General features: G+C 71.5%; 50 protein-coding genes and 1 pseudogene (2 of these 51 running past the window's edge). 18 read left to right on the forward strand and 33 right to left on the reverse strand.

From position 1 onward, the window contains the following. Together ABTX62_RS10995 and ABTX62_RS11000 are read right to left on the reverse strand one after the other, a co-directional pair. A protein-coding gene (locus ABTX62_RS10995) for a glyoxalase (protein WP_352115872.1) crosses the window boundary here: on the reverse strand, positions 1-336 show its 5' portion. Its footprint begins 291 nt before the window's first position; only the first 336 of its 627 coding nucleotides appear in the window; its start codon is at positions 334-336; its stop codon lies beyond the left edge, outside the window. A 66-nt stretch (positions 337-402) separates the two neighbouring features. Continuing rightward, on the reverse strand, positions 403-849 hold the full coding sequence (locus ABTX62_RS11000; RefSeq protein WP_352115873.1) for a VOC family protein: 447 nt from the start codon (positions 847-849) through the stop codon (positions 403-405). Between the two features lie 346 nt (positions 850-1,195). On the opposite strand from ABTX62_RS11000, the gene ABTX62_RS11005 reads away from it, so the two are divergent. Beyond that, entirely contained in the window at positions 1,196-4,204 is a 3,009-nt protein-coding gene (locus ABTX62_RS11005; protein WP_352115874.1) for a bifunctional [glutamine synthetase] adenylyltransferase/[glutamine synthetase]-adenylyl-L-tyrosine phosphorylase, read from the forward strand. A gap of 32 nt (positions 4,205-4,236) precedes the next feature. Here the strand turns inward: ABTX62_RS11005 and ABTX62_RS11010 are convergent, their stop codons facing one another. The 3 genes from ABTX62_RS11010 to ABTX62_RS11020 all read right to left on the reverse strand — a co-directional run bounded on the left by ABTX62_RS11010 (position 4,237) and on the right by ABTX62_RS11020 (position 6,427). Continuing rightward, on the reverse strand, positions 4,237-4,368 hold the full coding sequence (locus tag ABTX62_RS11010; protein ID WP_502997935.1) for a hypothetical protein: 132 nt from the start codon (positions 4,366-4,368) through the stop codon (positions 4,237-4,239). Between the two features lie 52 nt (positions 4,369-4,420). Further along, positions 4,421-5,299 (reverse strand): phosphatase PAP2 family protein, encoded by an 879-nt coding sequence (locus tag ABTX62_RS11015; protein ID WP_352115875.1) that lies wholly within the window; start codon positions 5,297-5,299, stop codon positions 4,421-4,423. A gap of 93 nt (positions 5,300-5,392) precedes the next feature. Further along, complete coding sequence (locus ABTX62_RS11020) at positions 5,393-6,427, reverse strand: LacI family DNA-binding transcriptional regulator (RefSeq protein ID WP_283969537.1); 1,035 nt, start codon at positions 6,425-6,427, stop codon at positions 5,393-5,395. A 390-nt stretch (positions 6,428-6,817) separates the two neighbouring features. Between ABTX62_RS11020 and ABTX62_RS11025 the strand changes: the two genes are divergently transcribed. From ABTX62_RS11025 to ABTX62_RS11060, 8 genes are all read left to right on the forward strand, one after another. Continuing rightward, complete coding sequence (locus ABTX62_RS11025) at positions 6,818-8,089, forward strand: extracellular solute-binding protein (protein WP_352115876.1); 1,272 nt, start codon at positions 6,818-6,820, stop codon at positions 8,087-8,089. Between the two features lie 164 nt (positions 8,090-8,253). Continuing rightward, entirely contained in the window at positions 8,254-9,258 is a 1,005-nt protein-coding gene (locus ABTX62_RS11030; protein WP_352115877.1) for a carbohydrate ABC transporter permease, read from the forward strand. A gap of 14 nt (positions 9,259-9,272) precedes the next feature. Further along, the gene (locus ABTX62_RS11035; RefSeq protein ID WP_352115878.1) at positions 9,273-10,181 is read left to right on the forward strand and encodes a sugar ABC transporter permease; all 909 of its coding nucleotides are present in this window, start codon (positions 9,273-9,275) and stop codon (positions 10,179-10,181) included. A gap of 146 nt (positions 10,182-10,327) precedes the next feature. Continuing rightward, a complete protein-coding gene (locus ABTX62_RS11040; protein ID WP_352115879.1) occupies positions 10,328-12,028 on the forward strand; it encodes a glycoside hydrolase family 13 protein in 1,701 nt (566 codons plus the stop codon). Positions 12,029-12,147: 119 nt separating this feature from the next. Further along, complete coding sequence (locus ABTX62_RS11045; RefSeq protein WP_352115880.1) at positions 12,148-13,518, forward strand: alpha-amylase; 1,371 nt, start codon at positions 12,148-12,150, stop codon at positions 13,516-13,518. A 196-nt stretch (positions 13,519-13,714) separates the two neighbouring features. Further along, positions 13,715-19,108 carry a pullulanase-type alpha-1,6-glucosidase gene (gene pulA / locus ABTX62_RS11050; protein ID WP_352115881.1) on the forward strand — a complete coding sequence of 1,798 codons (5,394 nt, stop codon included), beginning with the start codon at positions 13,715-13,717 and terminating at the stop codon, positions 19,106-19,108. Positions 19,109-19,179: 71 nt separating this feature from the next. Next, complete coding sequence (locus tag ABTX62_RS11055; RefSeq protein ID WP_352115882.1) at positions 19,180-20,805, forward strand: SpoIIE family protein phosphatase; 1,626 nt, start codon at positions 19,180-19,182, stop codon at positions 20,803-20,805. A gap of 197 nt (positions 20,806-21,002) precedes the next feature. Beyond that, the gene (locus ABTX62_RS11060; RefSeq protein WP_352115883.1) at positions 21,003-21,359 is read left to right on the forward strand and encodes a 5-carboxymethyl-2-hydroxymuconate Delta-isomerase; all 357 of its coding nucleotides are present in this window, start codon (positions 21,003-21,005) and stop codon (positions 21,357-21,359) included. Positions 21,360-21,365: 6 nt separating this feature from the next. On the opposite strand, the gene ABTX62_RS11065 is transcribed toward ABTX62_RS11060, so the two are convergent. From ABTX62_RS11065 to ABTX62_RS11075, 3 genes are all read right to left on the reverse strand, one after another. Next, a complete protein-coding gene (locus tag ABTX62_RS11065; RefSeq protein WP_352115884.1) occupies positions 21,366-22,082 on the reverse strand; it encodes a TetR/AcrR family transcriptional regulator in 717 nt (238 codons plus the stop codon). 93 nt (positions 22,083-22,175) lie between these two features. After that, a complete protein-coding gene (locus ABTX62_RS11070) occupies positions 22,176-24,098 on the reverse strand; it encodes a hypothetical protein (protein WP_352115885.1) in 1,923 nt (640 codons plus the stop codon). A 49-nt stretch (positions 24,099-24,147) separates the two neighbouring features. Beyond that, complete coding sequence (locus ABTX62_RS11075; protein ID WP_352115886.1) at positions 24,148-24,675, reverse strand: tetratricopeptide repeat protein; 528 nt, start codon at positions 24,673-24,675, stop codon at positions 24,148-24,150. 163 nt (positions 24,676-24,838) lie between these two features. Here ABTX62_RS11075 and ABTX62_RS11080 point away from each other — a divergent pair, with 163 nt between their 5' ends. After that, positions 24,839-25,294 carry a hypothetical protein gene (locus ABTX62_RS11080; protein WP_352115887.1) on the forward strand — a complete coding sequence of 152 codons (456 nt, stop codon included), beginning with the start codon at positions 24,839-24,841 and terminating at the stop codon, positions 25,292-25,294. A gap of 70 nt (positions 25,295-25,364) precedes the next feature. Here ABTX62_RS11080 and ABTX62_RS11085 read toward each other — a convergent pair whose 3' ends face one another. From ABTX62_RS11085 to ABTX62_RS11105, 5 genes are all read right to left on the reverse strand, one after another. Beyond that, a complete protein-coding gene (locus ABTX62_RS11085) occupies positions 25,365-26,906 on the reverse strand; it encodes a DUF1996 domain-containing protein (protein ID WP_352115888.1) in 1,542 nt (513 codons plus the stop codon). A gap of 407 nt (positions 26,907-27,313) precedes the next feature. Continuing rightward, positions 27,314-28,324 carry an NAD-dependent epimerase/dehydratase family protein gene (locus ABTX62_RS11090; protein ID WP_352115889.1) on the reverse strand — a complete coding sequence of 337 codons (1,011 nt, stop codon included), beginning with the start codon at positions 28,322-28,324 and terminating at the stop codon, positions 27,314-27,316. Positions 28,325-28,490: 166 nt separating this feature from the next. Next, positions 28,491-29,522 (reverse strand): glutamine synthetase, encoded by a 1,032-nt coding sequence (gene glnII, locus ABTX62_RS11095; RefSeq protein ID WP_352115890.1) that lies wholly within the window; start codon positions 29,520-29,522, stop codon positions 28,491-28,493. A 355-nt stretch (positions 29,523-29,877) separates the two neighbouring features. Beyond that, positions 29,878-30,561: an SCO2207 family protein gene (locus tag ABTX62_RS11100; protein WP_352115891.1), complete on the reverse strand. Its 684-nt coding sequence runs from the start codon at positions 30,559-30,561 to the stop codon at positions 29,878-29,880. Between the two features lie 119 nt (positions 30,562-30,680). Continuing rightward, the gene (locus ABTX62_RS11105; RefSeq protein ID WP_352115892.1) at positions 30,681-31,040 is read right to left on the reverse strand and encodes an arsenate reductase family protein; all 360 of its coding nucleotides are present in this window, start codon (positions 31,038-31,040) and stop codon (positions 30,681-30,683) included. A 229-nt stretch (positions 31,041-31,269) separates the two neighbouring features. Here ABTX62_RS11105 and ABTX62_RS11110 point away from each other — a divergent pair, with 229 nt between their 5' ends. After that, on the forward strand, positions 31,270-31,584 hold the full coding sequence (locus tag ABTX62_RS11110) for a hypothetical protein (RefSeq protein ID WP_352115893.1): 315 nt from the start codon (positions 31,270-31,272) through the stop codon (positions 31,582-31,584). Positions 31,585-31,642: 58 nt separating this feature from the next. Here ABTX62_RS11110 and ABTX62_RS11115 read toward each other — a convergent pair. From ABTX62_RS11115 to glnA, 8 genes and pseudogenes are all read right to left on the reverse strand, one after another. Beyond that, positions 31,643-31,855: pseudogene (locus tag ABTX62_RS11115) on the reverse strand (aldo/keto reductase); the annotation flags it as partial. A gap of 212 nt (positions 31,856-32,067) precedes the next feature. Next, positions 32,068-32,514 carry an alpha/beta hydrolase gene (locus ABTX62_RS11120; protein ID WP_502997936.1) on the reverse strand — a complete coding sequence of 149 codons (447 nt, stop codon included), beginning with the start codon at positions 32,512-32,514 and terminating at the stop codon, positions 32,068-32,070. Positions 32,515-32,554: 40 nt separating this feature from the next. Then, positions 32,555-33,139 carry a PspA-associated protein PspAB gene (pspAB, locus tag ABTX62_RS11125; protein ID WP_352115894.1) on the reverse strand — a complete coding sequence of 195 codons (585 nt, stop codon included), beginning with the start codon at positions 33,137-33,139 and terminating at the stop codon, positions 32,555-32,557. A gap of 7 nt (positions 33,140-33,146) precedes the next feature. Beyond that, positions 33,147-34,061, reverse strand: a complete 915-nt coding sequence (htpX, locus tag ABTX62_RS11130; RefSeq protein WP_352115895.1) for a zinc metalloprotease HtpX — start codon at positions 34,059-34,061, stop codon at positions 33,147-33,149. A 98-nt stretch (positions 34,062-34,159) separates the two neighbouring features. Continuing rightward, the gene (locus tag ABTX62_RS11135; RefSeq protein WP_283969561.1) at positions 34,160-34,531 is read right to left on the reverse strand and encodes a cupin domain-containing protein; all 372 of its coding nucleotides are present in this window, start codon (positions 34,529-34,531) and stop codon (positions 34,160-34,162) included. Between the two features lie 175 nt (positions 34,532-34,706). Next, positions 34,707-36,023: an amino acid adenylation domain-containing protein gene (locus ABTX62_RS11140; RefSeq protein WP_352115896.1), complete on the reverse strand. Its 1,317-nt coding sequence runs from the start codon at positions 36,021-36,023 to the stop codon at positions 34,707-34,709. Between the two features lie 89 nt (positions 36,024-36,112). Continuing rightward, the gene (locus ABTX62_RS11145) at positions 36,113-36,376 is read right to left on the reverse strand and encodes an SCO2583/SCO2584 N-terminal domain-containing protein (protein ID WP_352115897.1); all 264 of its coding nucleotides are present in this window, start codon (positions 36,374-36,376) and stop codon (positions 36,113-36,115) included. 111 nt (positions 36,377-36,487) lie between these two features. Continuing rightward, entirely contained in the window at positions 36,488-37,897 is a 1,410-nt protein-coding gene (gene glnA / locus ABTX62_RS11150; protein WP_283969564.1) for a type I glutamate--ammonia ligase, read from the reverse strand. Positions 37,898-38,107: 210 nt separating this feature from the next. On the opposite strand from glnA, the gene ABTX62_RS11155 reads away from it, so the two are divergent. Next, entirely contained in the window at positions 38,108-38,575 is a 468-nt protein-coding gene (locus ABTX62_RS11155; RefSeq protein ID WP_352115898.1) for an RDD family protein, read from the forward strand. Between the two features lie 119 nt (positions 38,576-38,694). Here the strand turns inward: ABTX62_RS11155 and ABTX62_RS11160 are convergent, their stop codons facing one another. From ABTX62_RS11160 to lipB, 4 genes are all read right to left on the reverse strand, one after another. Beyond that, positions 38,695-39,396: a DUF4191 domain-containing protein gene (locus ABTX62_RS11160; RefSeq protein ID WP_283969566.1), complete on the reverse strand. Its 702-nt coding sequence runs from the start codon at positions 39,394-39,396 to the stop codon at positions 38,695-38,697. A 75-nt stretch (positions 39,397-39,471) separates the two neighbouring features. Next, entirely contained in the window at positions 39,472-39,675 is a 204-nt protein-coding gene (locus ABTX62_RS11165; RefSeq protein ID WP_352115899.1) for an SCO2195 family GlnR-regulated protein, read from the reverse strand. Positions 39,676-39,936: 261 nt separating this feature from the next. After that, complete coding sequence (lipA, locus tag ABTX62_RS11170) at positions 39,937-40,926, reverse strand: lipoyl synthase (RefSeq protein ID WP_352115900.1); 990 nt, start codon at positions 40,924-40,926, stop codon at positions 39,937-39,939. Between the two features lie 101 nt (positions 40,927-41,027). Beyond that, positions 41,028-41,828, reverse strand: a complete 801-nt coding sequence (gene lipB, locus ABTX62_RS11175) for a lipoyl(octanoyl) transferase LipB (RefSeq protein ID WP_352115901.1) — start codon at positions 41,826-41,828, stop codon at positions 41,028-41,030. 238 nt (positions 41,829-42,066) lie between these two features. Here lipB and ABTX62_RS11180 point away from each other — a divergent pair, with 238 nt between their 5' ends. After that, a complete protein-coding gene (locus tag ABTX62_RS11180) occupies positions 42,067-43,545 on the forward strand; it encodes an NsdA family TPR-like regulatory protein (RefSeq protein WP_352115902.1) in 1,479 nt (492 codons plus the stop codon). Between the two features lie 259 nt (positions 43,546-43,804). Here ABTX62_RS11180 and ABTX62_RS11185 read toward each other — a convergent pair whose 3' ends face one another. Both ABTX62_RS11185 and ABTX62_RS11190 read right to left on the reverse strand, forming a co-directional pair. Next, positions 43,805-45,202, reverse strand: coding sequence for an NAD(P)/FAD-dependent oxidoreductase (locus ABTX62_RS11185; RefSeq protein WP_352115903.1), 1,398 nt, complete (start codon positions 45,200-45,202; stop codon positions 43,805-43,807). A gap of 325 nt (positions 45,203-45,527) precedes the next feature. After that, entirely contained in the window at positions 45,528-46,430 is a 903-nt protein-coding gene (locus ABTX62_RS11190) for a TIGR01777 family oxidoreductase (RefSeq protein ID WP_352115904.1), read from the reverse strand. A 71-nt stretch (positions 46,431-46,501) separates the two neighbouring features. Here ABTX62_RS11190 and ABTX62_RS11195 point away from each other — a divergent pair, with 71 nt between their 5' ends. After that, entirely contained in the window at positions 46,502-46,999 is a 498-nt protein-coding gene (locus ABTX62_RS11195; RefSeq protein ID WP_352115905.1) for a GNAT family N-acetyltransferase, read from the forward strand. A gap of 234 nt (positions 47,000-47,233) precedes the next feature. Here the strand turns inward: ABTX62_RS11195 and ABTX62_RS11200 are convergent, their stop codons facing one another. Then, the gene (locus ABTX62_RS11200; protein ID WP_352115906.1) at positions 47,234-48,415 is read right to left on the reverse strand and encodes a MarP family serine protease; all 1,182 of its coding nucleotides are present in this window, start codon (positions 48,413-48,415) and stop codon (positions 47,234-47,236) included. Between the two features lie 277 nt (positions 48,416-48,692). Here ABTX62_RS11200 and ABTX62_RS11205 point away from each other — a divergent pair, with 277 nt between their 5' ends. Beyond that, positions 48,693-49,469, forward strand: coding sequence for a peptidoglycan recognition protein family protein (locus ABTX62_RS11205; protein ID WP_352115952.1), 777 nt, complete (start codon positions 48,693-48,695; stop codon positions 49,467-49,469). Positions 49,470-49,522: 53 nt separating this feature from the next. Further along, on the forward strand, positions 49,523-49,759 hold the full coding sequence (locus ABTX62_RS11210) for a hypothetical protein (protein ID WP_352115907.1): 237 nt from the start codon (positions 49,523-49,525) through the stop codon (positions 49,757-49,759). Here ABTX62_RS11210 and ABTX62_RS11215 read toward each other — a convergent pair whose 3' ends face one another. Both ABTX62_RS11215 and ABTX62_RS11220 read right to left on the reverse strand, forming a co-directional pair. Beyond that, positions 49,760-50,278 (reverse strand): DUF4240 domain-containing protein, encoded by a 519-nt coding sequence (locus tag ABTX62_RS11215; protein WP_352115953.1) that lies wholly within the window; start codon positions 50,276-50,278, stop codon positions 49,760-49,762. Positions 50,279-50,334: 56 nt separating this feature from the next. Next, positions 50,335-51,321, reverse strand: coding sequence for a helix-turn-helix transcriptional regulator (locus ABTX62_RS11220; RefSeq protein ID WP_352115908.1), 987 nt, complete (start codon positions 51,319-51,321; stop codon positions 50,335-50,337). 139 nt (positions 51,322-51,460) lie between these two features. Between ABTX62_RS11220 and ABTX62_RS11225 the strand changes: the two genes are divergently transcribed. After that, the gene (locus ABTX62_RS11225) at positions 51,461-53,029 is read left to right on the forward strand and encodes a sodium-dependent transporter (RefSeq protein WP_352115909.1); all 1,569 of its coding nucleotides are present in this window, start codon (positions 51,461-51,463) and stop codon (positions 53,027-53,029) included. After that, positions 53,029-53,169 (forward strand): methionine/alanine import family NSS transporter small subunit, encoded by a 141-nt coding sequence (locus tag ABTX62_RS11230; protein ID WP_352115910.1) that lies wholly within the window; start codon positions 53,029-53,031, stop codon positions 53,167-53,169. The genes ABTX62_RS11225 and ABTX62_RS11230 overlap by 1 nt, the downstream gene beginning before the upstream one ends. Before the next feature lie 82 nt (positions 53,170-53,251). Here ABTX62_RS11230 and aceE read toward each other — a convergent pair whose 3' ends face one another. The 3 genes from aceE to sucB form a co-directional block, all read right to left on the reverse strand. Further along, positions 53,252-55,954 (reverse strand): pyruvate dehydrogenase (acetyl-transferring), homodimeric type, encoded by a 2,703-nt coding sequence (gene aceE / locus ABTX62_RS11235; protein ID WP_352115911.1) that lies wholly within the window; start codon positions 55,952-55,954, stop codon positions 53,252-53,254. A 293-nt stretch (positions 55,955-56,247) separates the two neighbouring features. Beyond that, the gene (locus ABTX62_RS11240) at positions 56,248-56,871 is read right to left on the reverse strand and encodes a GntR family transcriptional regulator (RefSeq protein ID WP_283969580.1); all 624 of its coding nucleotides are present in this window, start codon (positions 56,869-56,871) and stop codon (positions 56,248-56,250) included. Positions 56,872-57,131: 260 nt separating this feature from the next. Beyond that, positions 57,132-57,470 carry the 3' end of a 2-oxoglutarate dehydrogenase, E2 component, dihydrolipoamide succinyltransferase gene (sucB, locus tag ABTX62_RS11245; RefSeq protein WP_352115912.1) on the reverse strand. 1,503 nt of this gene lie beyond the right edge of the window, so 339 of the gene's 1,842 nt are visible here — the last part of the coding sequence; its start codon lies off the right edge, out of view — the gene reads right to left on this strand; the stop codon is at positions 57,132-57,134.

A 57,470-nucleotide genomic window follows, 5' to 3' on the forward strand; every position in this document is an offset into this window, starting at 1 on the left:
GACCTGCCGCGTCGCCGGGCCGGTGTTCTTCTTCGACGACGACGCGATCTGCCAGATCGTCCCGTCGGGGGCCTGCACGACGCCCCCGTAGCCCCACAGCGACTTGGCGGCGGGCTTCAGAATCGTCGCGCCGGCCCGCAGGGCCGCCTCGACGAGGGCGTCCACATCGGCGGGCTGGGCGACCACGAGCGACAGCGTGAACCCGCGGAAGCCGGAGGTCGGTGCCTCCGACGCCCGTAGGCGCAGCCGGTCGTCCAGGCCGAACGCGGTCGAGTAGAAGCGGCCGGCGGCGGCGGGGTCGGCCACCTCGAGGGTGACGAATGCGAGGGAAGTCATGACAACGACGCTAATCGCGCTGCGGCACCCGTGCTTCTCGATTCCTGACCGGCTTCCCCGGGCTCCTCAGGCCTGCCGCCGCTTCAGATCCGCGAGCAGCCGGTGCAGCGGCTCCGTGGCCCTGCGCCGGTACTCCTGCACCGCCCACCCGTTGCCGTCCGGGTCCTGGAAGTGCATGAACGTGGCACCGTCGTCCGGGGTGTACTGGACGGGCTCCGAGACGTCGAGGCCGCGCGCGACCAGCTCCGCGTGGGCCGCCTTGATGTCGGCCACGCACAGTTGCAGCCCCTGGTAGGAGCCCGGGGCCGGGGTGGGGCCGGGGGTCATCTGCCAGATCGACTCGCCCAGGGCGATCGAGCAGCCGGAGCCCGGAGGGGTCAGCTGCACGATCCGCATCCCGGGCATGACCTCCTGGTCGATGTCCACGTGGAAGCCGACCTTGTCCCGGTAGAAGTCCCGGGCGCGATCGATGTCGGTCACGGGCAGCGGGATGACTTCGAGGGTGATGTCCATGGCGTGACTCCTTCGTCCGGCCTCATGAGAAGCCGCCCCGCCCGGTCGGAGCCGGCGGAACGGCTCCCCTCACGGAAGCCGAAAACGGTGCGCGGCGCCACCGAGTGGACGGCCGCACGGCCCGCGCCGTACGGGAAATGGCCCTCGCGTACCCCCTGTGGCCGGAAACCGCCGTACCGTTCCTCCCGCGCCGCGCCCAGTCCCCGCAGCCGCCCGCCCCGAATGCCGCGCGCACCCCGTCCGCCCACCGAACTTACCGGCGCTTCCCCAGGCCCGTGCGGTTAGGCTCAAAGCCGTACGACCTTGATCCGATGGACGTCCGAGGAACAGTGCGAGGGAGGCCCGGATGACGGCGGCGCCGGGGCGCAGGAGCAGTACCTTCACACGACTGCTGCGGCACGGCTTCACCGATGCCTCCGCCGCCGAGCGGCTCCTGGACAGCCCCGAGCTCGTGGCCCTGCGCGACGACCCGGTGCTGCTGGAGGCGCTGGGCGCCACCGCCGACCCCGATCTCGCGCTGCTCGGCCTCGTCCGGCTGCTGGAGGCCCAGCAGAGCCCCGGCGCCCGCCGGGAACTGCTCGACACCCTGATCGCGGCCAAGCCCCTGCGCGACCGCCTCCTCGGCGTGCTCGGCGCCTCCACCGCCCTCGCCGACCACCTCACCCGGCACCCGGACGACTGGCAGGCGCTCGTCATGTACGAGGCGTACGACCTGCACCCCGGGGTGGAGGAGTTCGAGGCGGGTCTCGCCGAGGCCACCGACCCGGTCTCCCTGCGCGTCGCCTACCGGCGCTGTCTGCTGTCCATCGCCGCCCGGGACGTCTGCGGCACGACCGGCGTCGCCGAGTCCGCCGCCGAGCTCGCCGACCTCGCCACCGCCACCCTGCGCGCCGCCCTCGGTATCGCCGAGGCGGCCGCGCCCGAGGACGCCGGCCTGTGCCGGCTCGCGGTCGTCGCGATGGGCAAGTGCGGGGGCCACGAGCTGAACTACGTCTCGGACGTGGACGTCATCTTCGTCGGGGAGGCCACCGAGGGCACCGACGAGACCAAGGCCGTCCGCGCCGCCACCCGGCTCGCCTCGCACATGATGCGGATCTGCTCCGAGACCACCGTCGAGGGCTCCATCTGGCCCGTCGACGCCAACCTCCGGCCCGAGGGCCGCAACGGCCCCCTCGTGCGGACCCTCGCCAGTCACCTCGCCTACTACCAGCGCTGGGCCAAGACCTGGGAGTTCCAGGCGCTTCTCAAGGCCCGCCCGGTGGCCGGCGACCTCGACCTCGGCGCGCAGTACGTCGCCGCCGTCCAGCCCTTGGTGTGGAAGGCCGCCGAGCGCGAGAACTTCGTGTCCGACGTGCAGAAGATGCGCCGCCGGGTCGTGGAGAACATCCCCGTCGCCGAGGTGGACCGCCAGCTGAAACTGGGCCCCGGCGGCCTCAGGGACGTCGAGTTCGCCGTGCAGCTGCTCCAGCTGGTGCACGGCCGGGCCGACACCTCCCTGCGCAGCGGTACGACCCTGGACGCCCTTGAGGCCCTGGCCGCCGGCGGCTACGTCGGCCGGTCCGACGCCGCCCAGCTCGACGAGGCCTACCGCTTCCTGCGTTCCATGGAGCACCGCATCCAGCTGTTCCGGCTGCGCCGCACCCACCTCGTCCCGGAGGACGAGGCCGAGCTGCGCCGCATCGGACGCTCCCTCGGCCTGCGCGCGGACCCGGTCGCCGATCTGCACCGCGAGTGGCGGCGGCACGCGACCGTCGTACGCCGGCTGCACGAGAAGCTCTTCTACCGGCCGCTGCTCGACGCGGTCGCCCAACTCGCGACCGGCGAGGCCCGGCTGAGCACCGAGGCGGCCCGGGAACGCATGGTCGCCCTCGGCTACGCCGACCCCGCCTCCGCCCTGCGACACCTGGAGGCCCTGGCCTCTGGCGTCACCCGCAAGGCCGCCATCCAGCGCACCCTGCTGCCCGTGCTGCTCGGCTGGTTCGCCGACTCGGCCGACCCGGACGCGGGCCTGCTCAACTTCCGCAAGGTCTCCGACGCCCTCGGCAAGACACCCTGGTACCTGCGGCTGCTCCGCGACGAGGGCGCCGCCGCGCAGAACCTCGCCCGCGTGCTGTCCGCCGGCCGTCTCGCGCCCGACCTGCTGATGCGCGCCCCGGAGGCGGTCGCCCTGCTCGGCGACGGGGACGGCGGCGGCCTGGAACCCCGGTCGCGCGCCCATCTGGAGCAGGAGATACTCGCCGCGGTGCGACGCGCCGACGGCGGTGCCCAGGCGGTCGCCGCGGCCCGGGGTGTGCGCCGCCGCGAGCTGTTCCGTACGGCCGCCGCCGACATCGTCGGCTCCTACGGCACCGAGGAGCAGCCCGCCGAGGCCGACCAGGGCGCCCTGGTGGACCGGGTCGGCGGTGCGGTGTCGGACCTGACCGCCGCGACCCTGGCCGGCACGCTCCGCGCGGTCGTGCGCGACGGCTGGAAGGACGGTCTGCCCACCCGCTTCGCCATCATCGGCATGGGCCGGTTCGGCGGTCACGAGCTGGGCTACGGTTCCGACGCGGACGTGCTGTTCGTGCACGAGCCGTGCGACGGCGTCGACGAGCGGGAGGCCTCCCAGGCGGCCAACAAGGTCGTCTCCGAGATGCGCAGGCTGCTCCAGATCCCCAGCGCCGACCCGCCCCTGCTGATCGACGCCGACCTGCGCCCGGAGGGCAAGTCCGGCCCCATGGTCCGCACCCTCAAGTCGTACGAGGCGTACTACCGCCGGTGGGCCCTGACGTGGGAGTCGCACGCGCTGCTGCGGGCCGAGCCGGTCGCCGGCGACGAGGAGCTGGGGCGCCGCTTCATCGAGCTGATCGACCCGCTGCGCTATCCGGCGGACGGGCTGGCCGAGGAGGCGGTACGCGAGATCCGGCGGCTGAAGGCCCGCATGGAGTCCGAGCGGCTGCCGCGCGGCGCCGACCCCAAGTTGCACGCCAAGCTCGGCCCGGGCGGCCTGTCCGACGTGGAGTGGACGGTGCAGCTCATGCAGTTGCGGCACGGCTCGGCGGAGCCGGGCCTGCGCACCACGCGCACCCGGGAGGCCCTGGCCGCCGCCCGCGGGGCCGGGCTCATGACGGACGAGGACGCGGCGATCCTCGACGAGGCCTGGGTCCTCGCCACGCGCGTCCGCAACGCGGTGATGCTGGTGCGCGGCCGGGCCGGCGACACCTTCCCGACGGAGCCGAGGGAACTGGCCGCCGTGGGCCGGTACCTCGGGTACGGCCCCGGCCACGCGGGCGACATGCTCGACGCGTACCGCCGGACGGCCCGCCGGGCGCGCGGCGTCGTGGAGGAACTGTTCTACGGCGTCGCCGAACGCTGACCCGACACCGTCCGGTGGCGGTTCCGAGTCGCTCAGCGCCGGGTCGGGCGGGTGAGAGCGACGCCGTGGGGAAAGGCGGTGCGCTCGGCGACGTCGAAGACGGTGGGGTCGAAGGCGCCGTCGAAGGCCGGTCTGCCCGCGCCGGCGACCACCATCGTCACCACGACGTATCCGGGCGGACACACGGAGTGCCGGGCGGGTTCCCGGACGTGTGCGTCAGGTTCTGGCCCGCGCCCTGGGCGCGCCCTCGCCGGAGGACGCGTCCGGGCGCCGTACCGGCACCGTCTCGGGCAGCGCGTACGGCTGGCGTCCGTACCAGAGCGTCGCCACCGCGAACCCGAAGGCCAGGCACAGCAAGCCGCCGACCGCGTCCAGCCAGAAGTGGTTGGCCGTGGCCACGATGACCACCAGCGTCAGCGCCGGGTACAGCAGGCCCAGCACCCGCACCCAGGGGACGCTCGCCAGGGCGAAGATCGTCAGCCCGCACCAGAGGGACCAGCCGATGTGCATCGACGGCATCGCGGCGTACTGGTTGGACATGTGCTTCAGGTCGCCGGACGCCATCGAACCCCAGGTCTGGTGGACCAGGACCGTGTCGATGAAGTCGCCGCCGTTCATCAGCCGCGGGGGCGCCAGCGGATACAGGTAGTAACCGGCCAGGGCGACGGCCGTGGTCGCGAACAGGGCCAGGCGGATCGCCGCGTAGCGGCCGGGATGGCGACGGTACAGCCACACCAGGACACCCAGGGTGACGATGAAGTGGAGCGTCGCGTAGTAGTAGTTCATCCCGACGATGAGCCAATGCACGGAGTTCACGGCGTGGTTGACCGACTCCTCGACGGCGATGCCCAGATGCTGTTCGACCCGCCAGATCCAGTCGGCGTTGCGCAGCGCCTCGGTCTTCTGCTCGGGCACGGCGTTGCGGACGAGCGAGTACGTCCAGTAACTCACCGCGATCAGCAGGATCTCGAACCAGAACCGGGGCCGGCGGGGGGTGCGCAGCCGGCGCAGCGGACCACGCCCCGTATCGGCCGCAACGGGGTCCGGGAGGGCCGCTTCCAGGCCCTCCGGCTTTGTTACGGTCGTTTCACCCATAGGCGTAAAGTCTGCCAGAAAAGGACTTCCCCACCGATCATCCCGCGGCCCCGCCAAGGCCGCATGTCCTGCGGCGGCATCAGGCCACAGGTCTCAGGAGCGACCGCGTTCCCCGGGCGCCGAAGCGGTCGAACCGCGTACCACCAGCTCCGGCATGAACACGAACTCGCTGTGCGGCGCCGGAGTCCCGCCGATCTCCTCCAGCAGCGTGCGCACGGCCGCCTGACCCATCGCCGGGACCGGCTTGCGGATGGTGGTGAGGGGCGGGTCGGTGAAGGCGATCAGCGGGGAGTCGTCGAAGCCGACCACGGAGATGTCCTTCGGCACGTCCAGACCGAGCTGCCGGGCCGCCCGGATCGCGCCCAGCGCCATCATGTCGCTGGCGCACACCACGGCCGTGCAGTCGCGCCCGATCAGCGCCGTGGCCGCCGCCTGGCCGCCCTCCAGGGTGTACAGCGAGTGCTGGACCAGTTCCGTCTCGACGGTCTCGGCGCCCAGGCCCAGTTGGTCCTGCACACAGCGCACGAACCCCTCGATCTTGCGCTGCACCGGCACGAACCGCTTGGGCCCGAGGGCCAGGCCGATCCGCGTGTGCCCCAGGGACACCAGGTGCGTGACCGCGAGGCTCATCGCCGCACGGTCGTCGGGGGAGATGAACGGCGCCTGCACCTTCGGCGAGAAACCGTCGACCAGCACGTAGGGCACGCCCTGGGCCCGCAGCCGGTCGTAGCGCTGCATGTCGGCGGTGGTGTCCGCGTGCAGTCCGGAGACGTAGATGATGCCCGCCACCCCGCGGTCCACGAGCATCTCGGTGAGCTCGTCCTCGGTCGAGCCGCCCGGGGTCTGGGTAGCCAGCACCGGCGTGTAGCCCTGCCGCGTCAGCGCCTGGCCGATGACCTGGGCCAGGGCCGGGAAGATCGGGTTCTCCAGCTCCGGGGTGATCAGCCCGACCAGTCCCTCGCTGCGCTGGCGCAGGCGCACCGGGCGTTCGTAGCCCAGCACGTCGAGAGCGGCCAGCACGGACTGGCGGGTGGTGGCGGCGACGCCCGGCTTGCCGTTGAGGACGCGGCTGACGGTCGCTTCGCTCACCCCCGCCTGCACAGCGATGTCGGCAAGCCGTGTGGTCACAGCACTGGACTGTAGCGGCCGGGCATCTCCTTGCACACCGACGGGACGCCGGGGGCGCGCCGTCGCACGGCCCGCTGCGGGTTGCTGGGTCATCGCGATCCCTCGAAGTCGTGGTCGGCGTCCGATCCGCAACGGATGATTCCCCCGGCGGAAACGGATGGCAAGTGCTTGCAGAGTCTTGCACAGCTGTCCGACTCCGCGCCGAACAGCCGTATGTCCGGGCTTCAGGGCGGTCGAGGGGAGGTCACGGCGGGATAACCATCACCATCTCTTGCACCTTTTTGCTGCAAGGTCTTTCGCAACGCCTTGCAGCGCGGCTAATCTCACCGACGCCCGGCGGCCAACGGCGCAGTCGGCAGCACGAACGGGCTTCACCCTCAAGGAGAACTCATGCGGCGTGGCATAGCGGCCACCGCTCTGGTGGCGTCCCTCGCCCTGGCGGCGACGGCCTGCGGCGGAAGCGACAGCGGCGACGAGGCCGACGGCCCGGTCACCATCACCTGGTGGGACACCTCCAACGCGACCAACGAGGCGCCGACCTACCAGGCCCTGGTCAAGGAGTTCGAGGCCGCCAACAAGGGCATCAAGGTCAAGTACGTCAACGTCCCCTTCGACCAGGCGCAGAACAAGTTCGACACCGCCGCCGGTTCCAAGGGTGCCCCCGACGTGCTGCGCTCCGAGGTCGGCTGGACCCCCGCATTCGCCAAGAAGGGCTTCTTCGCCCCGCTGGACGGCACCGAGGCCCTGAAGGACCAGGCCGCGTTCCAGCCCAGCCTGATCGAGCAGGCCAAGTACGAGGGCAAGACCTACGGCGTCCCCTTCACCACGGACACCCTGGCCCTCGTCTACAACAAGGAGCTCTTCGAGAAGGCCGGCATCAAGGAAGCCCCCAAGACCTGGGACGATCTGAAGAAGGCCGCCGCCACCATCAAGGACAAGACCGGCGTCGACGGCTACTGGGGCTCCACCCAGGCCTACTACGCCCAGTCCTTCCTCTACGGCGAGGGCACCGACACCGTCGACGTCGACGCCAAGAAGATCACCGTCACCTCGCCCGAGGCGAAGAAGGCCTACAGCACCTGGAAGAGCCTCTTCTCCGGCAAGGGCCTGCACAGGGCCGACACCACCGCCGACGCCTACGCCCACATCCAGGAGGCGTTCGTCAGCGGCAAGGTCGCCTCGATCGTCCAGGGCCCGTGGGAGATCACCAACTTCTACAAGGGCTCGGCCTTCAAGGACAAGAACAACCTCGGCATCGCCACCGTCCCGGCCGGCTCCACCGGCAAGGCGGGCGCCCCGACCGGCGGCCACAACCTCTCCGTCTACGCCGGTTCCGACGCCGCCCACCAGAAGGCCTCGATGAAGTTCGTCAACTTCATGACCTCGGCGAAGGCCCAGGAGACCATCGCGCTGAAGAACTCCACGCTTCCCACGCGCGAGGACGCCTACACCGACGAGGTCACGGCCGACCCCGGTATCGCCGGCTACCAGGGCGTGCTCGCCAGTGCCCAGCCGCGCCCGGCGCTGCCCGAGTACAGCTCCCTGTGGGGGCCGCTCGACGACGAGCTCATCAAGATCGCCGGTGGCAAGGAGTCCCTGGACAAGGGCCTCGGCAACGCCGAGACCGCCATCGCCAAGCTGGTGCCCGACTTCTCCAAGTGACGGCCGCCTGGCCGCCGGATCCCCCTGTCATGGGGACCCGGCGGCCACCGGCCCGCGCCTCAGCCCGGCAGCCCCCAGGGGGCGCCCGATGGATCTCCGCAGCGCCCGCGGAGATCCATCAGACACCCCCGTGACCTCCTTGAACCTCCAGAAGGTGTCGAACCATGACAGTCGCCATCGACCGAGCGACCGGCAAGCGGCACGGTGAGCGGGAACCGCGACCCGGACCGGCTCAGCGGCTGAAGAACGGCTTCCACAAGCACTGGTACGCCTACGCGATGATCGCCCCGGTGGCCATCGTCCTCGGCGTCCTCGTGCTGTACCCGCTGGGGTACGGCCTGTACCTCACCCTCACCGACGCCACCAGCCTGAACACCGCCCGCACGATCGGCGTCAACGAGATCGACGCCACCTACAAGTTCATCGGCCTGGACAACTACGCCGACATCCTGTGGGGCCCGACGGCGTACGACCGCTTCTGGTCGCACTTCCTGTGGACGGTCTTCTGGACGGCGGCCTGCGTCGCCCTGCACTACGGCCTCGGTCTCGGCCTCGCCCTGCTGCTCAACCAGAAGCTGCGCGGCCGCACGCTCTACCGGATGCTGCTGGTGCTTCCCTGGGCGGTGCCGACCTTCGTCACCGTCTTCGGCTGGCGGTTCATGCTCGCGGACGGCGGCGTCATCAACACCGCCCTGGGAGGCCTGGGCCTGCCCACCCCGATGTGGCTGGAGGACACCTTCTGGCAGCGGTTCGCCGCGATCATGGTCAACACCTGGTGTGGCGTGCCGTTCATGATGGTCTCGCTGCTCGGCGGCCTGCAGTCGATCGACGCGAGTCTGTACGAGGCCTCCGAGATGGACGGCGCCAACGCCTGGCAGCGCTTCCGGTACGTGACCCTGCCCGGACTGAGGTCCGTCAGCACCACCGTCGTACTCCTCGGCGTGATCTGGACCTTCAACCAGTTCGCCATCATCTTCCTGCTGTTCGGCAACACCGCCCCGGATGCCCAGATCCTCGTCACCTGGGCCTACCAGTTGGGCTTCGGGCAGCAACCGCGCGACTACGCCCAGTCCGCCGCCTACGGAATCCTGCTGCTGTCCGTCCTGATCGTCTTCACCTCCTTCTACCGCCGCTGGCTGAACCGCAACGACCAGCAGCTCGCGATCTGAGGCAGGAGTTCCCCATGAGTACGACCACCGTCGAGACCTCCGCCCCGGCCGGCGAGCGGCGTCCCGCACCCACCCCCGGCAAGGTCCGCCACCGCGGCGAACGCAGCCGCAGGGCCTCGCTCGCCTCGCACGCCGTGCTGATCCTCGCGAGCCTGACCGCGCTCTTCCCGGTCGCCTGGCTGGTCTTCCTGTCCCTCGGCCCGGACAAGGACGACTACCTCCACCCCGGGCGCATCTGGGGCAAGATGACGCTCGACAACTACGCGTTCGTCCTTCAGGACACCAGCTTCTTCGACTGGCTGAAGAGCACGCTGGTCGTGGTGCTGGGCACCACGCTCATCGGCGTCATCGTCGCCGCGTCCACCGGCTACGCGGTCTCCCGCATGCGGTTCCCCGGCTACCGCAAGCTGATGTGGGTGCTGCTGGTCACCCAGATGTTCCCGATCGCGGTACTGATCGTGCCGATGTACCAGATCCTCTCGGATCTGCAGCTCATCGACAGCTACCTTGGTCTCGTCCTGGTCAACTGCACGACGATCGTGCCGTACTGCGCCTGGCTGATGAAGGGCTATTTCGACACCATCCCGTTCGAGATCGACGAGGCCGGGCGCGTCGACGGGCTGACCCCCTTCGGCACGTTCGCGCGGCTCATCCTGCCGCTCGCCAAGCCCGGCCTCGCGGTCGCGGCGTTCTACAGCTTCCTCACGGCCTTCGGTGAGGTCGCGTTCGCCTCGACGTTCATGCTGAGCGACGACAAGTACACCTTCGCCGTCGGTCTGCAGACGTTCGTCAGCGAGCACGACGCACAGCGCAACCTGATGGCCGCGACGGCTGTGCTGATCGCGATACCGGCCGCCCTGTTCTTCTACCTCGTGCAGAAGAACCTGGTGACCGGGCTCACCGCAGGTGGCACGAAGGGGTGAAGGCGCGCCCCTCGGGCCACCGCCCGAACCGCACGTCACAAGCCCGAGGCGGCCGCGGCGCCCATCCGACCCCGCTGTGCCGCGGCCGCCTCGTCACCCCACCCACGCCTTCCATGACCGACCTCCTGTTACGCATCAAGGACGACATGAGCCAGCACTCAGCCGCACCTGTCCCCACCCCCACGTCCGCAGTGGCCGTCGCCAAGCGCCGCGACTGGTGGCGGGACGCGGTGATCTACCAGGTGTACCCGCGCAGCTTCGCCGACAGCAACGGCGACGGCATGGGCGACCTGGAGGGTGTCCGCACCCGTCTGCCGTACCTGCGCGACCTCGGCGTGGACGCCGTGTGGCTCAGCCCCTTCTACGCCTCACCGCAGGCCGACGCCGGCTACGACGTCGCCGACTACCGCGCTGTCGACCCCATGTTCGGCAACCTCCTGGACGCCGACGCACTGATCCGCGACGCCCACCGGCTGAGCCTCAGGGTCATCGTCGACCTGGTCCCCAACCACTCCTCCGACCAGCACGAGTGGTTCAAGCGGGCCGTCGCCGAGGGCCCCGGCTCCCCCCTGCGGGAGCGCTACCACTTCCGCCCCGGCAAGGGGGAGGACGGCGAACTGCCGCCCAACGACTGGGAGTCGATCTTCGGCGGCCCGGCCTGGACCCGGGTCACCGAGCCCGACGGCACGCCCGGCGAGTGGTACCTGCACCTCTTCGCCCCGGAGCAGCCCGACTTCAACTGGAACCACCCGGCCGTCGGCGACGAGTTCCGCTCCATCCTGCGGTTCTGGCTCGACATGGGCGTCGACGGCTTCCGGATCGACGTCGCCCACGGCCTGGTGAAGGCGGAAGGGCTGCCCGACCTCGGATCCCACGATCAGGTGAAACTGCTGGGCAACGATGTCATGCCGTTCTTCGACCAGGACGGTGTGCACGAGATCTACCGGCGGTGGCGGCTGATCCTCGACGAGTACGCGGGCGAGCGGATCTTCGTGGCGGAGGCGTGGACCCCCACCATCGAGCGCACCGCGAACTACGTCCGTCCGGACGAGCTGCACCAGGCCTTCAACTTCCAGTACCTGAGCACCCACTGGGACGCGGCGGAGATGCGCGAGGTCATCGACCGGACCCTGGAGGCCATGCGCCCGGTCGGCGCCCCCGCCACCTGGGTGCTGTCCAACCACGACGTCACCCGGCACGCCACCCGCTTCGCCAACCCGCCCGGCCTCGGCACCCAGATCCGCCTGGCCGGCGACCGCGAACTGGGACTGCGCAGGGCCCGGGCGGCGAGCCTGCTGATGCTGGCGCTGCCCGGCTCGGCCTACATCTACCAGGGCGAGGAACTCGGCCTGCCCGACGTCGTCGACCTGCCGGACGAGGTGCGCCAGGACCCGGCGTACTTCCGGGGCGCGGGGCAGGACGGTTTCCGCGACGGCTGCCGGGTGCCGATCCCGTGGACCCGGACGGGTTCGTCGTACGGCTTCGGCGCCGGGGGCAGCTGGCTGCCGCAGCCGGAGGGCTGGGGCGAGCTGAGCGTCGAGGCGCAGACCGGGCAGCCCGGTTCGACCCTGGAGCTGTACCGCGCCGCGCTCGCGGTGCGCCGTGAGCAGGCCGGCCTCGGGGCCGGCACGTCCGTGGAGTGGCTGCGGGCGCCCGAGGGCGTGCTGGCCTTCCGGCGCGGGGAGTTCGTGTGCGTCGCGAACACCACCGGCGAATCGGTGGCGATGCCGGCGTACGGCCGGGTGCTGCTGGCCAGCGGGGAGATCGTCGAGGTCGACGACGAGGCCAAGGTGCCGGCCGACACCACGGTGTGGTGGACCACCGCGACCGCGGGGCATCGCGCCTGATCTTCCTTTGAATTCGGTACGGCCCGCTGCCCTTTCGGGCGGCGGGCCCTTACTATCTGCGTCACCGCAAGGTTTGTGAACCTTGCAGCAAGAACCTTCAACGAAGAAGGAAACCCCACATGGCACGCAGATACCTCGCCGTCGCCGCGCTCGCCGCGGCTTCGGTTGTCATGAACCCGACTGGCGCACAGGCCTCCCCACCCGGCACCAAGGACGTCACCGCCGTCCTCTTCGAGTGGAACTTCGCCTCGGTCGCCCGCGAGTGCACCACCGCCCTCGGCCCCGCCGGATACGGCTATGTGCAGGTCTCCCCACCCGCCGAGCACATACAGGGACCGCAGTGGTGGACCTCGTACCAGCCGGTCAGCTACAAGATCGCCGGCCGGCTCGGTGACCGCACGGCCTTCCGGAACATGGTGGACACGTGTCACGCGGCCGGGGTGAAGGTCGTCGTGGACGCCGTCGTCAATCACATGGCGGCGGGCAGCGGCACCGGCACCGGCGGCTCGTCGTACGGCAAGTACGCCTACCCCGGCCTGTACTCCGCGCCCGACTTCGACGACTGCACCAGCCGGATCGGCGACTACCAGGACCGCTGGAACGTCCAGCACTGCGAGCTGGTCGGTCTCTCCGACCTCGACACGGGTGAGGGCTACGTCCGCGGCGCGATCGCCGGGTACCTGAACGACCTGCTCTCCCTCGGCGTCGACGGCTTCCGCGTCGACGCGGCCAAGCACATGGACGCGGCCGACCTCGCCGGCATCAAGTCCCGGCTGAACAATCCGTCGGTGTACTGGAAGCAAGAGGTCATCTACGGCGCCGGCGAGGCCGTCCAGCCCACCGAGTACACCGGCAACGGCGACGTCCAGGAGTTCCGCTACGCCTACGACCTCAAACGGGTCTTCACCCACGAGAATCTCGCCTACCTGAAGAACTACGGCGAGGGCTGGGGCTACATGAACAGCGGCGTCTCCGGTGTCTTCGTCGACAACCACGACACCGAGCGCAACGGCTCCACCCTCAGCTACAAGGACAACGCCACCTACACCCTGGCCAACGTCTTCATGCTGGCCTGGCCCTACGGCGCCCCGGACATCAACTCCGGCTACGAGTTCACCGACCACGACGCCGGCCCGCCGAACGGCGGCCAGGTGAACGCCTGCTGGCGGGACGGCTGGAAGTGCCAGCACAACTGGCCGGAGATCAAGTCCATGGTCGGCTTCCGCAACGCCACCCGGGGCCAGGCGGTCACCGACTGGTGGGACAACGGCGGCGACGCCATCGCCTTCGGCCGGGGCGGCAAGGGCTTCGTGGCCGTCAACCACGAGTCCGGCTCCCTGACCCGCACCCACCAGACCTCGCTGCCGGCGGGGAGGTACTGCGACGTGCAGAGCGACACGGTGGTGACGGTGGACTCCAGCGGCCGGTTCACGGCGACCCTGGGCGCGCACACGGCCCTGGCGATCCACGTGGGCAAGTCCGCCTGCTGACGCGGAAGGACCCGCTTCCCGGTGCGAGCGGCCCCCGCGGCACGTCCTGTGACGGCTGGGGCCGCCGTGCCGGACCAACTCCGGTGGTTGAAAGTTCTTTCCAATGGTTTCAGAACTCTTGCTGTAAGGGTTTCGGCGGCGATACGGTCGCGCGGGGTCGGACCCGAGAGAGCCGCAACGCAAGGAGTCCACGTCAGTGATACCGAGATGGCGTGCGCCCTCAAGGCGCCGAACCGCCCGTGCCGGACGGGTCGCCGCGGTCATGGCGACCGCGCTGACCGCGGCACTCGTCCAGCCGCTCGCCGCCGGGGCGGCCACCCCGCCGGCGCCTCCGTCCGACGCCCGGCTGGCCGCCGAGCCCGCCCGGCACGACGCCACCCGTGAGCAGTTCTACTTCGTCCTGCCGGACCGTTTCGCCGACGGCGACCCGCGCAACGACAAGGGCGGCCTGACCGGTTCGCGCCTGTCGACCGGCTACGACCCCGCTGACAAGGGCTTCTACCAGGGCGGCGACCTCAAGGGCCTGACCAAGAGGCTCGACTACATCAAGGGCCTGGGCACCACCGCCCTCTGGATGGCCCCGATCTTCAAGAACCAGCCCGTACAGGGCACCGGGGCGAACGCGTCGGCGGGCTACCACGGGTATTGGATCACCGACTTCACCCAGGTCGACCCGCACTTCGGCACCAACAAGGATCTCGAGACCCTCATCGACAAGGCCCACGCCAAGGGCATGAAGGTCTTCTTCGACGTCATCACCAACCACACGGCCGACGTCGTCGACTACAAGAAGAAGTCCTACGACTACCTCTCCAAGGGCGCGTTCCCGTACCTGACGAAGGACGGCGTGCCCTTCGACGACGCCGACTACGCGGACGGCCGGCGCGGCTTCCCCGCGGTCGACCGGGACTCCTTCCCGCGCACCCCGGTGGTCACCGGGAGGAACAAGGTGCCGTCGTGGCTCAACGACCCGACGATGTACCACAACCGCGGCGACTCCACCTTCGCCGGTGAGAGCTCCGCCCACGGCGACTTCTCCGGACTCGACGACCTGTGGACCGAGCGGCCCGAGGTCGTCCACGGCATGGAGAGGATCTACCAGCGCTGGGTGCGGGACTTCGACATCGACGGCTTCCGGATCGACACCGTGAAGCACGTCAACATGGAGTTCTGGACGCAGTGGGCCACCGCCCTCGACGCCTACGCCGCCCAGCGGGGCCGGGACGACTTCTTCATGTTCGGTGAGGTCTACTCGGCCGACACGAACGTCACCTCCCCGTACGTCACCCAGGGCCGGCTCGACGCCACCCTCGACTTCCCCTTCCAGGAGGCGGCCCGCCAGTACGCCTCACAGGGCGGCAGCGCCCAGCAGCTCGCCGGTGTCTTCGGTGACGACTACAAGTACACGACCGGCAAGGCCAACGCGTACGAGCAGGTCACCTTCCTCGGCAACCACGACATGGGCCGGATCGGGTTCTTCCTGAACCAGGACAACCCGAAGGCCACCGACGCCGAACTGCTCAAGAAGGACCAGCTCGCCAACGAGCTGATGTTCCTCAGCCGCGGCAACCCCGTCGTCTACTACGGCGACGAGCAGGGCTTCACCGGCTCGGGCGGCGACAAGGACGCCCGGCAGAGCATGTTCGCCTCGCGCACCGCCGACTACCTCGACGACGACCGGATCGGCACCGACCGCACCCACGCCGAGGACGCCTACGACACGAGCGCACCGCTCTACCGCAGGATCAGCGCCCTCGCGGCACTCCGCGAGGCCCACCCGGCCCTCACCGACGGCGTCCAGCAACAGCGGTACGCGGCCGACGGCCCGGGCGTCTACGCCTTCTCCCGCACCGACGCCAGGACCGGCACCGAATACGTCGTCGCCTTCAACAACGCCGGCGAGAAGAAGACCGCGACCTTCCCGACCGGCTCGGCCGGCATGACCTTCAAGGGCATATACGGCACCGACGCCGCCCCGAAGAGCGACGGCGGCAAGAAGCTCACCGTCACCGTCCCGGCCGGCTCGGCGATCGTGCTCAAGGCGGCCGGCCGGCTCGCCCCGCCCGCCACCGAGCCCACCCTCACCCTGAAGGCCCCGGCGGCCGGCGCCACCGGCACGGTCGAGATCACCGCGGACGTCGACGGCGGGCAGCTCAACCGGGTCGTCTTCGCCGCGCAGACCGGCCACGGCAAGTGGCGGGTCCTCGGCTCCGCCGACCACGCCCCGTTCAAGGTCACCCACACGATCGGGAAGGACGTGGCGCCCGGCACCGCCCTGCGCTACAAGGCCGTCGTCGTCGACTCGGCCGGCCGCACCGCGAGCGCCCTCGCCGCCTCCACCACCGGCACTCCGCCCGCCCCCCAGCCGCCCACCGCCTCCTCCCGCGACTACGCGATCGTCCACTACAAGCGCGCCGACGGGGACTACGCCGACTGGGGGCTGTACGCCTGGGGCGACCTGGCCGAGGGCGAGGCCACCGAGTGGCCCGAGAGCCACCCCTTCACCGGCCGTGACGCCTACGGCGCCTTCGCCTGGGTCAAGCTCAAGCCCGGCGCCTCGGACGTCGGCTTCCTCGTCATCGACAAGGACGGCACCAAGGACGTCGCCACCGACCGCACGATCGACGTCACGAAGACCGGCGAGATCTGGATCGAGCAGGGCAAGGACACCGTCACCACCGAGCGGCCCGAGTACCCGGCGCCCGACAAGGGCAAGGCCGTCCTGCACTACCACCGGGCCGACGGGAACTACGACGGCTGGGGCCTGCACGTCTGGACCGGCGCCGCCAACCCCACCGAGTGGTCGAAACCCCTCGAACCGGTCAAGACTGATTCCTATGGCGCAGTCTTCGAGGTACCGCTCACCGACGGAGCCACCAGCCTCAGCTACATCCTGCACAAGGGCGACGAGAAGGACCTGCCCGCCGACCGGTCGCTCGACCTCAAGGCGAACGGCCACGAGGTGTGGCTGGTGAGCGGCCAGGAGAAGCACCTGCTCCCGCAGCCCGCGGGAAGCGCCGCCGCCCTCGACCTGACCACCTCCAAGGCCGTCTGGATCGACCGGCACACCCTCGCCTGGAACGGCTCCGACGCCGCCGCCTCCACCCAGCTGCTGTACTCCCGCGACGGCTCCCTCGCGGTCGAGGACGGCACCCTGACCGGTGACGCGAAGTGGCTGCGCCTGACGAAGAGCGAGCTGACCGACGCCCAGAAGGCGAAGTTCCCGCATCTGAAGGCGTACGACGCCTGGACCGTCGACCCGCGCGACCGCGACCGGGTCCGCGAGGCCCTGCGCGGCCAGGTCGTCGCCGCCCAGCACGCCGCCGACGGAGCCGTTCTCGCGGCGACCGGCGTCCAGATCGCCGGTGTCCTCGACGACCTCTACGACGCGACGAAGGCCGACCTGGGGCCGACGTTCCCCAAGAACCGCCCCACGCTGTCCGTGTGGGCGCCCACCGCGCGACGGGTGTCCCTGGAGATCGGTGACTCCACCGTCCCGATGCGGCGCGACGCCGGCACCGGCGTCTGGTCCGTCACCGGCCCGAAGTCCTGGAAGGGCAAGCCCTACCGGTACGTCGTGACGGTGTGGGCGCCCAGCGTCCGCGAGGTCGTCACCAACAAGGTCACCGACCCCTACTCCCTCGCCCTCACCGCCGACTCCGAGCGGAGCCTCGTCGTCGACCTGGACGACAAGTCGCTCAAGCCCTCCGGCTGGTCGGCGTACACCAAGCCGCAGGCCGTGCCGCTGCGGGACGCCCAGATCCAGGAGCTGCACATCCGCGACTTCTCCGTCGAGGACCGGACGGCGAAGCACCCGGGCACCTACCTCGCCTTCGCCGACAAGGCCGGTGACGGCTCCCGGCACCTGCGCGAGCTGGCGAAGGCGGGCACGTCGTACGTCCACCTGCTGCCCGCCTTCGACATCGCCACCATCCCGGAGAGGAAGTCCGACCAGGCGACGCCCGACTGCGACCTCGCCTCCTACCCGGCCGACTCCGACCGACAGCAGGAGTGCGTCGGGAAGATCGCCGCGAAGGACGCCTACAACTGGGGCTACGACCCGTACCACTACACGGTCCCCGAGGGTTCCTACGCCACCGACCCGGACGGCACGGCCCGCACGGCCGAGTTCCGCAGAATGGTGAAGGCACTCAACGACGACGGGCTGCGGGTCGTCATGGACGTCGTCTACAACCACACCGCCGCCAGTGGCCAGGAGAAGACGAGCGTCCTCGACCGGATCGTCCCCGGCTACTACCAGCGGCTCCTCGCCGACGGCTCGGTCGCGAACAGCACCTGCTGCGCCAACACCGCCACCGAGAACGCCATGATGGGCAAGCTGGTCGTCGACTCGATCGTCACCTGGGCCAAGGAGTACAAGGTCGACGGCTTCCGCTTCGACCTCATGGGCCACCATCCGAAGGCCAACATCCTGGCCGTCAGGAAGGCCCTCGACGCGCTCACCCTCGCCGAGGACGGCGTCGACGGCAAGAAGATCATCCTGTACGGCGAGGGCTGGAACTTCGGCGAGGTGGCCGACGACGCCCGGTTCACGCAGGCCACGCAGAAGAACATGGCCGGGACGGGCGTCGCCACCTTCTCCGACCGTGCCCGTGACGCGGTGCGCGGCGGCGGCCCCTTCGACGAGGACCCCGGCGTCCAGGGCTTCGCGTCCGGCCTGTACACCGAACCCAACTCCTCGAAGAACAACGGCACCCCCGCCGAGCAGAAGGCCCGCCTGCTGCACTACCAGGACCTCATCAAGGTCGGGCTCTCCGGCAACCTCGCCGGGTACCGCTTCACCGACACCGCGGGCCAGGAGGTCACGGGCTCCGAGGTCGACTACAACGGCGCCCCCGCCGGTTACGCCGACGCCCCCGGTGACGCCCTCGCCTACGCCGACGCCCACGACAACGAGTCCCTGTTCGACGCGCTGGCCTTCAAGCTGCCCGCTTCGACGAGCGCGGTCGACCGGGCCCGGATGCAGGTCCTCGCCATGGCGACGGCCACCCTCTCGCAGGGCCCGGCCCTCTCCCAGGCGGGCACCGATTTGCTGCGCTCCAAGTCGCTGGACCGCAACTCCTACGACAGCGGCGACTGGTTCAACGCCGTCCACTGGAGGTGCGAGGACGGCAACGGCTTCGGCCGGGGGCTGCCCATGGCGGCCGACAACAACGACAAGTGGCCGTACGCCAAGCCTCTGCTGAACACGGTCGAGGTGGGCTGCGAGCAGATCGAGGGCACCTCGGCGGCGTACCGCGACCTGCTGCGGATCCGGAGCACCGAGAAGGACTTCTCCCTCGGCACCGCCGAGCAGGTGCAGTCCCGGCTCTCCTTCCCGCTGTCCGGCAAGGACGAGACACCCGGCGTGATCACCATGCGGCTCGGTGACCTCGTCGTCGTCTTCAACGCCACGCCGCAGCGGCGGGAACAGCGGGTCGCCGCGCTCGCCGGGACCGGCTACCGGCTGCACCCGGTGCAGGCGGCGGGGGCGGACTCTACCGTCAAGTCCTCCTCCTACGCGGCGGAATCGGGCACGTTCGCTGTTCCGGGTCGCACGGTCGCCGTCTTCACCCGGACCGCCGGATAGCGCACTACGTTGGGTGGGGCGGGCCGTGACCCACGGTCCGCCCCACCCACACGCCCCGAGGGGCCGCCGACATGAACGCCAGCGGCAGGCAGCACAGCCCCGGCACCACCGTGCTGGTCGTCGACGACGTCGCGGCCAGCCGGTACGCCATGGGCGCGGTGCTGCAACGGGCCGGCCACCGGGTGGTGCCCGTCGCCAGCGGCGACGAGGCGCTCGTCGAACTCGACGCACGGCTGCGCGAGGGCACCCTGCCCGACGTGGCCCTCGTCGACGTGGGCCTGCCCGACATGAGCGGCTTCGAACTGTGCCGCCGGGTCCGGGCCCGACCGCCCATGGCCGCACTGCCCGTCGTCCACTTCTCCGCCGCGGCGACCGCGCCCGGCGACCGGTGCCGGGGACTCGACGCCGGCGGTGACGCGTATCTGACCGTGCCGGCCGAGCCGCTGGAGATCCAGGCCGTCGTCCGGGCCGCCGTACGCGGAGCCCGCCGCGGCACGGGCGCCGAGACCGCAGTCCACCGGCTGACGCTGCTGGCCGAGGCCATCATCGCCGTGCAGGCGGCCCGCTGTCCGCGGGAACTCGCCACCGCCGCCGCCGACGGCACCGCGGCCCTCACCGGCTCGCCCGCCGTGGTGTACGTCATCGACCCGGACGGCGAGTCCCACCGCGGCACCGCCCGGGGCCGCCCCGCGGCGGCCGGCGGCGACGCACACCAGGCGGCGGCACGGCTGGTCACCCGGCTCGCGGAGGGCCGCTCCGGCGTGCACACCAGTGTCGTCCCCGCGCCGCTGTGGCCGGCCGGGATCTTCCGGCCGGGCGTCGAGGAGGACGCCCGCCTGACCGTGGCGAGCGCCCAGAACGGCGGGACCACGGTGTGCCTCGCCACGCCCGTGCGGCGAAAGGTGATCAGCGACCCCGCGGACGACGGGCTGCGCGCCCGCCTCGCCCAGGCCACCGCGCTCGCCGCCGAACCGCTGCTGATGTACCGGGTGGAGCGGCACGTCGCCCTCACCCTCCAGCACAGCTTCCTGCCCCGGCCGCACAAGCTGCCGCACCTGCCGGGCGTCGACATCGTCGTCCGCTACGTGCCCGCCTCCGAGCAGACCGAGATCGGCGGCGACTTCTACGCCGCCCTGCGCACCCGCGACGGGGTGCTCACCGCGGTCGGGGACGTCGTCGGGCACTCGCTGGACGCGGCCACCGTCATGGTCGAGATCCGTCACGCCCTGCGCGCCTACTGCGTCGATGAGAGCGACCCGGTCGTACTGGCCGCCCGCCTCGACCGGATGCTCCAGCGGTACCACCCCGATGTCACGGCCACGGTGTGCCTGGCCCTGGTCGACCCGGGCAGCGGACGGGTCCGGATCGCCAACGCCGGCCACATCCCGCCCCTGATCCTGCGCGACGGGGGCGTCGCCCGGTACGCCGACGCCTGCGGTCCGCTGCTCGGGCTGGGGCTGGAGCGGCCCCCGGCGACCGAGTGCCGTCTGCACCGCACCGACCGCCTGCTCATGGTCACCGACGGCCTCATCGAGACCCGCGGCGTCCCCCTCACGACCTCCATGGACCAGCTCCGCACGGCCGCCGCCGACGCCCCGGCCGGCCTGGACCCCCTGTGCGACGTGCTGCTGGGCTGCTTCGGCCGCGACCGCGAGGACGACATCGCGATGCTGGCCCTGCGGTTGGGGCCTGTCTAAGGGGTCCTTTCACTATGAGCGTCCGATCAGGTCGCGTGGTCTGGTGCCGTGCATCGCAAGGCGCCGGAGCGCCCATGTAGCGGAGCTACCTGGGCGTTTCGGCAACGCGGCGAGGTGCGGTGCCAGGCCGCGCGACCCGGACGGGCATAGTGAAAGGACCCCTAAGGTGAGCCCACTGGCCCAGAACAGGAGTACTGATGCCGCAGATCACCGTCGACTATTCCGCCGACCTCGCGGACGGCTTCGACCGGCGCGGATTCGCCCAAGCGCTGCACGAGGCGACGGTCGAGATCGCGGCCGCCAAGCCACCGGCCTGCAAGAGCCGGTTCCGCCCGACCGAGGACATCGTCGTCGGCCCCGAAGCCGAGGGGCACGCCCATGTGCACATCCACATCGCGCTGCTCGCCGGACGCACCGAGGAGACGAAGGCCCGGCTCACCCAGGCCGCACTGGACCTGCTGCGGACGTATCTGAAGCAGCCCGAGGGGCACGCGCTGCACACCTCCGCCGAGGTTCGTGACCTGGACCCCTCGTACGCGAAGTTCGAGAGCTGAGACGGCTCAGCTCGCCAGTGCGACGAGCCGGCCGGCCAGGTGCGCGAACGGCCCGTCGGCCGGCTCGTCCTTCATGATGGCGCGCAGCAGCTCGGCCATCTCCTCGTCGTAGGCGGCGCTGACGGCGGCGAGGGCGGCGAAGTCATTGACGAGCTGCGGCTCCAGCTCCTCGCGCGGGATGCGCCGGCCGTCCAGCCAGATCAGCGCCGTCGACTCGGCGAGCGAGATCCAGGACCGCACGACCAGTTCGAGGCGCGCGGGCGGATCGGTCACACCCAGGTGCGAAAGGATCTGGACATACGCGGCCTGCCGCACGGAGTCGACGAGCGCGGTGGTCGTCGAGATGGTGCTCATGGAGCAGGCTCCGCCTGCGGAGACCGCCGGGCCGCCGCGCATCAGCGCGGAGAAACCGGGCCCGTGCTCGTCCACGAAGTCGAAGTAGCGGCGCATCACCCGCAGCAGCCGCGCCCCGAGCGGACCCTCGTGCGGCTCCACGAAGCGGGCCGCCAGATCGTCCGAGGCCCGCTGCAACGCCGCCTCGTACAGGCTGAGTTTGCCGGGAAAGTAGTGGTAGACCAGCGGGCGGGAAATGCCCGCGGCCGACGCTATCTCGTCGATGGAGACCTCGTCGGGCGAGCGGCGGCTGAACAGTTCGAGGGCGACGCCGATCAACTGCTGCCGCCGCTCCTCGACTCCCATTCTGCGGCGAACCCCGATCGTCATACGAACACCTTACCGATTGATTCCGGCCTCGAACGGGCCGGATCGATCGCGGAGCTCCACCCGAGGCCCCCGGGTGAGCGCCGGAAGCGCCCGTCAGCGCAGCCCGCTGAGCGAACGCCCGTCCTCCAGGGTCCCCTTGAGCTGAGCCTGCGCTCCCTGCTCGGCCGGCACGGTCAGCAGACTGCTCCGCGCCTCCCCCTCCACTGCGCCCGTCGCCCGGATCGACGCGGTCCCGTGGCCGCCGGCGGCCAGCAGGTACCAGTCGCCGCCCTTCGACTTCCACAGCACCCCGGCCAGCACATGCGGGTCACGGACCCCGCACGCCGGGGCGTTCTCGGCCTTCGCCGCCACCGCCCCGTACGCCCCGCCCGGCGTGTGGAACTGCGCCAGCACCCGTGCCCCGCCGCCCCGCCAGGTCTCGGCCCGGGTGCACACCCACGCCGCCGAACCGCTCGCGTCGGGCAGCGGCTGCTCGTTGAACGCCCAGGCGTTGACGCTCCGCACGCCCGCCGAGCGCGCCGTGCCCAGGGAGCAGGCGAACGGCTGCCAGGTGCGCAGCGCCGCGGCGCCGGACACCTCACCGGGGGAGCCCGGCCGTCCGACGGTGAGCCGCGCCGGAACCAGTTCGCCGAGGTCGGTCAGCAGCCGGGTCCGGGGGCCGTCGGTCACTTGCAGCACATTCCACGAGGTGCAGGGTCCGGACCGCAGAGCCGGACTGGCCAGCGACGCGGTCACCCCGTCGGTGAGCGTGAGGTCCATCGCGCCGGACCCCGGCTTCATCAGGTCCCGCTCGCTCGCCTTCGTCACCCAAGGGGCCGTCAGGTAGCGGACATTGCCGTCGGACCGGCCCAGGACCAGCGCGCCCGCCTCCGCCCGGCCGGCCCCGTCGACCCGGGCGAAGTCGAGGGCGGCGCCCTGGGTGCCCTCCTTCGGCTCGGCGTAGCGGGCGATGCGCAGACCGTCGTAGAGGATCACCACGCGCGCCGCGTCGACCGTCCCCGCGTACAGCAGCTGGGGCGGTCCGGCCGGGCCGCCGGAGAGGGTGCCGGGCGTCACCGACACCTGGACCGTCTCGCCGGGGCGGGCCCACACGGCCAGGGCGCGGCGCAGCAGGGCCTTGTCGCCGGTGCGGTCGCCGCGGGCCGGCCACACGGAGAAGTCGGTGCGCGCCGAGTTGCGCCACACGCCGGACGGGACCCGGGTCAGCTTCGCCGGGTCCAGGGCGGCCTGCGCGGCCGGGTTGCGCGCGTACGGGGGTGCCGCGGCGCCCTCGGGACCCCAGCCCTCACCGGGCAGACCGAGCAGCGCCCCGCACACCAGCAGCGCGGCGCCGCCGGCCAGCGCGGCCCGCAGATGCTGACGGCGGCGCATCAGGTCGGTGGGCCGGGCCTGGAGCGAGCAGGGGTCGAACTCGGGGGAGTCGAGCAGCCCGTACTGGGCGGGAATCCCGTCGGCCTCCAGCACCGCGCCCTCCGGGTCGGCGACGCCCGCGGCGGCGAGGACCTCGCAGACCCCGTCGTCGGTGAGCCGCTCCAGACCGCGCAGCGCGTACGCGGCCCGGGCCGGGCCCGACAGGGTGGACAGCCGCTGGTCCAGGGCGAGTTCGTCCGCGCCGCCGGAGCGCGGGAACAGTTTCAGGCCCCATACGTGCGGCAGCAGCGGCGGCAGCCGGGACCTCTTGGGCCACGCCTTCGCCTTCAGCGGGACCCCCGCCTCCAGTGCCGTGCGCAGCACCTGCAGCCGGATCAGGGCGTAGCCCGGGTCACCGTCCCGCCCGGTGGACTGGGCCGGGATCACCGGGGCCGGTGTGCGGGTGCGGGGGAGCGCCCGCTGGGTGAGGGCGTGCGCGGTCAGGACGCGGCGGCTGCGGCCCGGCCCCGGCGGCAGCGCCAGATAGGCCAGCCGGACGAGCCGCGGGTAGTGCTCGACGAGCGCGGCCTCGGCCTGCTCGACGTCGACGACCGGGCCGGCGGGTGCGGGGGGTGCGGGGGGCTGGGCGACATCCTGTGACTGCACGTTCAGCAGAACGAGCGAATCGTTGGATGGTCACCTGGCCGCAGGAGCGTCACGCCCCCGGGTGCTCCCCGGGCTCCACGAGCAGTCGGGCGTAATGCGCCGTCGACCGCTGGTAGGCCGGCAGATGCGGGGCCAGGGCGCCCAGGGCCAGCGCCAGGGCCTCCCGGTCGCGGCCGAGGCTCGACAGGCACAGGGCAAGGAAGGCGCGTACGGCGTCGTCCAGCTCGTCGGACGGCGCGACCAGCTCGGGCGTCAGCAGGGCCACGCCCTCCTCGGCCCGGCCGACGTTCCGCAGCGAGCTGGCCAGCTGGATCTTCGCCCGGCGGGCCTTGTAGGGGCTCACGTCGGCCAGGCCGAGCCCCAGCGCCTCCCGGTACAGAGGGACCGCCTTGTCGGAGCGGCCGGTGGAGTCCCAGGCGCAGGCCTGCTCGAAGGGGCCGTGCGGGCTGCCCTCCGGCAGCTCGGCGACGAGGGCGTCGACGTCGGAGCGGAAGCGGGCCTCGTCCTCCTCCGTCTCGGCGTAGTCGTCGAAACGGTCCCAGAGGGCGGCCACACGGTCTTCCCAGTCCTGATCCACCCGGACACCCTCGCACACGCGTGCACACCGGGGCAGCGGGATTTTGAGCACGGCGGGCGCCGCAGCCGTATCGAGGGCGAGAGCCTCGTGCCGGGGCTCCGTGCGGCATGCGTCCGGAACGTGCCGTGACAGGGACCGTGCCGGACAAGGACCGGAGGAACAGATGAGGGTGACCCGACCGATGCTGGCGCTGAGCGGCGCGGTGGCGATGCTGGCGCTGACCGGCTGCGGCGGATCCGGCGACAAGGACGAGGCTGCCGTTCCCGAGGCGGTGACCGGCAGCCTGGAGCACATCGCGGCTGAGGCCGACTGCGAGCCGAACATGCAGACCGACGCGGACACCATCCGCCAGGCGCTGTGCAAGAAGGGCAAGGAGAAGTACGTCCTCGCCACCTTCGCCACGGACCGGGGGCAGCGCGAGTGGATCAACACGGCCAAGGACTACGGCGGGTTCTACCTGGTCGGCCGCAAGTGGGTGGCCGTCGGCCACGAGGATGTGCTGCAGACGCTGCGCGGCACGCTGGGCGGCACCGTGGAGGTGGGGCTCAACCACGCGAGTCACGCCCCCGGCGGCGGCAAGAGCGACGAGCCGGCGCACTCCGGGCACGACGACAACTGACCGCGTCGCTTCGGGGGACGTGCGAAAGCCGGCGGTGGGAGATCCCACCGCCGGCTTTTCTAGCGGTCCGTCACTCGCAGTCCTCGCCGCTGTTGATGCACTGCACCACCTGGTTCATCAGGTTCTCGTCCATGACGTTGATGAAGTCGTTGTGGTCGGTGATCGGCTTGTGCAGCTGCTCCGGGAAGCCGTCCACCGCGTACGGGGCCTTCACCTGACCGTTCTCGATGGTCGGGGCCGGCACGTCGTACACCAGGCGGGCCTGGAGCTGCGGGATGGCCTGGAAGCCGTTCGGGCAGCTGCCGTCGGCCTGGACGAACGCCACGTGGTCACGGTGGTTGGCGCTGTCGATGTTCTGTCCGTCCCAGCAGCTCTGGAAGTTGGACGTCCGCACCACCTGGCTGCCCTCGGGGCAGATCACGTACTTGTCCGTCACCTGACGGTCCTCGAAGCCGGTGCAGCTGAACGAGGTGTTGGCGTTCTTGAGACCGTTGGTGAAGGCCTTGGCGTCACCGGTGATGATGCGCAGGAACTTGGGCATGGCGACGACGTCGCTCTTCTTGTTCCCGACGAACTTGAGCTCGGCCTGGCTGGCCTTGAGGATCTTGCCGACGTTGCCCTCGGCGCCACCGCCCAGGTCGCCCGCGTCGAACTCCTGGGTGCCGTCCTGGAGGCGCAGCACGGGCCAGTAGTAGGTGGACTTGTCGCCCTGGTTCTGGCACGAGGTCTGGGCGTTGGCCAGGTCCTCGTCGCTGGAGAAGGCGTCGTTGTCCTGGTTGCCGACGTAGTCGTGCGTGTGGTGCGCGCCGTTGTCGACACCCGGGGCGACGATCAGGTTGTCACTGTTGAACAGGTTGTTCTCGTTGACACCGCACTTCGCGGTGAACGAGCCGGTGGAACCGGAGTCCCCGTTCGCGGCGAGACCGTTCGGCAGGTCGCGGGAGTTGGGCTGGACGTCGTTGATGTTCACGAAGTCGGCGGCCACCGGGCCCGCGGCCCCGTTGCCGTTGTCGCCGACCTGGCCACCGCCCTGGTCCTGACCGCCGCCCTGGTTCTGGTCGCCGCCCTGGTTCTGGTCCTGACCGCCCTGGTTCTGGTCGCCGTTGTTCTGGCCACCACCGTCGCCGTCGTTGGGCTGCGGCTGCTCGGCCCCCATGCCCTGGCACTCGGCGAGCTGTTCGAGGTTGCCCGGGGCGTTGCCACCCACCCGCCGGATGTTGATCCCGATCCGGTCGATGGCGGCGACGCGCTTGGACTTCAGCGGGCCGAGAATCGCGTTGTTGACGAAGCCCGGGTCACCGGCCTGCGCCTGACGCGTGGAGGCGAGCCGGGAGTACGCCTCGGTGATCTGCTTGTCGAGGTTCGCCAGCTCCTTGTCCACCCCCTGGCGAGCGCCGTCCGGCACATCGGTCAGCTTCTGCCCTACGTCCGGGCACTGGATCGTGGCGATCTGCGCGCCCGCGGACTTCGTCTGGTTCGCCGGGTTCTCCTCGTGCGCCGAGGCGTAGAAGTTCGCCCAGATCAGCCCGCCCCCACCGAGCGCTAGGGCCGCCGATGCGGCAACGGCCTTGGTGGCCAGCGGCGTACGGCGTTTTCTTGTGTTGCGTCCCATGGAACTCCTCTGACTTCCTTTTTCGGGGGCATCGAGGCGCCCGACAGGAGTGAAGCGGCGCCCTTCCATACGCAGGCCGTCCCACGGGTGTTCAGGGGTCCCGGAAATTGATGCGAGATTCGTGCGGACTCCGTGTGCTCAACAGCCTCCGGAGCACCGGGAGTTGCCGGTCACCCACAGGGGGTGAGGAGACCGGTCCGGTTTCACCGGCCGTGGTCGAGCGTGGTCGGGATGCGCGACAACCGCCGGCGCGCGGCGGTTGTCGTCGTCCGGGACCTCCACCGCCCGTCGCCGTTCTTCGTGTCCGTGTCATGGCGCGGTCTCGCCGAGCGGGCGGGCGCGGTCACGGGGCCGGGCACCGGCCGGGGGGTGGTGCTGGGGTGCTGGGTACACCCCGGATGGGGCGTTCAGGCACCGACGCCGGACGCCAGCACCTTCGCCTCCACCTGCGGGTCCAGGCCCGGGCGAGGCCGGTCCGGGCGCTGGGGCACCACGCCCCCGAGGTCCCGGAGCCAGTGCCAGGTGTCCGCCACGGTCTCCTCGACGGGCCGGCAGACCAGGCCGGCCCCGACCGCCCGGGAGACGTCCGCCCGGTGCAGGGCGTCGTGCAGGTCACTGCCCGGCGGCACCCACACCGGCAGCTCGGTCCACGGCTCGATGCCCGCCTCCAGGATCACCCGGGGCTCGGTCCAGCGCAGTTCGGCGGCGCCGCCGGTGACCCGCGCGCAGGTGTCGAGCAGCGTGCCCATGGTGGCGTGCCCCTGCGGAGCGACCAGGTTGTACGGCCCGCTCAGCTCCCGTTCGGCCGCGTGCAGGATCCACCCGGCCAGGTCGCGGACGTCCACGTACTGCAGCGGCAGGTCGCGCGGGCCCGGCGCCAGTACGGGGCCGCCGCGCGCCGTCCGGCCCAGCCACCAGGGCAGCCGGCCGATGTTCTCGTACGGGCCGAGGATCAGCCCGGACCGCACGAGCACCGACCGGTCCGCGCCGAAGGCGTCCAGCACGGCGAGCTCGCCGCCCCGCTTGTCCTGCGGGTAGGCGGTCTGCTCCGCGTCGGCCGACGCGCCCTCCACCAGGGGCGCGTCCTCGTCGTATCCGGCGGGCGGCGCCCACGCGTACACCGAGCAGCTCGACACGTACACGTAGCGGCCGGCGCGGCCCCGCAGCAGCCGCGCCGCGTCCCGCACCGCGCGGGGCGCCGCCGACCAGGTGTCGACGACGAGGTCCCACTCACCCGGGTCGTCGGCGAGGGCGGCCAGACCGCCGGGAACGGTGCGGTCGCCCAGCAGCGACCGCACGCCCGGCGGTGCTTCGTGCCGCCCCCGGTGGAATACGGTCACCTCCCAACCCCGCGCCGGCGCCGCCTCCACGACGGCCCGCCCCACGAACTCCGTACCGCCCAGCATCAAAAGCCTCATGCCGGTGACTCTGCCCCGTGGGGCGGGGGGACGGAACGGGGATCTGCTGTCGGCAGACGCGGTGGGGGCATCCCCACGCCCCCAGCCCGGCACGCCCCACCGACCACGCGAGGGGGCGCCCACCGTGAACGGTGGGCGCCCCCTCGGGAGCCGTGCTGTGCGGAGGTCAGACCTGGCCGGCCTTCTCCAGCGCGGAGCAGCAGGTGTCGACGATCAGACGCGTCACCACGTACGGGTCGACGTTGGCGTTCGGGCGGCGGTCCTCGATGTAGCCCTTGCCGTCCTTCTCGACCTGCCACGGGATGCGGACCGAGGCGCCGCGGTTGGAGACACCGTAGGAGTACTCGTTCCACGGGGCGGTCTCGTGCAGACCGGTCAGGCGGTCGTCGATGCCGGCGCCGTAGTTCTTGACGTGGTCGAGGGGCTTGGAGCCCTCGCCGAGCGACTCGCACGCGGTGATGATCGCGTCGTAGCCCTCGCGCATCGCCTTGGTGGAGAAGTTGGTGTGCGCACCGGCGCCGTTCCAGTCGCCCTTGACCGGCTTGGGGTCGAGGGTGGCGGCGACGTCGAAGTCCTCGGCGGTGCGGTAGAGCAGCCAGCGGGCCACCCACAGCTGGTCGGAGACCTCCAGCGGGGACAGCGGGCCGACCTGGAACTCCCACTGGCCGGGCATCACCTCGGCGTTGATGCCGGACAGGCCGAGGCCCGCCTTCAGGCAGTTGTCGAGGTGGGCCTCGACGACGTCACGGCCGAAGATCTCGTCCGCGCCGACACCGCAGTAGTAGCCGCCCTGGGGGGCCGGGAAGCCGCCCTTGGGGAAGCCGAGCGGGTAGCCGTCCTTGAAGAACGTGTACTCCTGCTCGATGCCGAAGATCGGCTCCTGGGCCGCGAACCTCTCCGCCACCTCGGCCAGCGCGGCACGGGTGTTGGTGGGGTGCGGGGTGAGGTCGATGTTCAGCACCTCGCACAGGACGAGTACGTCGTCGCCGCCGCGGATCGGGTCCGGGCAGGTGAAGACCGGCTTCAGCACGCAGTCCGAGGCGTGGCCCTCGGCCTGGTTGGTGGAGGACCCGTCGAAGCCCCAGATCGGCAGCGCGTCGAGACCGGCGGGGGAACCCGCGATGATCTTGGTCTTGGAACGCAGTTTGGCCGTCGGCTCGGTGCCGTCGATCCAGATGTACTCAGCCTTGAAGGTCACGGGCCACATCCTTCGGGGGTGTGTCTGGGCGCGTATCGCGGGTGCTGCGGCGCTGCGGCACCGATGCGCCGCGTCTGCTGCCCGGCAGCCTGGCAACAGGCGATTTCCCGGCCATTGCTCGGATGTGAACCCCGTGTTACCTGGTCTCGCTGTGCCGCACCTCACGCCGGGAGGGCGCTGTGCCGTGACGGCGCGGGTCCCCGGCTCCCCTCCGTCGAGCCGGGGACCCGCGCCGCGCGGCCCGGACGCGCCGGTCCCGCCACCCCTGGCCGGGGGCGGCAGGACCGGTGACACGTACGAGGAGGGCGGCCGAGGGGGTGGCCGCCGCCTCATCGGTTCAGTCGGTCGTACGGCCTCACCCCACCTTCTCGATCAGGGCCCGGCGGATCAGGAACTTGCCGGGCTCACGGACCTGTTCGAAAGCCGCGTCGTTGAGCAGCGCACAGCTGCCGGAGACCGAAGTGACCTCCACCGTCGTGGACTTGTTGTTGTCCAGGTTGGTGACCTTCAGCTTCGTGCCGGCCGGGAACTGGTTGCTGGACGCGGCGGGCGCGCCGCCCTCACCGGAGAGCGTGACGGTCGAGCCGTTGCACACCTGCTGCCCGGAGGCCGCGGCACCGCCGGGGTCTGCCGCGGGGGCGGAGGCGGCGGGCTGCGACGGCTGGGCCGACGCCGCGGGGGGCTGTGCCGGCTGCGCGGGCTGCGACGGCTGTGCGGTCTGGGAGTCCTGAGCCGATTCCCCGACGGCGCACCCCGACGCCTCCTGCTTCCGCTTGATCTCCGCGACGACCGCCTCGCGGTTGGCGATCCGCGCCTCGGACTGCGCGTCGGGCTTGGCCCGCTGGTCCGCGATGAACTTCTGGTTGTTGCCGAGGGCGGTGGCGAGGCCGAGGCAGACCGTCGACTCCGACGCCGACTTGGGGGTCGGCGCGGCGTTCGACGTGCTCGCCATGACGAAGGCCCCGCCTCCCGCCACCGTCGCCGCGCTCACCAGCAGCGCGATCTTCTTCTTCGTGCCGAGAGTTCTCCTGCGCGACATGCGCGCCTCCTGAAGAGGTAGGGGAGCGTACGCCGCTATGTACGAGATACCGAACGGGGTTGCTCAGGGGTTGCAGGAGTCGCTCAAGTGACCTGCGCCACACCGGGCCTGGTGGCCGGTCAGCGCGACAGGGCGTCCCGCACGGCCTCGTCGCTCCGGCCGACCACGGCCGTGCCGTCGTCCGCGGTGATGATCGGGCGCTGGATCAGCTTCGGGTGCTCGGCGAGCGCCGTGATCCAGCGGTCGCGCGAACCGGCGTCCCGCGGCCACTCCTTGAGCCCGAGTTCCTTGGCGTCCGCCTCCTGGGTGCGGGTAATGTCCCAGGGTTCGAGCCCGAGGCGCTCCAGCACGCCGCGGATCTCGTCCTCGCTCGGCACGTCCTCCAGGTAGCGGCGGACGGTGTAGTCGGCGCCCTCGGCGTCGAGCAGCGTCAGTGCGCTGCGGCACTTCGAACACGCGGGATTGATCCAGATCTCCATGTGCACACGGTACGCGCCGACCGCTCTTGTTCGATTTCCTGGAGCCCCTCCCGTACCTCGCGATTCAGCCGTGACGTGTCGCCAATTCCCACTCTCACCTGGGCATTTGTCGGTTACTGCGGACTGCCTGTTGTCAGTGCCGGGCGGTAGACTGTAAGCAGTGTTCGAGGGTGGCGCCGGGGATGCCGACGTCTTCGGTGAGCCGCCCGACCGCGACAGGAGGATGCCTGTGCCCGCTGCCGCCCTGAAGCCGAAGCCGTCGCCCACCCAGTCCACCGCGAAGCGCCCCGTCCTGCTCGACCTGCCCTACGTGCCCGTGGAGAAGCGGCCGCTGCCGCCGGGCCGGCCCCGCGAGTGGTACGTGTCGCACAACCGCCGCCTGAAGGCGATGCGCCTCGCCATCGCCCTGCTCGACTCGGGCGTCTACCTGCCGAACCAGGCCCGTGACGAGACGATCCGCGACACGGCGGAACTGATCGGCGTCCACCCGCCGTCGGCCACGACGTGCCACATGGTGCGGGCGTTCATGCGCTACTCCCGCTGACCCGTCCGTTCCGGTGCGAGCGCCGGATGCCCCGGACGGCGGGGTGCCCGGCGCTCGCTCACGCCGCCCGGCCGGGTGCCGCGAACACCGGCGGGTTCAGGCGGGCGAAGCCCTCCTGCCGCTCGTAGGGGAAGCAGGGGTAGGGTGCCGGGCGGTGACTCACCGCGTCGAGCTTCGCCACCTGCTCGGGGGTGAGGCTCCAGCCGACGGCGCCGAGGTTCTGGCGCAGCTGCCGCTCGTCCCGGGCGCCGATCAGGACGGATGAGGGGCGACGCCCCGTCCGGCGGCGCGGCGCGAGCCGGGCCCGCCGCTCCGCCACGCCGATGTACCGCTGCCCACCCATGACGGCCTCCACTCCTCACGCCCGGATCCCACTGCATCAGCGCGGACGCCACCGGCCGGCACCCCGTCGCGCCCCTCAGGCGTATCGCTCCAGCAGCCCCGCCACATACGCCACCAGCCGCGCGCCCAGCACCTCCGGCGTCAGATCGGTCCGGCCCAGTTCCCGCCAGGGGCGCGCCAGCTTCGGCGCGTCGGGGACGTAGGCCAGGGCGTCGAGCAGCCGCCAGTCCCGTAGTGCCGGACGAGATCGGCCACCGTCTGGCCGCTCATGCTGAACCCGACCAGGATCAGCGGCCCGTCCCCGCGCACGTGCGCGTCGATGACGGAAACGGCCTGCTCGAAGCGGCGGCGCAGGCTCAGCTCCCGCAGCAGGCCGGTGCTCTCCCCGTGCCCCGAGAAGTCGAAGGCGAGAGCATGGCAGCCGTGTGCGGCGAACTCCGTCAGCAGCGGCACCAGCCGCTCCTTGCCGCCGCGGCCGGCGCCGTGCAGCAGGACGGCCGTGGCCCGGGCACGCTCACCGGCACCGGTGGACAGACCGCTGAGTCGTTCGCCGCCGATGGTGTGGGTGAAAGGGACCAGCTCACTCATACGGCCATTCACTCACGCGGCCACGGCCCGCGAGGGGCGTTCACAGTCCGGGAGCTCCCCACACCGGGAACCAGCGGCTCAGATCCTGCTCGATGCGCAGATCGCCGGCGAGCGCGGACCGCACCTGGAGTTCGAGTGCGTTGTCGCGCCGCTGAGTCCCGTCCGGCAGAGGCGCGAACGGGTAGAACGTACCGCGCTTGTAGAGGTAGACCAGCGCGAGCCGCCGGCCGGAGAGGTTCTCGAACCCGGCGAGGGAGCACAGCAGCTGCGGGCCGAACCCGTTGGCCTCCAGCTGGCTGTTCACGGCGTGCAGATCGTTCACCAGCGCGGAGAGCCGGTCCGGGGCGCGGCGCGAGACCAGCCAGGAGTAGCCGTAGTCGTCCTGCTTCAGTTCCACCGGCGAGCCGTCCCGGTCGGCGTCGGCGTCCAGCAGGGCCCGCACCTCGCGGTGGGACTCCTCGAACGCCGCGCCCTCGACCGTGGCGAAGCAGACCGCGCCCCGCCCGGTCGGTGTGAAGCCCGCGGCGGCCTCCAGCGTCACGGCGGCCGAGGGCAGCGCGAAGAGCCGGTCGAGATCCGCGACGACCGGTTTCGTCCGGCCGAGCAGGATGTCCAGCAGCCCCATGCTCCGCTCACGCTCCTCCGGGTGCCGCCTCGCCGAGTTCGACGGAGATCCGGCCCAGTTCTGCGAGCCGCTGCTCCAGGCTCGGGTGGGTCGAGAAGTACCGCGCGATGCCGGGCTCGCGGCCCAGCGCCGGCGTGAAGTAGAAGGCGTTGAAGGCCTGGGCGGTGCGCAGGTCCTTGGTGGGGATGCGGGCGATGTCGCCGGAGACCTTGGTGAGCGCGGAGGCCAGCGCCGAGGGCCGTCCGGTGAGCTGGGCGGCCGCCCGGTCCGCGGCCAGTTCCCGGTACCGGGACAGGGCCCGGATCAGCAGGAAGCTGATCGCGTACACGGCCGCCGACACGCCCATCACCGCGGCGAAGACGGCAGCGGTGTTCTGGTCCCTCCGGCCCGAGCCGAACAGCTGCGAGTAGAAGGCGAACCGCACGATCAGCCCCGCGAGCACACCGAGGAACGACGCGACGGTGATCACCGCGACGTCCTTGTGCGCCACGTGCGACAACTCGTGCGCGAGCACGCCCTCCAGCTCGGCCGGCTCCAGCCGACGCAGCAGCCCGGTCGTCACGCACACCACCGCGTGGTCCGGGTTCCGCCCGGTCGCGAACGCGTTCGGCATGTCCATACCCGACACGGCGACGATCGGCTTGGGCATGTCGGCCAGGGCACACAGCCGGTCGATCACGGCGTGCAGCTCGGGATACTCCTCCCGCTCCACGACCCGCCCGCGCATGGCGTACAGCGCGATCCGGTCCGAGAACCAGTACTGCGCGCCGAGCAGCGCCACCGCGATCACCACGACCAGCACCCACGACTTCAGCAGCACGATCAACGCGGCGACGAACCCCACGTACAACAGTCCGAGCAGGAACAGCGTGACCCCCATACGGGTGGTCAACCGCCGGTCGCTCCGGAAGCGGCTGTGCATCTGCATCACCCCGCAGCTCACGCACTCGTCCCACCACCAGTGTGCACCCGGCCCTCCCCATGAACGGGTCGCGATCGGCCCCAGGACCGGCAAACCCGTCAGCCGTGCCGGGCCACCGCGTACCCGGGCACGGACGGCCACCGCACCGTCAGCACGACCGACTCCTCCTCCGCGACCCACGAGTGATCGACGCCGCGCCCCCACACGACGTAGTCGCCCTGCCGCTCCAGGAGCACACTGCGACCGGGAAGCTCCACGCGGAAACGCCCGCTGACGAGCACCAGCAGCGCGGTGCGTGCCTCCCCACGCACCCACTCCGCCCGTTCGTCCCCCCGAGGATGAACCCCCCACTTGATCTCCACGGCCTCACTGTGCCGCGGATCCCCGACGTCCTTGAAATGCCCGAGGAGCCATCCCCGGTCCAGCGCGGCATCCTTGCCGGCGTTGCCCACGTACACGCTGTCACTCACACCGGCGGACGCTAGTGCCGCAGCAGGCAACGTTCGCCCCGTCGCGACGCCCGGCACGCACTCTCGCCGCACCGGGCGCAAGCCCAAGTACACCCAGTACGAGGGCTTGCACCCGGCACGCCGAGAGCACGCACCGGACGCCGCTCTTGACGGGCAAACGTTGCCTGCCGCGGCACTAGCAACCTCCGGGCCCGCCCGGGAGCCGCACGACCCGGCCCCGCGCCTGTGCCAGCCGGTGCGCGGCGATCCGCACATGCCGGGGCCGCTCCGGCGCGAGGCGCTCCGTCAGCCACGCCTCGGGCAGCAGGGCCGCGGACGGCAGGAGAGCGGCCGTGACCTCGCGTACGACGCCCGGCGCGGGGTCGTCGAGAAGCGGCCGCAGGTCCTCCACGACCGTCACGTCCAGTGTCCGCAGGCCCGCCACCGCCCGGGCCCGTACCGCCGGCACGCCGTGGGTGAGCAACGGCCGCAGCAACCCGGCGTCGCCCCGCTCCCCGCACTCCGCCAGGCCGATGACCGCGCCGGGCGGCAGCGCCGGGTCTGCCGCCGCGCATCGCTGCCGGTACCAGGGCAGGGGATCCGTCCCGTGCTGCCGTACGACGTACCGCGCACAGGCCCGCACCAGGGCCGACCGGTCGGCCAGGAACTCCAGCGCCCGCCCGGGTCGCCCGGCCCGCCGCAGGGCCGTGACCCCGGCGGACCGGGCCCGCGGGTTGCGGGCGGCGAGCAGCGGTTCGAGTACGTCGTCGCAGTAGCCGTCCTCGCGCACGGAGGCCAGGGCCGCCCCGGCGCACAGGTCCTGGACGACGACGTCGTCGTCCCGGGCGGCGGCACGAGCGAGCCGGACGGGGGAGAGCAGTGACTCCTCGGCGGCCAGCCGGTACGCGAATCGTCGTACGGCGCGCTCCGGGTGGAGGAGCAGGGAGGAGAGCGCCGTGTGCGGTGCCCGGCGGAGTATCGCGCCGAGCAGTTCGACGCCGTACGCTCCCCGCTCGCGGCGGCCGACGCGCAGGATCAGGGGCGCGAGCGCGACGCCGGTGCGTACGTCCAGGCCCGCCCGCAGCAGTTCCCGGGCCCCCTCACGCACCGGCGCGGCCCAGTCCGCGGCGCGCACGACCATCAGCGGCAGCAGGGCGGGGCGGTCCGCGATCCGGGCGAGCGCCGCTTCACGGGTCCGGCCGTCCGGGTGGCAGAGCGCCACGGCGAGCCGGGCCTCGACCGAGCCCGCGGAGACGGGCTGCGGACACCACCGGGACGACCGGAACAGCCGGCGCACGTCTCCCGGCCGCCAGGGCGACGCGGTCGCCCCGTCCAGCCCTTCCACCCATGCCCGGTCCGGCAGATTCCCGCCCCCGTACCGGCCCCACGCCCGCACGCCCGCGTCCAGCCCGGTCCAGGCGGCCGGATCGGCGACGTCGAGCACCTCGCCGAGAGGCGTCCCCCGGGCCAGCCGCGCAGCGGCCGCTTCTCCGCCGCGGATGTCCTCGTTCATGTCCGCCACCCCCGCTCCACCTGCTGTTTCGGGGGATCGTAGGGCCTGCGACCGCGGCCGGCGCGCGACGTGGCGCCGGGCGCGCCCTGCTACGGCGCCCTGAAATCGAGGTACCCCAGCAGCAGGATCACCGCCGCCACGCAGCCCAGCACCACGGCGGTCGAGAGCCAGGGGGAGCGGTGGCGGGACGAGACGTTCTCCGGTTCGGGGCGGAACGGCACGGGTCCGGGCGGGTTTTCCTTCCAGCGCGCGGCGAGCATACGAGCCCTGGCGGAGGGCTCCTTGTGCTCGGCCCGGTCCGCCCATGTGAGGTCGAACTCGCGCTCCTGGTCGTCCTGTTCGTGCTGGGACATGCCTGCTCCACCCCCCGTCCGGTCCTGACCCAAGAATAGAACATACGCCCGCGCCCCCGCTGTCGGAAAGGACAGCGGGGGCGCGGGCGTCATGCCTCGATCAGGCGTCGATCACACGTCGAAGTAGAGCTCGAACTCGTGCGGGTGCGGACGCAGCTGCAGCGGCGCGATCTCGTTCGCGCGCTTGAAGTCGATCCACGTCTCGATCAGGTCCGGGGTGAACACGTCGCCCTGGAGCAGGAACTCGTGGTCGGCCTCCAGGCGGTCCAGGACCGCGCCGAGGGAGGTCGGGACCTGCGCGACGTTCGCGTGCTCCTCGGGAGCCAGCTCGTACAGGTCCTTGTCGATCGGCTCGGCCGGCTCGATCTTGTTCTTGATGCCGTCGAGGCCCGCCAGCAGCAGCGCCGAGAAGGCCAGGTACGGGTTGCCGGAGGCGTCGGGCGCGCGGAACTCCACGCGCTTGGCCTTCGGGTTCGAGCCCGTGATCGGGATACGCATCGCGGCGGAGCGGTTGCGCTGCGAGTACACCAGGTTCACCGGAGCCTCGAAGCCCGGCACCAGGCGGTGGTACGAGTTCACCGTCGGGTTGGTGAAGGCCAGCAGCGACGGGGCGTGCTTGAGGATGCCGCCGATGTAGTAGCGGGCGGTGTCCGACAGGCCCGCGTAACCGGCCTCGTCGTAGAAGAGCGGCTGGCCGCCGGTCCACAGCGACTGGTGGACGTGCATGCCCGAGCCGTTGTCACCGAAGATCGGCTTCGGCATGAAGGTCGCGGTCTTGCCGTTGCGCCAGGCCACGTTCTTCACGATGTACTTGAAGAGCTGCAGGTCGTCGGCCGCGGCGAGCAGCGTGTTGAACTTGTAGTTGATCTCGGCCTGGCCGGCGGTGCCCACCTCGTGGTGCTGGCGCTCGACCTGCAGGCCGGCCCGGTTCAGCTCCAGGGAGATCTCGGCGCGCAGGTCGGCGAAGTGGTCGACGGGCGGGACCGGGAAGTAGCCGCCCTTGTAGCGGACCTTGTAACCACGGTTGTCCTCCAGGGCGCCGGTGTTCCAGGCGCCGGCCTCGGAGTCGATGTGGTAGAAGGACTCGTTCGCGCTGGTCGCGAAGCGGACGGAGTCGAAGACGTAGAACTCGGCCTCGGGACCGAAGTACGCGGTGTCGGCGATACCGGTCGAGGCGAGGTAGGCCTCGGCCTTCTTCGCCACGTTGCGCGGGTCACGGGAGTACTGCTCGCCCGTGATCGGGTCGTGGATGAAGAAGTTGATGTTCAGCGTCTTGTCACGGCGGAACGGGTCGACCCGGGCGGTCGTGAGGTCCGCGCGCAGCGCCATGTCGGACTCGTGAATGGCCTGGAAACCCCGGATCGAGGAGCCGTCGAAGGCCAGCTCCTCGTCGGCGTCGAACGCCTCCGCAGGCACCGTGAAGTGCTGCATCACGCCCGGGAGGTCGCAGAAGCGGACGTCGATGAACTTGACGTCCTCGTCCGCGATGAACTTCTTGGCCTCGTCGGCGTTCTGGAACATCCAGCTCCTCCTACTCCCGACCGTCCCGCCGGGGTGGTAGTTCGTTCGTGCGGCCAGTGCGGGTGGCACACGCTGACCTCGACCCTAGGGACGGGTGGTTTCTCTGGCGTGACTCATTTGTTTCGCACAAGTTAACCGGCTCCCGCTCCACCCTAGCCCGGACACACCCCGCCGTGCCCTGGGCATTTGCGGGCGCAGTACCGTGGACGGGTGGACAACAGGCAAGCACTCGGATCGTGGCTTTCCGGGCCCCGCGCGGCCGCGGAAGAGGCCGGTGTCGACTTCGGATACCGGGGTGAGCAACTCGGTCTGCCCGAGGAAGGGCCCGGTTCGGTCGCCCGCCCGGGCCGCCGGCTGGTCGCCCTCGCCGTCGACTGGGGCCTGTGCCTCCTGATCGCATACGGTCTCGTCACCCAGAGCTACAACGAGGCGGCCCAGATCTGGGCGCCGCTCATCATGTTCGTGCTGATGGTCCTCACGCTCGGCACGGTCGGCTTCACCCCGGGCAAGCGCCTCCTCGGCCTGCGGGTGCTGGCCCTGGAAACCGGCCGGGTCAGCCCGTGGCGCGCCGCGCTGCGTACGGTCCTGCTCTTCCTCGCGATCCCGGCCCTGATCTGGGACCGCGACGGCCGCGGGCTGCACGACCGGATGGCGGGCACGGTCGAGATCCGCATCTGACCCCGACCGCGACAGGAACCCCCGACCGCGACAGGAACCGGGAACGAGGGGCCAGGAACCGAGAACGAGGGGCGCCCGGATCGATCCGGGCGCCCCTCGTCCATGTCGGGTGCGGGGTGTCAGCGCGCCTTCGGCCCGCCCTTGGGCAGCCGCATGCCCTTCGGCATCGGCCCCTTCGGCAGCGGCATGTTGCTCATCAGGTCACCCAGGGCGCGCAGCCGGTCGTTGGTGGACGTCACCTGCGGGCCGGTCAGCACGCGCGGGAGCTTCAGCATGGTGGTCCGCAGCTTCTTCAGCTCGACCTGACCCTCACCCGTGCCCACGAGCAGGTCGTGCACCGGGACGTCCGCCACGATGCGGTTCATCTTCCGCTTCTCGGCGGCCACCAGAGTCTTCACCCGGTTCGGGTTGCCCTCGGCGATCAGCACGATGCCGGCCTTGCCGACCGCGCGGTGCACCACGTCCTGGTTGCGGTTCATCGCCACCGCCGGGGTCGTCGTCCAGCCACGGCCGATGTTGTCCAGCACCGCCGCGGCGGCACCGGGCTGTCCCTCCATCTGCCCGAAGGCGGCCCGCTCGGCCCGGCGCCCGAACACGATCGCCGACGCGAGGAAGGCGAGCAGGAGGCCCAGGATGCCGAGATAGATGGGGTGACCGATCAAGAAACCGATCGCGAGGAAGACACCGAAGGTGACGATTCCGACTGCCGCGAGTACAAGACCGATCTTCTTGTCGGCCCTGCGGGTCATCTTGTAGGTCAGAGCGATCTGCTTCAGTCGCCCGGGGTTCGCAGCGTCCGCTGCGGGTTCCTTCCTCGCCATGCCACGAAGTCTACGTGGCCCCACAAGCGCCGACGACGGCAGTGCCCGTCGGGGGGCCCGGAGGAGGGCCGGGGGTCAGGGGCGGACGGACAGGGACTGCTCGATGACGCGCTGCGCCTCGACCCGGTCCTTGGCGCGACGACGGTCCTCCAGCACGGAGGTCCAGGCGTTGCGGCGGGCGGTGCGCTGACCGCTGCTCATCAGCAGTGACTCCACGGCGCGCAGGGCGGTCGTGAAGGACGGAATCGCGGTGGCGCGGACGGGCGGCGCGGCCTGCATGGGTGAGGTCCCCCCTCGGGTACGGGTGTACGTGCTGTGAGTTCAGCGTCACTGATTGGTGTTACCAGGGCGTGACCGGCCGGTCAAACACCCATGAAGCCCCGGCGCGCAGGGGTGGAACGCCGACGCGGTCCTGACATGTGCCCTCATCTGCGAGGACGGTCAGGACCGCGTCAAATCGGTCACTACCGGCGAGTAGTCTCTTGTGCGCGAATTCACACGCTTGTCCCGCCCCCGCGTGGGCAGGGGTGGTGACGTCCGTCAGACGGCCTGTGCCGCGACGTGCCCGTCCTCCCGACGCGGAGCGGCCGAATGACGCTGCTCCATGGCCATCCCGTAGAGCCGCCCGGCGCGGTACGAGGAGCGCACCAGCGGCCCGGACATCACGCCGGAGAAGCCGATCTGCTCGGCCTCCTCCTTCAACTCGACGAACTCCTGCGGCTTGACCCAGCGCTCCACCGGGTGATGACGCACGGAGGGCCGCAGGTACTGCGTGATGGTGACCAGCTCGCAGCCCGCCTCGTGCAGCTGCTTCAACGCGTCGCTGACCTCCTCGCGGGTCTCGCCCATGCCGAGGATCAGGTTCGACTTGGTGACCAGCCCGTAGTCGCGGGCCTCGGTGATCACCTTCAGGGAGCGCTCGTAGCGGAAGCCGGGGCGGATGCGCTTGAAGATCCGCGGGACCGTCTCGACGTTGTGCGCGAAGACCTCGGGCCGGGAGGAGAAGACCTCCGCCAGCTGCTCGGGGATCGCGTTGAAGTCCGGGGCCAGCAGCTCGACCTTCGTCCGGCCGGCCTCGCGGCCCGCGGTCTGCCGGTGGATCTGGCGCACGGTCTCGGCGTACAGCCAGGCGCCGCCGTCCTCCAGGTCGTCGCGGGCGACGCCGGTGATCGTGGCGTAGTTCAGGTCCATCGTGACCACGGACTCGCCGACGCGGCGGGGCTCGTCGCGGTCGAGCGCCTCGGGCTTGCCCGTGTCGATCTGGCAGAAGTCACAGCGCCGGGTGCACTGGTCGCCGCCGATGAGGAAGGTCGCCTCGCGGTCCTCCCAGCACTCGTAGATGTTGGGGCAGCCGGCTTCCTGGCAGACCGTGTGCAGGCCCTCGCTCTTCACGAGCTTCTGCATCGCGGTGTACTCGGGGCCCATTTTCGCCCGGGTCTTGATCCACTCGGGCTTGCGCTCGATGGGGGTCTGGCTGTTGCGGACCTCCAGGCGCAGCATCTTGCGTCCGTCGGGTGCGACTGCGGACACGACCGGCTCCCTAGCGATTGATTCTTCGGCGTCCTCAAGGGTACGCCCGTTGATTTGAATGCCTGTGTGGCGCTACCCCTCCAGCTCCGCCACGGGCCGTTTTATGCCGCCGGCGTCTTCTCGGTCTCGCGCGGCTTCGGCTCCGCGTGCTCCAGGACCTCCCGCAGATGGCGTTCGACCACCGGCAGGACCTCCTCGATCGTCACGTCCCGGCCGAGCTCGCCGGCCAGCGAGGCGACGCCCGCGTCGCGGATGCCGCACGGGATGATCCGGTCGAACCACTTGTTGTCGGGGTTCACGTTGAGCGCGAAGCCGTGCATCGTGACGCCCTTGGCCACCCGGATGCCGATCGCGGCGATCTTGCGGTCCTCGCGGCGCTGGCCCGCGTTGGACGGCGCGTACTCGGGGCCGTTCATGCGCGGGTCGAACTCCTCGTCGTGCAGCCGGGGGTCGAAGTCCAGCGACAGTCCGCCGAGCGCGGGGCGCCGCTCGACCGGGTCGCCCAGGATCCACACGCCGCTGCGGCCCTCGACCCGGCTCGTCTCCAGGCCGAACTCGGCGCAGACGCGGATCAGGGCCTCTTCGAGGCGGCGCACGTGCGCCACGACGTCGACCGGGCGCGGGAGCTTCTGGATCGGGTAACCCACCAGCTGGCCGGGGCCGTGCCAGGTGATCTTGCCGCCGCGGTCCACGTCGATGACCGGCGTGCCGTCGAGGGGCCGTTCGTCGTCCGCCGTGCGCCGCCCGGCCGTGTAGACCGGCGGGTGCTCCAGGAGCAGTACGGTGTCGGGGACCTCGTCCGCGAAGCGCGCCGCGTGCACCCGGCGCTGCTCGTCCCACGCCTCCTGGTACTCGACGGCCTCGTCACCGAACCCCATGCGGACGAACCGCAACTCACTCACGGCAAGCGCCTCCCTCGGACGGTGTGTAAGGCACGTATCGCGCCCAAGCCACTGTACGTCCGGTCCGGACGCGTCAGTCCCGGGACCAATCCTCACACGATCGGATGAATGTCCGGCAAAATATGTGATGGGGTGCTTACTCTCCGCTACATTCGCGCCGTTCGGCAAGGCATAAGGCCTGCTCACAGGCAATCCCGCGCACCTCACGAAGGCCGTAAGGCAGGAGACCGCACCGCAGATGACGGAACGACCCGCGCAGCGCACCCCCAACCGACAGCTCGCCGCGCTCATCGCAGAAGCGGGGTTCTCCAACGCGGGACTCGCCCGTCGCGTGGACCAGCTCGGTCTTGAACACGGGCTCGACCTCAGATACGACAAGACCTCCGTCACCAGGTGGCTGCGCGGTCAGCAGCCCCGTGGCACCACCCCCGCCCTGATCGCCGAGGTCTTCACCCGGCGCCTCGGCCGCCGCCTCACCGCCCAGGACCTCGGCCTGGACGCCTGCGCCCCCGTCTACGCGGGGCTGGAGTTCGCCGCCACCCCCGAGGAGGCCGTCGACATCGTCAGCGGGCTGTGGCGCAAGGACTCCGGCAGCCACGCCGAGCTCCGCAAAATCGCCTTCACCCCGGCCGGGCTCGTGGTGCCCAGCCGCGACTGGCTGATCGGCCGCGCCGACGAGAAGGTCGCCCGGGGCGAGCCGGCCGCCGCCCGCATCCCGGCGCAGGGCCGCCCCCTCCTGCGCCCCACGGCCACGCCGGAGCAGGGCGTGCCGCCCCTGCCCCGCCAGCGCGGCCAGGCCGAACGCGGCCCCGGCCAGAAGGTCACCGCCGGCGACATCGCCGCCCTGCGCTCGGTCGGGGAGCTGTTCCGCACCCTCGACGACGCCTACGGCGGCGGCCACGCCCGCCAGGCCCTCGTGCGCTACCTGGAGCACGAGTGCGAGCCCATGCTGCGCGGCACCTACGGGGAGCAGACCGGCCGCCGGCTGTTCGCGGCCGCCGCGGACCTGACCCGGCTCGCGGGCTGGACGTCGTACGACATCGCCGCGCACGGTCTGGCCCAGCGCTACTTCGTGCAGGCGCTGCGGCTCGCCCAGGCGGCCGGGGACCGGACGTACGGCGCGTATGTGCTGGTCACCATGAGCCGCCAGGCCGTCTACCTCGGGCACGGGCGGGAGGCCGTCCAGCTCGCCCGGGTGGCGCAGCAGGGCGTCGGCACCTCCGGGCCGCCCGTCGTCCAGGCCCTGCTGCACGCCTCCGAGGCGCGTGGACACGGGGTGCTCGGCGAGGTCAGGGCCTGCACCGCGGCCCTGGTCCGCGCCGAACGCGCCCTGGAGACGGCCCGGCCCGGCGACGACGTGCCGCACTGGGCGAGGTTCTTCGACGAGGCACAACTCGCCGACGAGTTCGGCCACTGCCACCGCGACCTCCAGCAGTTCCGCGCCGCGGCCCAGCACGCGGAACGTTCCCTGCAGCTCCGGGCCCCGTCCTACGCCCGCAGCCGCCTCTTCTGCCGGATCGTCCTGGCCACCGCCCGCCTGGGCCTCGGTGAACTCGACCAGGCCTGCCAGCTCGCCGCGGAAGCGGCCGGCCAGGCGGCCGAGATGCGCTCGGTACGGGCGATGGAGTACGTGAGGGACTTCGAGCGGCGGCTGGAGCCGTACAAGGACGCGGCCCCGGTGCGCACGTACCGGGACAAGGTGGCGGCCCTCGGGTAGAAGGGCTCAGGGGCGCGGGGCACCGCGCGCACCACCACGATGCACCCGCACCCGACGTGCCGGCCAGTGCCGCGGCAGGCAACGTTCGCCCCGTCGCGGCGTCCGGCACGCTCCCCCGTTCTCGGCTTCGCTCGAACGGGAGGGGCCCCCACCGCCGCACCGGCCGAAAGCCCAAGACGTCCAGGACGAGGACTTCCGGCCGGCCGAGAGCACGCACCGGACGCCGCTCCTCCATGGGCGAACGTCGCCCACCGCGGCACTAGGCAGCCCGCGGCACAGCCGGCAGCGGGTCGGCAGCGTGCATCGACCGCCCCGCCCCCAAGTCCGTCAGAATCGCCGCCGACGCCCGGTGCCCGGAGTGCAAAGCACCCTGGACCGTACTGGTGTCCCGGTGATCCCCGCACACGTACAGGCCCGCAAGCAAGCGCACCGGTCGCCGCAGGTCGTGCGGCGGCCGCATCGCCGGCACCGCCTCGGCCGTGTGGTGCACGGCCAGCGTCTCCCACCGGGCCGTCGACACCCCGTACAGCCGCGCCAGATGCATCCGCACCGCCGTGTCGACGTCCCCCGGCGGCCGTCCCAGCACCGTCGAGGACACCAGCGCCCGTCCCGCCGGCGCCCGGGACGGATCGACCCGGCTGATCACCGCCGTATGCGCGACCGGCCCGCCCAGGTCCGCGTCGAGCAGCAGCGACGCCTCCGTCTCGGGCGGCTCGTCGGTCGTGTGGTGCACCACCGTCACCGGATGGAACTCCGGCACCCGAAGGCCCGGCAACAGCTCCGCCGCGGCCCGGGCGTCCGTCGCCACCAGCACCGCCCGGCACCGGATCTCGCCGTGCTCGGCGGTCGTCACCGAGGTCGTCGAGACGGAGGTGACGCGCACGCCGGTGTGCACCGTGCCCGGCGGCAGCGTGCGCGCGAGCAGCTCCGGCAGGGCCTCGGCACCGCCCTCCGGCAGGCACAGCCGGCCCCGGGCGAAGGAACGCAGCGCGAGGTCCGCGCACCGGCTGGACGTCGTCAGGCCCGGGTCGCACAGCAGGGCGGCGAGCAGCGGACGCAGAAAGCCGTCGATCGTACGGGCGGGCAGCCCGCGTGCCGCCAGGGCCTCACCGGCGGGCAACTCCGGCCGGGCCAGCAGCCGTTCGGCGGGTGTGCCCGCCAGCCGGGTCAGGGCGGCACCCAGCCGGGCCTGGTCGACCGCCGTACCGAGCGGGGCACCGGACCGGCTCCGGGGGACGGAGACCTGCCGTCCGGGCACGGCCACCGGCCGCCTGGGCGCGGACGGCGGCCGGGGAACAGCCGCCAGGGCGCGCACCGCGTGCAGTGCGCCCCGTGCGCCCCCCGCGCCCGGCTGGACGCCGGCCCGGTGGTGGCGTCCGTCGCCGTGCAGCAGGACGCCCGGCGCGAAGGGCCGCAGCACCAGCCCGTCGAGACCCGGCGTGCGTCGTAGTTCCGGATACGCCGTCGACAGCAACTGGCCGACCCGGTCGAGCCGGAAGCCGTCGACCTTCTCCGTCGCCATCCTGCCGCCGACCCCATGGGCGGCCTCCAGGACCATGGTCGTCACTCCTGCGCGGGTCAGCCGGTGCGCGGCCGAGAGTCCGGCGACCCCGGCCCCCACGACGACCACGTCCGCCTGGTACGCGGGCTCAAGCACGTGCCCCTCCTCGAGGTTGCGCGGGCGCTGGAGACGTCATGCCCTCAACAGGCCGCAGGGATACGCGAGTTCTGGTCGAGGGTAGGGCCGTGATCGGTCAGCGGGAGTCGCGCATGAACAGGGCACGGTCGCACGGCGGTCGCATACGGATGTCTCGTGGGCATGAAGTGGTCGCAGGAGGCTGGTGCGCGGCTCGAGGAGCTATCTCGGACCTGCCGGTCGGATCTCGGACAGACGGCCGGTCCGCGTCGCGAGGGCCCCTTGCGGCCGGGCCCGGAGACCGGTGGACCTCTCGCGGGACCGCGCAACACCTGACCGGGGGCCGTCAGAGCGCCGCCCGGATCGCTCCCTCGATCTCCGGGAACGCGAACCGGAAACCCGACTCCAGCAGGCGCGTGGGCAGCACCCGGGCGCTGCCGAGGACGTCCCCGGCCATCTCGCCGAGCACGCTCCGCAGGACGGGCGCGGGCACCGCGAACAGCGTCGGGCGATGCAGCACGCGTCCCATCGCCGCCGTGATCTCACCGTTCGTCAGGGGGTTCGGGACGGTGACGTTGAACGGCCCGGACAGGCCGTCGGTGTCGATGAGATGCCGGATCGCGGCGACCTCGTCGTGCAGGGCGATGTACGACCAGTACTGCCGCCCGTCGCCCATCCGTCCGCCCAGTCCCGCCCGGAACAGCGGGAAGAGCCGCTGCCAGGCTCCGCCCGCACGGGAGACGACCAGCCCGGTCCGTGTGAACACCGTGCGCACACCGGCCTCCTGGGCGGGTGCGGCGGCCCCCTCCCACTCCACGCACAGCTCGGGCAGGAAACCCACTCCCGGGGGCGCGCTCTCGTCCACCGCCCGCTCGCCGGTCTCGCCGTAGTAGCCGATGGCGCTGCCGTTCACGAAGACCCGCGGCCGGCTCGCGCCCTCCAGCGAGGCGATCGCCTCGGCGAGCGCCGCGGTGCCCTTCACCCGGCTGTCGCGGATCCGCCGCTTGTAGGCCTCCGTCCAGCGCCGGTTGCCGACGCCGGCCCCCGCGAGGTTCACCACCGCGTGGCACCCGGCGAGCCCGGCCGCGTCCACGTGCCCGCCCTCGGAGTCCCAGCGGATCTCTCCGGCCGCCCGGGGCGTGCCACGCACCAGGCGGCGCACCTCGTGTCCGTCGGCGGTCAGGGACCGCACCAGGGCACTGCCGATGAGGCCGGACGCACCCGCCACCGCCACTCTCGAACGCTCCATGAACCCATCCTGCCGGGTGGCTCCGTAAATCCCTTGCAAGGCCTCGATCCGCTCACCGTAGGGTGACGCCCATGCCCGAGCGCCCCGCACCGCGCATCCGCGCCGCCCGGCCCGAGGACGACGGCGAGCTGGCCCTGCTCGACCGGCTCACCTGGTCGCACCTGCACGCGGTGATGCCCGAGCCGCAGCCGCCGTACGCTCCCTTCTTCAGCGAGCGGCACAACCCCGGTGACTGTCTGGTCGCCGAGCTCGGCGACCGGCTCGCGGGCTATGTCCACCTCGGTTGCCCCACTCCGCTCGACTCGAACCGGCACGTCCTGCAGATCCAGGGACTCGCCGTCGCCGAGGAGGCACGCGGCCGGGGGGTCGGGCGGGCGCTGGTGCGTGCCGCCACCGACGAGGCCCGACGGCGCGGCGCACGCCGCATCACCCTGCGAGTCCTCGCGCACAACACCCCCGCCCGGGCCCTCTACGAGGCACAGGAGTTCGTGGTGGAGGGGATCCTGCCCGAGGAGTTCCTGCTCGACGGGAAGTACGTCGACGACGTGTTCATGGGGCGCTTCCTGTGAACACTTAGGGGGCTTCTGATGGATCTCCGCGGCGTCACGACGCCCGGCACGCACGCTCGCCGCACGCCGTGAACGGACAGGTGGCTCCGCCACATGACCGTTCACGGCGCACGCCGATCGCACGCACCGAACGCCGCTCCTTCTTCCACGTAGATCCATCAGAAGCCCCCTAGCCGTAGCCGCCCGCTTCGGCATCAGCATCGAGTTCGCGCGCTGGCGGATGAACGTGACGGTCTAGGCGGCCGGCTCGCCCGTGTCCACCGGTGCCGTGGCGCCCGCGGCGTCGCGCGCGTCGGAGGCGACCTCGTCCGCCGTCAGGACGTAGCCCGTCTCGGCGTCCGAGGTGGAGCGGGCGAAGACCACGCCGAACACCCGGCCGTCCGTCGTGAGCAGGGGGCCGCCGGAGTTGCCCGGGCGGACCGTGGAGCGGATCGAGTAGATCTCCCGGGTGGCCGTCCCGTCGTTGTAGATGTTCTGGCCCGTCGCCCGCACCCGGTTCGCGACCGTGGCCGCCTGGAGGTTCAGGTCGCCGTCCTGGGGATAGCCCGCGACGACCGCGGAGTCGCCGCGCTCGGCGTCGTCGTCGAACCGCAGCACGGGCGCCTCGAGACCCGGCACGTACAGCACGGCCACGTCCTTCCGCGGGTCGAAGAGCACCACGCGCGCCTCGTACGTCCGCCCGACACCGCCGATCTGCACGGTCGGCTCGTCGATGCCGGCCACCACATGGGCGTTGGTCATCACGCGCTCGCGCGCGTACACGAACCCGCTGCCCTCGCGGCCCTGAGTGCCCGCGACGCCCTCGACCTTCACCGTGCTCCGCTTGGCGGCCTCGGTGGCGGCGGCCGTGACACTGTCGCCGGTGGGCTTGGCGACCTCGGCCGTCGACTCGTTCTCGAAGGGATTGAAGACCTGCGGGAAGCCCGCCTGCGTGAGCGCGGACGTGGCCCCCGAGAACCAGGCCGGCGTCGTGTCCGGCATCGTCCGCTGCACCGCGCCGAGCAGCCGCGAGTCCCGGATCGCCGAGGTGACCAGCGGCGACGAGGACACGCCCAGGACACTCGCGACCACCCACGCCACGATCAGCACGGCCACCGAGTTGGCCACGGCCCCGCCGATCCCGTCCGCCACCCTGAGCGGTCCCCGGTCCAGCTCCCGCCGCAGCCGCAGCGCGAGGCGCCCCGCCAACTCGTGCCCCACCACCGCCGGGAGCAGCACCGTGAACACCGCCGTCACCGTCGCCCGCGTGGTGCCCGGCTCCACCAGGTCCATGACCCACGGCAGGATCCACACGCCGACGACCGCACCGCCCACGAAGCCCGCCAGCGACACGCAGCCGGCCACCAGGCCGCGCCGGTACCCGGACGCCGCGTAGGCCAGAACGACCAGCAACAGCAGGATGTCGAGCAGGTCCACGCACGCCGCCTTTCTCTCGGAACCCCTTAATACGCGGGGGGAGGGCCCGGTGATCAGTCACACGCGCACGGGATGATCGGAATCGGCCCGCGGACGTGCACACGGAGAAACGTCGCGGACCGTGACGATGGTTCCACCGGGTGGCACATCACACATCGCGGACGGACCGGATCAGGCCGACAGTGGGACCATGCGTGTCGTGCGAAGACGGCGTGGCGCACGCAGGCCTTCCGTCGCCGGGACACCCGGCACAGCCGGCCTGCCGCGCGCGGCCCGGGTGGTGCTCGGCTGCCTGCCGGGCCTCGCCGCCGCCGTGGCGCTGGTGCTGTGCGCCCACGGCGTCGAGAACGCCGCCGAGACCGGCTCCCGCGCCGGCACGGCCCGTTCCACCGCCGCGCCCCACACCGCTCCCCGCCCGCTCATCGTGCCCAGAGCGCGGTGGCTGGGCGACGCCGCCCGCGCGCAACCCCGCCCCCGCTACGACGACCGGGTCGCCGCCGTCTTCGTGCACCACACCGATTCGCCCAACGGCTACGACTGCGCCGACGCGCCCCGCATCATCCGGGGCCTGTACACCGGCCAGACCGGCACCCGCGACTGGGACGACATCGGCTACAACTTCGTCGTCGACCGCTGCGGCACCCTCTACGAGGGCCGCGCGGGGGGCGTGGAACGCGCGGTCACGGGCGCCCACACCCAGGGCTTCAACCACCGCACCGCAGGCATCGCGGCCCTCGGCACCTTCACCGAGGGCATGCCCGTGCCCCGGCCCATGATCCGCGCGATCGCCGCGCTGTCCGCCTGGAAGCTGGGCCTGACCGGCACCGACCCGCGCGCGGACGTCCGTCTGGTCTCCAGCAACGGCCTGAGCCGGTACGCGGCCGGCACCACCGTCCGCCTTCCCGCCCTCGCGGGTCACAGCGACGGCTATATGACCAGCTGCCCGGGCGCCGCCCTGCGCGCCCGCCTGCCCGAGATCAGACAGCTCGCCGCCCGCCTCCAGGGCCGGCCCGACGGTCCACGGGAAGGCCACAGCGAACGCACGGCGTCTTGAGATCCCGGCCCCCTGCGGTCATGCCCACAGGCAGCCGACTGGAGGTGGTGACCATGAACGACGGTCGTGGGAAAGCCCCGGCGGACGCGGGGAGCGCGAGTGTGCGGGCGGGGGCCGTGCGCGGCCCCTGGGCGGTGCTCTGCGCGGCCGTGACGGTCGTCCTGGGCCCGGCGGCGGTCACCGCGTCCGCCCTCGACCAGGCCAACACCGCTCCGCTGCACCACGCGGTGCAGGCCGGTCCGGTACACGCGTACCTCCCGTCCGACACCGGCCGCCGCCGCGTCGCCTGATCAGCCCCTGAAGCGCTGCCACAGCCGGGGGTAGCGCTCGGCGAGCAGCCCCTCGTTCTCGAAGTCGAGCGCGGTGCCCTCGGGTTCGGGGGGCGGCGGCGCGACCTCCAGGTCGGGGGCGACCACGCCGGTGAGCTGCTCGTAGGCCTCGTCCGCCGCGTAGCCGAGTTCCTCGCCGTCGCCGTCGATCTCCTCGTCGAAGTCGCCCAGCAGATCGGCGAGCGCGTCCGGGTCGTGCACGGCGCCCTCGAAGATCTCGCGGCCCTGCCCGATCAGCCAGCACCGGAAGAAGTCGAAGGCGTCGTCGCTCGCCCCGTCGAGCAGCACCCAGGCGGCGCCCCACAGGTCCCAGCGGTAGGCGCGGTTGTAGCGGGACTCGAAGTGCCGGGCGAAGTCCAGGACCGAGTCCGGATCCAGCTGGGCGAGCCGGTCCACGAGCAGGTCGGCCTGCTCCTCCGGGTCGCCCTCGGCGGCCTCCCGGGCATCGTCGATCAGCTCCCAGAACTCCGTCTCGTCCATCACGGGTCAAGCATCGGCCCTGGGACACACGGGCGCACCCGGAGTGCGCACGATCGTTATGCGCCGCCCTCGGGCCGGTAGAGCCGGACCAGCCGCGCCGCGTCCGCGGCGAACCGCTCGCGCAGGCTCTCCGGCGCCAGCACCTCCACCTCCGGACCGAGGGCCGCCAGCTGGGTGTGGGCCACCTCCTCGGACTCCACCGGCAGCGTCACGGTCACCCAGCCGTTCTCGTCCGGGGCGTCGGCGTCCGTCAGAGCCTCCCGGGCGGTCATCGCGTCGAGGGCGTACGGCAGGGCGCGCATACCGTCGGGGGACAGCCGCACCACGACCCGCGCCCGCAGGATGGACCGCGCGAACTGCTCGGCCCGCTCCTCCCAGAACGCGGGCAGGTCGAAGTCCGGCTCCCGCTCGAAGCGCTCCCCGTCCGTGTCCACCGCCGTGAACCGGTCGATCCGGTACACCCGGAAGGACGCGGACCCGGCCACCCGGGCGCACAGGTACCAGACGCCCGCCTTCAGCACGAGCCCGTACGGCTCCAGCTCCCGGACGATCTCGTCCTCCCCGCGCCGGTAGCGGGCGCCGATCCGCCGGTCGTCCCACACCGCGTCGGCGACGGCCGGCAGCAGCGCGGGCGTCTTCGGCTCCTTGAACCAGCTGGGCGCGTCCAGATGGAACCGCTGGGAGGCCGTCCGGGAGGCGTCCCGCAGGGAGGGCAGCAGCGCCGCCGACACCTTCAGCCGGGCCGCCGAGGCGGCGTCCTCCAGACCCATCTCGCGCAGCGCCCCGGGCACTCCGGACAGGAACAGTGCCTCGGCCTCGCCGCGGTGCAGGCCGGTCAGCCGCGTCCGGTACCCGCCGACGAGCCGGTAGCCGCCGGCCCGGCCCCGGTCCGCGTACACCGGCACGCCCGCCTCCGACAGCGCCTGGGCGTCCCGGGTGACCGTCCGCTCGGACACCTCCAGTTCACGGGCGAGCTCGGCGGCCGTCATGGAGGGCCGGGACTGGAGCAGCAGCACCATCTTGATCAGCCGGGCAGCACGCATGACCGCCATTGTGCCGGGCGTGCCACCCGCCTGGGTGTACACACGGTGTGATCATGCCGTCACCACTGTTAGCGTCGGTCGGAGTTCAGGATGCAGAGGTTCGGTGGATCAATCGGGACGTCCCTCGACGAGGACACACATGACGAAACAGCCTCGCGAACAATGGGCCACACGCACGGGATTCCTGCTGGCGGCGATCGGCTCCGCCATCGGGCTCGGCAACATCTGGCGCTTTCCCGCCGTCGCCTACGAGAACGGCGGCGGCGCCTTTCTCTTCCCCTATCTCATCGCCCTGCTCACCGCCGGTATCCCGCTGCTGATCATGGAATACGCGATCGGGCGCAGATACCGGACCTCGCCCCCGGCGGCGCTGCGGCAGATGGCGCGCCCGGCGGAGGTGATCGGGTGGTGGCAGGTGGCGATCTCCTTCGTGATCGCCACGTACTACGCGGTCATCATCGCCTGGGCGGTCCGTTACATCGGCTTCTCCGCCGACCAGGCCTGGGGCGACGACCCGGAGGGCTTCCTCTTCGGCAGCTTCCTCAAGGCGTCCGAGACGCCGGGCTTCGTCTCCGGCTACGTCTCCGGGGTGCTGTGGCCGCTCATCGCCGTCTGGATCGTGGTGCTGGGCATCCTGGCGTTCGGCATCCGGCGCGGCATCGAGAAGGCCAACAAGATCTTCATCCCGCTGCTGGTGGTCTTCTTCGTCGTCCTGGTGATCCGGGCCCTCACCCTGGACGGTGCGGCGCAGGGGCTGGACGCCTTCTTCCGCCCCGACTGGTCGGAGCTGACCAACGGCAGCGTCTGGGTGGCCGCCTACGGCCAGATCTTCTTCTCGCTGTCGATCGGCTTCGGCATCATGATCACCTACGCTTCCTATCTGCGGCGCCGCTCCGATCTCACCGGCTCCGCCCTGGTCGCCGGGTTCGCCAACAGCTCCTTCGAGATCCTCGCCGGCATCGGCGTGTTCGCCACGCTGGGCTTCATGGCGCAGGCCGCGGGGGTGCCGGTCGGCGACGTGGCGACCGCGGGGCTCGGGCTGGCGTTCGTCGCCTTCCCGACGATCATCTCCGAGATGTGGCTGGGCGGCGCCTTCGGCGTGCTGTTCTTCGTGTCCCTGGTGATCGCGGGCCTGTCCTCGCTGATCTCGATCGTCCAGGTGGTGGTCTCCGCGGTGCAGGACCGCACCGGCATGCGCCGCGTCCCCGCCGTGTTGGGCGTGGGCGGCGCCGTGGCGGTGGCCTCCATCCTGCTGTTCCCGACCAACGAGGGCGTCTACCTGCTCGACGCCTCCGACCACTTCATCAACCAGTACGGCATCGCGATGGCCGCGCTGGTCGGGGTGATCGCGGTGGCCTGGTTCATGCGCAAGCTGCCCGAACTGCAACGCGACGCCGACGCCACCTCCGCCGTGCGGCTCGGCCACTGGTGGCGGATCTGCCTCGGTGTCATCACCCCGCTGGTGCTGGGCTGGATGATGGTCGACAGCCTGCGCTCGGAGTTCGACGAGAACTACGAGGGCTATCCCACCGACTTCCTGCTGGGAGCGGGCTGGAGCGTGGCGATCGCGGCGCTGGTGGTCGGCGTGCTGCTCTCCCTCATCCCGTGGAAGGCGGCCGAGGGCGGGCTGAGCGACTTGGACATGGAGTCCCTCGACGAGGCCGAGGGCCACCGAAAGGGCAAGCGGCCCGGAGAGGAGGACCGCTGATGTCCGGCGGCGCCATCATCATGATGATCATCGCGATCCTCATCGTCTGGGGCGGCCTGGGGCTGGCCATCGTCCAGCTCCGCCGCCACCCCGACCCCGGACCGGACGCCGAGGAGGCGACGGTCCCGCACACCGAGTAGCGTCCGGGCGGTACCACGGAAGCGGCCGTCGGCCTCCCGAACCACGGGAGGCCGACGGCCGCTTCGCCGTCCGCAGGGTTCTTCACAGACCGTACTTGGCGCGCGCTTCCTTCACCGATGTCGCCTTGACCTCGCCGCGCCTGGCGAGCTGGGCCAGGGCCGCGACGACGATCGACTCGGCGTCCACCCCGAAGTGGCGGCGGGCCGCCTCACGGGTGTCCGAGAGGCCGAAGCCGTCGGCGCCCAGCGAGGACCAGTCCTGCTCGACCCACTGCGCGATCTGGTCCGGGACCTGGCGCATGTAGTCGGAGACCGCCAGCACCGGGCCCTCGGCACCCTGGAGCGCCTGCCGCACGAACGGCACCCGCTCCTCGCCGCGCAAGCCGGCCTCGTCCGCCTCCAGGGCGTCCCGGCGCAGCTCGCTCCAGGACGTCGCCGACCACACGTCGGCCGCCACGCCCCACTCCTCGGCGAGCAGCCGCTGCGCCTTGAGCGCCCAGTGGATCGCCGTACCGGAGCCGAGCAGCTGGATCCGCGGGGCGTTCGCCGGCGGGGTGATGCCCGCCGACTCCGCCGTGTTGAAGCGGTACAGGCCCTTGACGATGCCCTCGTCGATCCCGGCGACGGACGGCTTCGCGGGCTGCGGCAGCGGCTCGTTGTAGACGGTGAGGTAGTAGAAGACGTCCTGGTCCTCGTCCGGGGCCGCCTCGCCGTACATCCGGCGCAGACCGTCCTTGACGATCGTGGCGACCTCGTAGGCGAACGCCGGGTCGTACGACAGCGCCGCCGGGTTCGTCGCCGCGATGACGGGGGAGTGGCCGTCGGCGTGCTGGAGGCCTTCGCCCGTCAGCGTCGTGCGGCCGGCCGTGGCGCCGACGAGGAAGCCGCGGCCGAGCTGGTCACCGAGCTGCCACATCTGGTCGGCCGTGCGCTGCCAGCCGAACATCGAGTAGAAGATGTAGAACGGGATCATCGTCTCGCCGTGCGTCGCGTACGACGTCGAAGCGGCGATGAAGTCGGCCATCGAACCGGCCTCGGTGATCCCCTCGTTGAGGATCTGGCCGTTCTTGGCCTCCTTGTAGTACATCAGCTGGTCGCGGTCGACCGGCTCGTACGTCTGGCCCTTGGGCGAGTAGATGCCGAGCGAGGGGAACAGCGACTCCATGCCGAAGGTGCGCGCCTCGTCCGGGACGATCGGCACCCAGCGCTTGCCCGTCTCCTTGTCGCGGACCAGGTCCTTGACCAGGCGGACGAAGGCCATCGTCGTCGCGACGTTCTGCGCACCCGAGCCCTTGTCGAAGGAGGCGAACGCCTTCTCCGCCGGGGCGGGCAGCGGGGCGACCGGGTGGACGCGCCGGGCCGGAGCCGGACCGCCGAGGGCGGCACGCCGTTCCTGGAGGTAGCGGACCTCGGGGGAGTCGGCGCCCGGGTGGCCGTAGGGGACCACGCCGTCGACGAAGTCGCTGTCCTTGATCGGCAGGCCGAGCAGATCGCGCATGTTCTTGAACTCGTCCACCGAGAGCTTCTTCATCTGGTGGTTGGCGTTCTTCGACGCGAAGCCCTCGCCCAGGGTGTGGCCCTTGACCGTCTGGGCCAGGATCACGGTCGGCGCGCCCTTGTGCTCGACGGCGGCCTTGTACGCGGCGTACACCTTGCGCGCCTCGTGACCACCGCGCGAGAGGTGGAAGCACTCCAGGATCTTGTCGTCGCTCAGCAGCTTCGCCATCTCCACGAGCGCCGGGTCGCCGCCGAAGAAGTCCTGGCGGATGTAGGTCGCGTCGCGGGTCTGGTACGTCTGGATCTGTGCGTCCGGTACCTGGCGCAGACGGCGTACGAGCGCGCCGGTGGTGTCGAGCCGGAACAGCTCGTCCCAGGCCGTGCCCCACAGCGTCTTGATCACGTTCCAGCCGGCGCCGCGGAACTGGGCTTCCAGCTCCTGCACGATCTTGAAGTTGGCGCGGACCGGGCCGTCCAGACGCTGCAGGTTGCAGTTGATGACGAAGGTGAGGTTGTCCAGCTCCTCACGGGCCGCGAGCGCGAGGGCCGCCGTCGACTCGGGCTCGTCCATCTCGCCGTCGCCGAGGAACGCCCACACGTGCGAGGCGGAGGTGTCCTTGATGCCGCGGTTGGTGAGGTAGCGGTTGAAGCGCGCCTGGTAGATGGCGGAGAGCGGGCCCAGACCCATGGAGACGGTCGGGAACTCCCACAGCCAGGGCAGGCGGCGCGGGTGCGGGTAGGAAGGCAGGCCGTTGCCGCCCGACTCGCGGCGGAAGTTGTCGAGCTGCTGCTCGTTCAGACGGCCGTCGAGGAACGCGCGGGCGTAGATGCCGGGGGAGGCGTGGCCCTGGATGTAGAGCTGGTCGCCGGAGCCGTCGGCCTCTTTGCCCTTGAAGAAGTGGTTGAAGCCCGTCTCGTACAGCCAGGCGGCGGAGGCGAAGGTGGCGATGTGGCCGCCCACGCCGTACTTGCTGCCCCGGGTCACCATCGCGGCCGCGTTCCAGCGGTTCCACGCGGTGATCCGCTGCTCCATCGCCTCGTCACCGGGCACCGCCGGCTCGGCGGAGGTGGGGATGGAGTTGACGTAGTCGGTCTCGAGGAGCTTCGGCAGCGCGATGCCGGCGCCCTCGGCGCGCTCCAGCGTGCGGCGCATCAGGTATGCGGCACGGTGCGGCCCGGCAGCCTTGGTGACCGCGTCCAGGGAGGCCTGCCATTCGGCGGTCTCCTCCGGGTCCCGGTCGGGGAGCTGGTCGAGCTCGCTCGGCTGGATGGCGTGGGGGTCGGTCATGTCGCCGCCTTCCTCAGTCGAAGGGGGTTCCCTCACAAAAGGGGATCGGGGGTGCCCTTGGTCTTTGGCAGGACAGGGCGCGGGCCTCGGGTGCTGTGACACCTTGCGGCTTCCGCCGCGTGGCCCGTCGGCGACTGTAACTCGCTGATCGATGATCGATCAAAGGGTTGAGCGGTAAAACCTCTTGATCACGAGAAAGTAGGCACGGGGTGCCTCCGGCGGTGGCACGCGGTGACCTGTTTTCGCATGGTTTTCGCAGGTCGGAGGTGTTTGAGCGAGGGTGCGCTCGGGTGTCACGCCCGGGGCGCGCAGCCCAGGACGTGCGCCTTCACAAGCTCCGCGATCCGGGGGTCACGGCGCTTGAACGCGGCGACGAGTTCCTCGTGCTCCTCCGCGTACGACTGCTGCCGGGTGCCCAGCCAGCGGATCGACAGGGCCGTGAACACCTCGATGCCGAGCCCCTCCCAGGTGTGCAGCAGAACGGAGTTGCCCGCGGCGCGGACCAGTTCGCGGTGGAAGGCGACGGTGTGCCGCACCTGAGCCGTGCCGTCGGAGACGCGGTCGGCCTCGTACAGGGCGCTGACGTGGGGTTCCAGCGCCGAGCAGTCCTCCGCGAGCCCTTGGGCGGCCAGCTCCGCGGCGATGGCCTCCAGACCGGCCCGGACCGGGTAGCTCTCCTCCAGGTCGGCGGCCGTGAGGTTGCGGACGCGCACGCCCTTGTTCGGAGCGGACTCGATCAGGCGCAGGGACTCCAGCTCGCGCAGGGCCTCACGGACCGGGGTCTGACTGACCTCCAGCTCGGTGGCGATCCGGCGCTCGACGATCCGCTCGCCCGGCTGCCAGCGTCCGCTGATGATCCCCTCCAGGATGTGCTCGCGGATCTGCTCGCGGAGCGAGTGGATGACGGGCGCGGTCATGAGGGCTCCTTACGCGGGATCGACGTTTAGACAATACGGCCGGTTCCCGCCGCGGGTGGGGCGGGTTGAGGCGCTTTGACGCAGGTGAGACGAGACTTACACCAGGGGTGTGGGGTGGTCGTTCGCCTGCGGCGCCGTTGTGGTCCGGTCGCGCCCACGCGGCGAAGCCGCACATCGATACAGCCGCGCGCCCCTGGGGACGACGATGCCCCGCCCGGGAAAGCCGGACGGGGCATCGATGGCGTACTGCCGGTCGGCGACTACAGGCCGAGTTCGACCTCGAACTCGCCCGCCTCCAGAATGGCCTTGACCGCCGTCAGGTAACGGGCGGCGTCGGCGCCGTCCACCAGGCGGTGGTCGTAGGACAGGGTCAGGTACGTCATGTCGCGGACGCCGATGGCCGTGCCCTCCTCCGTCTCGATGACGGCGGGGCGCTTGACCGTCGCGCCGATGCCGAGGATGGCGACCTGGCCCGGAGGCACGATGATCGTGTCGAAGAGCGCGCCGCGCGACCCGGTGTTGGAGATGGTGAAGGTCGCGCCGGACAGCTCGTCCGGGGTGATCTTGTTGGCCCGGACTTTGCCCGCGAGCTCGGCCGT

Source organism: Streptomyces sp. NPDC096046 (assembly GCF_040303285.1).
GTDB lineage: Bacteria > Actinomycetota > Actinomycetes > Streptomycetales > Streptomycetaceae > Streptomyces.

Bases quoted from the DNA above. Each gene is read 5' to 3' on its own strand.
- ABTX62_RS11100 (WP_352115891.1), bottom strand. From the start codon at position 30,561: ATGTCGCGCAGGAGAACTCTCGGCACGAAGAAGAAGATCGCGCTGCTG.
- ABTX62_RS11090 (WP_352115889.1), bottom strand. From the start codon at position 28,324: ATGAGGCTTTTGATGCTGGGCGGTACGGAGTTCGTGGGGCGGGCCGTC.
- ABTX62_RS11060 (WP_352115883.1), top strand. From the start codon at position 21,003: ATGCCGCAGATCACCGTCGACTATTCCGCCGACCTCGCGGACGGCTTC.
- ABTX62_RS11180 (WP_352115902.1), top strand. From the start codon at position 42,067: ATGACGGAACGACCCGCGCAGCGCACCCCCAACCGACAGCTCGCCGCG.
- ABTX62_RS11105 (WP_352115892.1), bottom strand. From the start codon at position 31,040: ATGGAGATCTGGATCAATCCCGCGTGTTCGAAGTGCCGCAGCGCACTG.
- ABTX62_RS11000 (WP_352115873.1), bottom strand. From the start codon at position 849: ATGGACATCACCCTCGAAGTCATCCCGCTGCCCGTGACCGACATCGAT.
- ABTX62_RS11080 (WP_352115887.1), top strand. From the start codon at position 24,839: ATGAGGGTGACCCGACCGATGCTGGCGCTGAGCGGCGCGGTGGCGATG.
- ABTX62_RS11145 (WP_352115897.1), bottom strand. From the start codon at position 36,376: ATGTCCCAGCACGAACAGGACGACCAGGAGCGCGAGTTCGACCTCACA.
- ABTX62_RS11165 (WP_352115899.1), bottom strand. From the start codon at position 39,675: ATGCAGGCCGCGCCGCCCGTCCGCGCCACCGCGATTCCGTCCTTCACG.
- ABTX62_RS11220 (WP_352115908.1), bottom strand. From the start codon at position 51,321: ATGCGTGCTGCCCGGCTGATCAAGATGGTGCTGCTGCTCCAGTCCCGG.
- ABTX62_RS11005 (WP_352115874.1), top strand. From the start codon at position 1,196: ATGACGGCGGCGCCGGGGCGCAGGAGCAGTACCTTCACACGACTGCTG.
- ABTX62_RS11030 (WP_352115877.1), top strand. From the start codon at position 8,254: ATGACAGTCGCCATCGACCGAGCGACCGGCAAGCGGCACGGTGAGCGG.
- pspAB (WP_352115894.1), bottom strand. From the start codon at position 33,139: ATGGGGCTGCTGGACATCCTGCTCGGCCGGACGAAACCGGTCGTCGCG.
- ABTX62_RS11230 (WP_352115910.1), top strand. From the start codon at position 53,029: ATGTCCGGCGGCGCCATCATCATGATGATCATCGCGATCCTCATCGTC.
- ABTX62_RS11040 (WP_352115879.1), top strand. From the start codon at position 10,328: ATGAGCCAGCACTCAGCCGCACCTGTCCCCACCCCCACGTCCGCAGTG.
- ABTX62_RS11065 (WP_352115884.1), bottom strand. From the start codon at position 22,082: ATGACGATCGGGGTTCGCCGCAGAATGGGAGTCGAGGAGCGGCGGCAG.
- ABTX62_RS11045 (WP_352115880.1), top strand. From the start codon at position 12,148: ATGGCACGCAGATACCTCGCCGTCGCCGCGCTCGCCGCGGCTTCGGTT.
- ABTX62_RS11190 (WP_352115904.1), bottom strand. From the start codon at position 46,430: ATGGAGCGTTCGAGAGTGGCGGTGGCGGGTGCGTCCGGCCTCATCGGC.
- htpX (WP_352115895.1), bottom strand. From the start codon at position 34,061: ATGCACAGCCGCTTCCGGAGCGACCGGCGGTTGACCACCCGTATGGGG.
- ABTX62_RS11225 (WP_352115909.1), top strand. From the start codon at position 51,461: ATGACGAAACAGCCTCGCGAACAATGGGCCACACGCACGGGATTCCTG.
- ABTX62_RS11035 (WP_352115878.1), top strand. From the start codon at position 9,273: ATGAGTACGACCACCGTCGAGACCTCCGCCCCGGCCGGCGAGCGGCGT.
- ABTX62_RS11025 (WP_352115876.1), top strand. From the start codon at position 6,818: ATGCGGCGTGGCATAGCGGCCACCGCTCTGGTGGCGTCCCTCGCCCTG.
- glnA (WP_283969564.1), bottom strand. From the start codon at position 37,897: ATGTTCCAGAACGCCGACGAGGCCAAGAAGTTCATCGCGGACGAGGAC.
- ABTX62_RS11240 (WP_283969580.1), bottom strand. From the start codon at position 56,871: ATGACCGCGCCCGTCATCCACTCGCTCCGCGAGCAGATCCGCGAGCAC.
- ABTX62_RS11140 (WP_352115896.1), bottom strand. From the start codon at position 36,023: ATGAACGAGGACATCCGCGGCGGAGAAGCGGCCGCTGCGCGGCTGGCC.
- ABTX62_RS11055 (WP_352115882.1), top strand. From the start codon at position 19,180: ATGAACGCCAGCGGCAGGCAGCACAGCCCCGGCACCACCGTGCTGGTC.
- ABTX62_RS11085 (WP_352115888.1), bottom strand. From the start codon at position 26,906: ATGGGACGCAACACAAGAAAACGCCGTACGCCGCTGGCCACCAAGGCC.
- ABTX62_RS11015 (WP_352115875.1), bottom strand. From the start codon at position 5,299: ATGGGTGAAACGACCGTAACAAAGCCGGAGGGCCTGGAAGCGGCCCTC.
- ABTX62_RS11210 (WP_352115907.1), top strand. From the start codon at position 49,523: ATGAACGACGGTCGTGGGAAAGCCCCGGCGGACGCGGGGAGCGCGAGT.
- ABTX62_RS11120 (WP_502997936.1), bottom strand. From the start codon at position 32,514: ATGAGTGAGCTGGTCCCTTTCACCCACACCATCGGCGGCGAACGACTC.
- ABTX62_RS11160 (WP_283969566.1), bottom strand. From the start codon at position 39,396: ATGGCGAGGAAGGAACCCGCAGCGGACGCTGCGAACCCCGGGCGACTG.
- ABTX62_RS11195 (WP_352115905.1), top strand. From the start codon at position 46,502: ATGCCCGAGCGCCCCGCACCGCGCATCCGCGCCGCCCGGCCCGAGGAC.
- ABTX62_RS11215 (WP_352115953.1), bottom strand. From the start codon at position 50,278: ATGGACGAGACGGAGTTCTGGGAGCTGATCGACGATGCCCGGGAGGCC.
- aceE (WP_352115911.1), bottom strand. From the start codon at position 55,954: ATGACCGACCCCCACGCCATCCAGCCGAGCGAGCTCGACCAGCTCCCC.